This is a genomic window from Psychrobacter pasteurii, assembly GCF_900162815.1.
In the GTDB taxonomy this organism is placed as follows: domain Bacteria; phylum Pseudomonadota; class Gammaproteobacteria; order Pseudomonadales; family Moraxellaceae; genus Psychrobacter; species Psychrobacter pasteurii.
In genome coordinates, this window is record NZ_FUGD01000049.1 from 57,672 (window position 1) to 108,707 (window position 51,036).

Sequence of the window (51,036 nt, forward strand, 5' to 3'; positions counted from 1 at the left end):
GGACTCAACTGATCCTGCCAAGCCTGCCTTAAACTTTGACGACTACTGGCTAGAAGAAAACCAGCACAAAACTGAGCTGTATCACTTTATTGGTAAAGACATCGTTTATTTCCACGCTTTATTCTGGCCAGCCATGTTAGCCGGTGCTCAATACCGCACTCCAACTGGTGTATTCGCTCACGGCTTCTTAATGGTAAATGGCGATAAGATGAGTAAATCGCGCGGTACCTTTATTCAAGCAGAAACGTTTGCCAACCACTTACACCCAGAGTACTTACGTTACTACTTTGCCAGCAAGCTGTCTGAAAAAGTAGAAGACATTAACTTAGACTTCGCTGACTTCATGCAAAAAGTAAACTCTGATATGGTCGGAAAAGTGGTCAACATTGCCAGTCGTAGTGCTGGATTTATTTATAAAAAATATGATGGCATGCTGTCTGAAACCTGTGCTGAGCCTGAGTTATTAAACGATATCGTTCGTACTGGTGAAGAGATCGCAACCGCTTATGAAAATCGTGAGTTTAGCCGTGCCATGCGTCTAATTATGCAGTGTGCGGACAAAGCTAACGAATACATTGATAGCAAAAAACCTTGGGCTATGGCCAAAGAAGAAGGTACAGAACAAGAAGTGCAAGATGTGTGTACTGTGGCCATCAATATCTTCCGCCAACTGATGGTATACCTAGCTCCAGTATTGCCTGAGCTTACCGATAACGCGAAAGCTTTCTTAAACATTGATGACTTAAGCTTTGCGAGCCGTCATGAGCTACTACTAGGTCATAAAATTAACAAGTTCAAACCACTAATGCAGCGTATCGAGCAATCACAGATTGATGCCATGATTGAAGACTCTAAGCAAGACTTGCAAGCCGCGGCTGCTCCTGTAGCTGAAGATAAAAAATCTTCTTCAAATAAAGCAGAGAAAGCTGCCGACAGTGACCACATCGAATTTGATGACTTCATGAAAGTTGAAATGACTGTGGCTCAGGTGCTTGAATGCAACTATGTTGAAGGGGCTGACAAGCTACTTCAATTTACCCTTGATGTGGGTAAAGAGCAGCCTATCAACGTCTTTAGTGGTATCCGCAAGTTTTATGAGCCTGAGCAGTTGGCCAATAAAAAAGTCATCTGTGTGACCAACCTTGCCCCACGCAAAATGAAGTTTGGTGTGTCAGAGGGTATGATTTTATCTTCTGGTGACCCAAAAACAGGGTTGGTGGTCATTACGTTACCAGATGAGTGTCAAGTAGGTGACAAGTTGGCCTAAAAACCCTCTATAATAAAAGACTATTCAGGCTAATAAATAGCTTGCGATTAGTCACCAAAAGGCCGATGTTACCCACATCGGCTTTTTTTATTACGCTTTATAGTCGTTGACTACTTTTTTTATTTCTTAGTTGTGTTACATTATTGTAATATAGACTTACACTGTTAAACTTAAATGGATTATCAAATGCAAAAACAGTCAAACCTCCCCTCATTGTTTCTTTCTGCCAAGCCAGCTTCTGTTATTAATTCTACTGTAAAAAGTAAGACAGTTTGGCGCAGTATGATGGCCATGACGCTTGGGGTTAGCTTAGCGACATTAAGTGGCTGTGCTGATAAGCCAGCAGCTGAAGCTGATGAAGCCGCTGCGACAACAACCAAAGAAGCTAAGACAGTGGCAATCACTCAAATCGTTGAGCATCCCTCATTAGATGAGATTCGCCGTGGCATTATCGAAGAGCTAGCGGACAGTGATTACATTGAAGGCCAAAACCTAACGGTTAACTTCCAAAGTGCGCAAGGTAATACTGCAACTGCAGGGCAGATTGCCAAACAGTTTGCAGGCGATATGCCAGACGCTATCGTTGCCATCTCCACCCCTTCTGCACAAACTATCGCGGCATCAACTACCACTATTCCTATTATTTATACCGCCATCTCAGATCCTTTAGCGGCTAAATTAATTAATGAAAATAACGTGCCGACCCAAGCTAACCTAACCGGTCTGTCGAGCCAGTTGCCTATTGAACCACCTTTAGATTTAATTCAAAAGATTGTTCCTGATGCTAAGACCATTGGCTATGTTTATAGCCCTGGCGAAGCAAACTCAGTTACCGTGTTAAAGCAGTTACAAGAGGCCGCTCCAGCCCGAGGTCTAAAAATCTTAGAAGTAACTGCCAACCGTCCTACTGACGTGGCTATGGCAACACGCAGCTTACAAGGCCGTGCCGATGTTATTTACACCTCTTTAGACAACAACGTTATCAGCGCCTTTGAAGCTATGGCAAGCGCTGCTAATGAAATGAAAATTCCAGTAATTACCTCAGATGAGTTTAGTGTACGCCGTGGGGCGACTGCTGCATTAGGGGTTAACGACTATGACTTTGGTCGTGTTACTGGCAAGATGGTATACCGTGTGTTAAACGGAGATGCCATTACAGATATTAAACCTGAAGTTATGAACAAACTGACTTTATACGTCAGTCCAAAACATGCCAAACAGCAAGGCGTTACTCTGGATTCTTCTGTTATAGCCGATGGCATTAATGTCGATGAAACCAAGCCAAGCAATGAGGCTAGTTAAGAGCAGTAAACTCATGACTCTTATAGACGGAAACTTATAAGAGAGTACTATATCCCAGGAGATTGACCCATGTATAATAAAAATCGCTTTATCAAAACCCTAATGTGGGGCGGCGTTGCAGCAGCAGTTTTAACTGGCTGTAACCAACCTGCTAACGACAACGCGGCAGCAGATAATAATGCAGATACGCCAGCGGCCACAGAAGTCAAACAGGTAGCCATTACCGCCATTGTTGAACACCCTGCATTAGATGCTGTCCGCCAAGGTGTCATCGAAGAGCTTGCTGCTGAAGGTTATGAAGAAGGCAAAAACCTAGAAATTAACTTCCAAAGCGCTCAAGGTAACACAGCCACCGCAGGTCAGATTGCTAAGCAATTCGTGGGAGACAATCCTGACGTTATCGTAGCTATCGCTACCCCTTCAGCTCAGTCTGTAGCGGCTGCGACTAACTCAATTCCTATCGTATTCTCTGCGGTTACAGATCCCGTTGAAGCCAAACTACTAAAAAGCTGGGATGGCTCAGGCACTAACGTAACTGGTGCCTCTGACGTCCTACCGTATGAACCACAAATCGACCTAATGAAACAGATCATTCCAGGTCTAAAAAATGTGGGTTACGTTTATAGTCCAGGTGAAGTGAACTCAACTATTGTTCTAAAGAATCTAGAAGAAAAGCTAACGCCAATGGGCATCACAGTTCATTCAGCCCCAGCTCAAAAGAGTAACGACATTGCTATGGCAGCACGCAGTATCGCTGACAAAGTTGATGTTATCTATAGCTCTACAGACAACAACGTAGTCTCTGCTTATGAGTCGCTATATCAGGTGGCCAAAGAAAGCAAAGTACCTTTAATTGCGTCTGATACAGGCTCAGTAGAGCGCGGTGCAGTAGCAGCACTGGGCGTAAACTATCATGACTTAGGTCGTGAGACAGGTAAGATTGTGGTTAAAATCTTAAAAGGCGAAAACCCAGGGACTATCCCAGTTTATAAAGCCGAATCTTTAGACCTATACCTCAGCAAGAGCCATGCTACTGAACAAGGTATTGAACTGCCACAAGCTCTTCTTTCTCAAGCCAAAGAAGTTCAAGACTAAGACAGTCGTTTAATTTGCCGTATATGTGCGGTATAAAAGGCACATGATTAATCTCATGTGCTTTTTATATTGTTTACGATTTAATTTATTTGCTAGAATAAATATTTTTCTATGACTACATTTAGTGTATTAAATTGTGGTCAATTGATATTGGTGGGTGCTATGCTATCGGTTGTTCATTTTCGCAATCATAATACTCATTGGTTTACTTTAAGTGCAGATTGCTTAATCTGTTAAATAAACTTTGCCGGACTGTGACGTATAGCAGCCTGTCAAACTCTAAGCGGTGTCTAAATATATTATGTCTCTCATTGCTTTTTTTGGTGCCCTTGAAAGTGGCCTGATTTACGCCTTAGTTGCCCTAGGCGTGCTTATGTCATTTAGGACTCTGGACTTTCCAGATTTAACAGCAGATGGTAGCTTTCCTTTAGGAGGCGCTATCGCAGGTATCTCCATTGTTTCTGGAATTGATCCTTGGATTGCTTGTGGCCTAGGCATGTTAGCTGGTGCAGCTGCTGGTGTGGTTACCGCTTTTCTTCATGTTAAGTTAGGCATCTTGCAACTGTTAGCCAGTATCTTAGTCATGGTGGCTTTATACTCAGTTAACTTGCGAATCATGGGTGCGCCAAACTTACCTTTACTGGGTGAAGAGACTGTATTTAGTAGCTTAGTGACCAATGAAAACGGTTACTGGATGCGCTGCGTTATTATTGGTGTCGTGGTATTGATAGCCAAATTGGCATTGGACTGGTTCTTTAGCACGGAGGCCGGCTTATCCATGCGAGCGACAGGCTCCAACCTACGTATGGCACAGGCTCAAGGCATTAACACTTCTTGGATGACCATCATCGGTATGGCCATTTCAAACTCTCTGATTGCTCTAGGGGGCGCGCTATTTGTTCAAACCCAAGGGGGCGCAGACATCTCAATTGGTATCGGTACCATTGTTATTGGTTTAGCAGCCGTTATTATTGGTGAGACCATCATTCCTGCCAAACGTATTTGGTTAATTACCTTCGCTGTTATTTTAGGGGCGGTCATTTATAAGCTGTTTATTCAAGTGGCCCTATCAAGTAACACCCTACGCAGCATCGGCTTTGGCTCACAAGACTTAAACTTGATTACCGCTTTATTGGTTGTAATTGCTCTTCAATTACCCTCAATTAAGTCAAAACTATTATCAGGTCGTCGAACTTAACCTCTGCCAAACTGTTACTTTTAGCTTCACTGAACCAATAAGGATATCGCCCTATGATGCAAGCCAATGACCTTAGGTTAACTTTTAACCGAGGAACCCCTATCGAAAACCCCGCTTTACGTGGCATTAGTTTAAATATTGCTGAAGGCGAGTTTGTGACTGTTATCGGTACCAACGGAGCGGGTAAATCAACCTTCTTGAATGCAGTCAGTGGCACCACCCGGGTAGACAGTGGCTCAATCCTATTAAACGGCATTGATGTGACTAAAAAGACGGCTCACCAAAGAGCACACTGGGTAGCCCGAGTTTTCCAAGACCCTATGGCTGGTACCTGTGAAGCGCTAACCATTGAAGAAAACCTAGCTTTGGCTTTTAAACGCGGCGGAAAACGCGGCTTAAGCTTTGCGCTAAATAACAAAAACCGTGAGCTGTTTAAAGAAAGACTGTCCATTTTAAAACTAGGCTTAGAGAATCGTCTGACCGATAGAATGGGTCTACTTTCAGGGGGTCAGCGTCAAGCGGTAAGTCTATTAATGGCTTCATTACAACCCTCAAAAATCTTACTATTAGATGAGCATACAGCGGCCTTGGATCCAAAAACCGCAGCCTTCGTATTAGAGCTAACCGATCAAATCGTTACTGAAAATAATCTAACCACCATGATGGTAACGCACTCTATGCAGCAAGCCCTAACCCACGGCGACCGCACAGTAATGTTGCACCAAGGTCAAGTGGTATTAGACGTTGCAGGTGATAAGCGTAAAGGCATGACCGTTCATGACCTACTTGATATGTTTGAAACCACCCGTGGTGAAAAAGTAGAAGATGACAGCTTAATTTTAAGCTAACTGCTTTTAGACCCTCTGGTACGCATCGTTAAATGTAAAAGCCCACTCGTATAGAAGTGGGCTTTTTTGGTTGCGAGAACTGTAATACTCTTAAGAGCTTACAAAGCTTTTAACCCTTCAGATGTTTACTGAGTCACTGTATTAGTAATCAGCTTCTCTACGCCTGCTAAGCTATTTTCAACATCGCTGTATTCTATCCCGCTGCCCTGTATTAATGCGCGCGTGTCATTAAAACTGACCTGAACCTGATTATCTACCTCAGTGACCAATACCTTTAGCGGCAGTTGTAGGGCAAAGCTAGGGTCTTTTTTCATAAGCGGCGTGCCTGCTTTCGGATGACCAAACACCAGCACAGTGGCAGGCTGCATATCTAAGCCGGCCTCTTTGGCGGCTTTAGTATGATTAATTTCTGCAAACAAAGTCATGTCTTTATTTGCAATAGCTGACTTCAATCGGCTAATAGTCTCAACATAATCATAGCGACTTACTACAGTATGAACCTTCTTCATATCGCTTGATGTCATCTCCTGGGTATCCTTACTTAATAAATTATCCGTCATTTTATTGCTGTCGGTGGCTAATGAATGACTTTGACAGGCAGCTAGCAACAGGCTTGAGGAAAGTAGTAGTAACGCTCTTTTCATAGTGTGGACTCGTTTCTAATTTAAACAATTAAATAATGGGTGACTCTAAACATAGCCAATTTAGTTGTTCCCTGTGTTTAGGATTTGTAATAGACAGGCTTTGTAATCTTCTGCTAACCAATTAAAAATAAAATTTTCTACTATAAAAAAATCGTCTCAGTTTAGATGAGTTTTGGTTTTTCAAACCAAAAGCTTAAACTAGCGATTTATTTATCACTACTAATTGCGTCCTAACAAAAATATGACTATGCTAATGTATAATCATTTGTTTATATAACTATAATAAATAGTTTTCATAACATCCCTATTTCCTATCATATTATAAAAAGGACTTAAGTATGATAAAGAACACCAAATTTTGTAGTAATGCGAGCCTCGGTACTATGGACCAAACAAACAATCAAATAGCCAGTGAAGTCTTAAGATTAAACTATAACGAAAACGCTTTGGGCATGCCTTTAAGTGCGCAACAAGCCATTACAGACCATTTGCAGTCGGCTTTTCGTTACCCTGATGAGTATCGAGTAAGGCTTATTGCTAAGCTGGCTGCCCTACATGGCCTCACTGTAGACCAAATTTCTATGGGTAATGGATCGAGTGAAAATATTCAGTCGGTAATTCAAATGCTCAACACCCGAGCACTGGATCAGGGCGTAGCATTTCAAGTGATTATCCCCATCCCTACTTTCCATTTTGCTGAGTTATATGCTGATTTATTAGATATTGATGTGGTGAAAATCCCATTAATTGAGGAAGATTTCTCGATAGATATTGAGGCTATGCAGCAGGCGGCTGAAAGCTTTGATGGCATTAGCCTGATGTATTTAGTGAATCCCAATAACCCAACCTCTACCCTTATCAATACCGCTGATTTAAAACAATGGATAGGCAATGCTCCAGAGACACATTACTTTTTGTTAGATGAAGCTTATGCCGACTATGTTCGAGACCCAAGCTTCGTCAGTGGCATTGAGTTTATTAAACAAAAGCTCTCAAAAAACGTTATCGTTACTCGAACTTTTTCTAAGTTATACGCTATGGCAGGGCTGCGAGTCGGTTATGCAATCTCTGATGCGTCAACTATTAAAGACATTGAGTCCTTCACCTCGCAAGACAATACCAATATTGCCGGTGCAGTTGCCGCAGTAGCGGCTTTGGAAGATACTGAGTTTAGAGACTTTGCTCTAAAGTCTAACAATGAGTCCCGTCTCATTGTCGAGCAGGCTCTAGATGAGCTAGGTCTACGTTATTTAGACAGCCAAGCGTGTTTTATATTGCATGAAATCTCCACCGAGGTGCCTTTATACGAGCAACGCATGGCTGAGCATAATATCTTTGTGGGACGTGAGTTTTTACCCATAAGAGGCTATAACCGTGTCTCTTTGGGTACCCCAGAGCAGATGCAGCGCTTTGTGGAAGTGCTAAAGCAGTTCCGTAGTAAAAACTGGATATAGCTATTTAAAACAGCCAAATTAAAACCGTCAAAAAAGAAGCCCCAACAACAAGTGCTGGGGCTTCTTTTTTATACCAATAGCTATATTAGCCTATTAGAATCTTATCTATTAGATGTCAAACTCTAAAGGACGATCGCCCTGCTCATCTTGAATACGTGTTGGCAGACCAATGTTGTTCAATAGGTTGATAAATGGCTTAACATCTAATTCTTCAACGTTGGCCATGTGACCCACATCCCACTCACCAGTAGCAACTAGCATAGCTGCTGCAACGGGTGGTACGCCTGCAGTATAAGAAATACCTTGGCTGCCCACTTCATTGTAAGCTTCTTTATGATCAGAGACGTTGTAGATGAAGATTTCAGTGTCTACACCGTTAATTTTACCTTTTACTTTGTCCCCAATACAGGTCTTACCTGTGTAGTTTGGCGCAAGTGAGCTTGGGTCTGGTAGTACCGCTTTTACCACTTTAAGTGGCACAACTTCTTGACCTTCAGCAGTAACTACTGGCTGCTCAGACAATAGACCTAGGTTTTGTAGTACGGTAAATACGTTGATGTAATGGTCACCAAAGCCCATCCAGAAACGGATGTTTGGCACATCTAAGTTGGCTGATAAAGAGTGAATTTCATCATGACCACTTAAGTAGCTGTTTTGCTCGCCCACAACGGGTAAGTCATCAGTACGTTTTACTTCAAACATTTTGTTTGATTGCCACTGGCTGTTTTGCCAAGAATAAACTGTACCGGTAAATTCACGGAAGTTAATCTCTGGGTCAAAGTTAGTAGCAAAGTACTTACCATGGCTACCGGCGTTGATATCAATAATATCAATATCTGTTACCGAGCCTTCATCCATCATGTCGTAACCGGCACGAGCATAAGCATTCACTACGCCTGGATCAAAACCTGCCCCTAAGATGGCAGTAATGTTGTTTTGCTCACAGCGCTCTTTACGCTTCCACTCATAGTTAGCATACCAAGGTGGCGTCTCACAAATCTTACGAGGATCTTCGTGAATGGCCGTATCGATATAAGCAGCACCCGTATTAATACAAGCTTCAAGTACTGTCATATTAACGAAAGCAGACCCCACGTTAATAACGATCTGGGTGCCTGTCTCTTTAATTAGCTCAGCAACAGCTTCAGAGTCCATCGCATCAACCGCATGAGTATGTAACACTGCTGGTTGCTTAAAGCTGCCTTTTTCTTCAACGCTAGCTGCAATGGCATCACACTTCTCTTTGGTGCGTGAGGCGATATGTAGCTCACCCAACACATCATTATTCATTGCACATTTATGTGCAACAACTTGAGCTACGCCACCAGCGCCTATGATTAGGACGTTGCGTTTAGGGGTTTGAGCATTAGTAGTCAATCTGAAAATCCTCCTTAGTGGGTCAATTTCATCAAAATAGAATTGACACCGTGAGTGTTGTGCGTGAATTAAAAAGGAAGAATTGGGAAAACCCACGCACCCGAAATTTTAAATAACTCTGTTAATACAGATCTCTTTAGCTAATGGCTTTAAAAAAACATAAAAGCCGAGAAACTAAAAACGGAGCATTATAATGTCAAACTAAGATTTATGCGACAATAATTTAGGCTATTTTTTATGATTTTAACCGTAAGTTTTTGCCCCTTTAAATCAAAGCCTATTCTCTATAATGCCATGGATAACCTAGCTTAGGTAAAATAAAACCAAACCTTATAACAAATTAGGATTGACTCATAATCTATCAGCCAGATTATCCAGTTTAGCCCTTAAGACAAGCTGGCTTTAAAGTCTTCATAACCAAAGGTTTTTTGTACTTTTAGCTCGCCTTGCTCATTGCAGATAACGATGGAAGGCATGGCTACTCCATTAAACCAGTTCTTTTTGACCATGGTATAGCCGGCAGCATTGCCAAATGATACCGTATCACCGATGGTTAACGGTTTATCTAAGGCATATTCACCAAAGATATCACCAGCCAAACAAGACTTACCATAGATGATGGTGCTATCGTCAGTCTGCTGCGAGGTGATATGGCAAGCTTCGCCATTTATTTCTACCAAAGGTGCTGTCTCACGATAAATCAATAGATCCAGCATATGCGCTTCAATAGACGAGTCTACCACTGCCAGTGGCTTACCGTTATGCAAAGTATCTAGTACAGTGGTGACCAATTTAGCAGCGTTATGAATACAGGCCTCACCTGGCTCTAAGTAAACTTGTACGCCGTATTTTTCACTAAAACCTTTTAGTCGCTCGGCCAGTTTTTCTAATGGATAATCTGGAGCGATAAAGTGAATACCCCCACCTAGGCTTACCCACTCAAGCTGATGAAACAGCTCGCCAAATTTACTTTCAATGTCCTCTAGACTGGCACTAAAAGCCTCAAAGCTGTCATTTTCACAGTTGTTATGAATCATAACCCCAGTGATGTCTTCAAGCACAGGTTTGATTTTTTCGATATCGTGCTCACCCAAACGGCTAAACGGACGCGCTGGATCAGCAATGATAAACGAAGAGTTACTGGTTTTTGGGTTGATACGAAGACCTACAGGAATCCCCTGTGCTTTGGCCTTCTCCTTAAAAGCATGCAGCTGATTGAATGAGTTAAAGATGATTTTATCGGCATAAGTTAATACCTCATCAATCTCATCATGGCTATAAGCAACGCTATAAGCGTGCGTCTCTTTGTCATCGCCAAACTCTTCTTTACCCAAACGTACTTCGTTCAAGGAAGAAGAGGTAGTGCCATGCAAATAAGGCTTCATCTCATCAAATACGCCCCAAGTGGCAAAGCACTTAAGCGCCAATAAAGCCTTTGCACCCGACAGGTCACAAAGACGCTGTACGATTTGTAGATTTTGCTTCAACGCGGCAATATCAATTTGATAGTAAGGGGTTTTTAGCATAGGTTCTTTTTGCATGGAGGGCTTCCTACATTAAGTAGCGGATGTGAAGTAAACGACAACCGTTATATGTGGTGGGTATTGCTCAATTACAATGGCTTAAGTAACACTAATAACTTAGGTAACACTGCGCCACTGAATTTATAAAAAAGGAGCGAATTATAAGAACAGTGACCCAACATAGCAAATGATTTAACTATCAGCTTACAACCTTTGATAATTCTTAACAGCTCCTACACCTTTTGCGTTATTCATCAATCCCTTTTAACTCAAAGCTAAGCTTATCTGCCTCAGGGTGGAAGGCATAACATATGGCTTGCTTATGGCCTAGCTTCCAGCTTTCACGGGTAGGAAATAAGACTGACATTTCATAGAAGGAGTCTTTATAACTTTTGCCGATATAATCTTCGAACTCATCTTCACACACGTCAAGCATCTCTTCAAAGAAGGCGTCTGTGTCTAGCTTGGCCTCAGATTTTTCCGGTAAAGAATGAATATAATAAACTTCATTATCATGGGGAGCCTTACAGGACACCGACTCTAAAGCCAGGTGGGTAATGGCGGCATTTGAGCCTTCATCAATCTGGGTGTCTTCAGGATTGGCATCATTAAAGCACATGCCCACAAATGCATCCTCAAAACCTTGCGAAATCGGTTGGGTATTATCTTCAGCATTGCTACATCCAGAAGTTAAAATAGCCATCATTAAGGTGCTGACAACTGCAGGAACAGATAGCTTACGTCTGTCTGTATTAAACTTGATCAATTTATTTCCTTTTAAGGTTCAATAGTTTTTTATTATCTGGCCAAATACTCGGTCATCTCTTCTACCCCATGTAGAGTCATTGGATACATATGACCTTCCATCAGCTTTTTAATCTCGCCAATAGTGTGGGTGTAGTCCCAATAAGCAGGGTCTTCAGGGTTAAGCCAAGCCACTTTATCAAAATGCTCAAGCACTCTTTTTAACCAAACCACACCTGGCTCGGCGTTCATATACTCAACGCTACCCCCTACTGAAAATAATTCATAAGGCGACATCGAGGCATCACCAACGAAGATTACTCGGTATTCACGACCATATTTTTGTAACAGCTCCATGGTCGGTGTACGCTCGGCATGACGGCGCTGATTGTTTTTCCACACAAAGTCATAAAGGCAGTTGTGAAAGTAATAAAACTCTAGGGTTTTAAACTCATTTTTCGCCGCTGAGAACAGCTTCTCTAACGCTTCAATGTGAATGTCCATACTGCCGCCCACATCAAACAACATAAGTACTTTGACTCTGTTGCGACGCTCAGGCTGCATGTGGATATCTAATACCCCTTTTTGTGCAGTCCGCTTGATGGTTTCTTTGACATCTAGCTCATCAGCACTGCCGGTTCGGGCAAATTGACGCAGATTACGTAGCGCCATTTGTAGCTGACGCGTCCCTAACTGCTTGTCATCATCTAGGTCCCGGTATTTACGCTGCTCCCAAACTTTAACCGCACTACGCTTACGCGATTCACCACCGACGCGCACCCCTTCAGGATGATCACCATAAGCACCAAAAGGAGAGCTACCGCCGGTGCCTACCCATTTACTCCCGCCTTGATGACGCTCTTTTTGCTCTTTTAGACGCTCTTCAAGCGCCTTCATCAACTCTTCAAGTGAGCCGTATTTTTTTAGCAATCGGCGCTGCTCTTCGGTAAGGTTTTTGGGATCCAGCTTAAGCTCTAACCACTCTTTTGGAATATCAGTGAGCTTCGCCATCAGTTCATCGATATCTAAGCTATCTACGCCGTCGAAGTAATCGGCCATAGCACGGTCAAACTTATCAAAATGCCGCTCATCTTTGACCATGCACAGCTTAATCAGACGGTACATATCCTCCCGACTGGCAAAGTACCACAGGTCTTTATCTTCAGGAAAGTCAGGGTGCGGCTGACGCATAAGCCCCTTATCAAGCGCAGCATTTAAGTCAAGCAGCTCACGCGTACTGACTGGCACCCCATAAGTGCGCAAGGTATAAAACAGTTTTACAAACATATCAGCCTAGCCTTTTGATGTTGCTGACCTAATTTGATACATCCAATTTAAGGTCAGCAAATCATAGTTGATCAACATCAGAGTATTCAGTTAGCGCGTAACTAGCGACGCATCATATTGGCAAAACGCTGCAATAAGGTGATGTCTGCCTCATTTTTTAACAGGGCGCCATATAAAGGTGGAATAGACTTCTCACCGCGTAAGTTCTCCTCCAGCTCTTGTTGCGCCATATCATCAGCCAATAGCAGAGTTAACCAATCCACCAATTCAGAGGTTGAAGGCGGCTTTTTCAGACCTTGTAGATTACGTAGCTTATAGAAGATATCTAGTGCATCATTAACCAGTTTTTCTTGGATACCTGGGAAATGAACATCAACGATCTGACGCATGGTCTGTTCGTCTGGGAAGTCAATGTAATGGAAGAAGCAGCGACGTAAAAAGGCATCAGGCAGCTCTTTTTCGTTGTTTGAGGTAATGATAACGACAGGACGTTTATCTGCGGTAATGGTTTCACCGGTTTCATAAACATAAAACGACATCTTATCTAGCTCATGTAATAAGTCGTTAGGGAATTCGATATCGGCTTTATCAATCTCATCAATCAATAACACACTACGCTCATCTGAGGTGAAGGCTTCCCATAATTTACCTGGCTTGATGTAGTTGTTGATGTCATACACTTTATCATCACCCAACTGCGAATCGCGTAAGCGCGATACTGCATCGTATTCATACAAGCCCTGCTCGGCTTTGGTAGTTGACTTAATGTGCCAAGTAATCAGCGGCATGCCTAAGCTTTGTGCCACCTCTTCCGCCAATAAAGTTTTACCGGTACCAGGCTCACCTTTAATAAGTAGCGGCTTTTGTAAAGTAATGGCCGCATTAACCGCCAATTGTAAGTCATCGGTAGCAATGTAGCTTTGAGTGCCCGTAAACTCATTACTCGGATTCTGAGCATCATTATTGGATTGCGTCATAATTATTATCTCGCTAAGTTTATTGTGTATGGAGGATTTAAATATAGGTTAAGCAGAGGCTGGGTTTATAGGTTGTTTATTTCACTCTGCTACTAACATATTAGATAGCTGAGGAAATATCAAACTACTTTTAAAACCTTGGTTTATCTACCAGATTTCTTTTTTTGGAAGGAAGAAGCAGTGGTTCTCAATTTTAGAGACCAACAGTATGCACTGCTGACCTCTATATAAACTAACTAATAAACTAACTCTTGTATTGTGAGATTTATCAGTCTCATTAAGAGTCTTTTTTATCTGTCGTAGAAGACTGTGTTGCGTTGGTTTCTTTATCTAGGCCTGGCTTAGAGCTGCTTTTTAAGGAGCTCTCTGCTGCCGCTTCTTTAGCCAAGGGCACCTCTCGCTTTTGTTTGGTCAGCTCAGGCTCGTTTTGTACTTCCGCCTCTCCTTGTACCAAATTCACATAATTGGCTGAAGCCAGCTGCATGTTGGCTTTTTCGTCAGCTAAAGCTTGTTCACGAGACTGGTCCGCACTTTTCTCAACGATATTTTTAATCATTTGCCAAATAAAGCCCAATACCAGACCCACCGAAAATACCACTAAGATAGGCAGTAGGCTACGAAGTGCCAGTCCTGGCTCTTTCATTAAGATACCGTAGATGACACCAATACTGGCAGGAGCGATTTCACCCGTATTACCTGCAGCAGAGCCTGGCGCCAACAATATAGAGAACAAAGCTAGCCAGCTCATGCCGCCTAAAGGACTGGGCAGAACTCTAACGATAAATAACCACAATAAAAGGACAATGGCAGAAAATCCGACATAGGCATATATTGGCAACATATCGGGTGGCACATCAGCCACTAAGTTACTCCACCAAATCGTTAGTCGGCTCACTGAATCGCTGATTTCATCCAGCGGCAAATTAATAACAATATTGCGTAACCATTCCATGCAATGCTCAGTCTACTAGTTAATTAAAGTTAAATTAAACGTACTGCTGTAATCTATTTGGGTATTACCAAGCAGTAATAGGTCGGGTTTAAGTTCGCATATTCTACCACGACTCAGTTAATAATAAACCAAATCACAGCAGGCATAATAGCCAACAGTCCCCTCTTTACAACCGCCCTCATTTTTTATAATAAGTGCTAGCTTGTATTTTAAATGTTTTCTACAACAATTGAAAAAGTTAAATTTCAACAATTAGTCGTAACGCTTATCCTGAGAATCTTTCATTCGAGCTTGGGCTTGAGCCAATAACACATCTGACGGTGGGGTCTGCACGAAATATCCTTGCGAGTTAAGTTTCTCTAGCACTTCATTTTTATCTACTCGGGCGAGTTTTTTGGTCTCTGCCAAATCCAGATGCATTAAAAACTTAGCTTCGCCTAAGCTTTTGCGCAAATCTTTTGGTAAAACTCCCAACCAATCCTTAATTTCATCTGTGTCATCAGGATAGTCAGGTCTTGCTATATAAACGTACATTTCGCTGTGCTTAGGGAATTTATAAATATCGCAATGCATTACAGGTTACCTTTTGATGTTTTCTTTATATTTGACTCTATGTGTGTCTAAGTCGGTATTATGTCTAATCTAGCGTACTGGTTAAAACTATATACTAGTTAAAACCATATAATACAGTAGTAGGTCTGTGAAAGTCGCTTATAATAACCAATGTACTAACAATCTGCTAATAAACTCAATGTCAGATAAAACATAAATGTGGTTTTGATGAATATTTACTTAGGCTAAACTTTAAATTACTGCAAATAAATAGCAGTTATGGTGATTTAATTTTACAGCACAAACCCTGTTTTAGACGTGGTTTTATCAAGGCTGGCAAAATGCTTAGCATTTGTGACTTGTAAAATAGGTTCGCACCTTTCATAATAAGGGCGTTTTTCAGGAGAGCGCAGTAGCCTTTTTGACCCTAAGCAAAGCGGATGACATCGTATAAATATCACTCGATGTTCACTAAGCCCTGCTAGGGTTATTAAACTCGACTGCCACCGAAGGCGTAAGCACCCTGCCAATCGCTCAGGTAACCGGACTGAATAACTCATTAACCCACCGCATGCTATATCACTCATGTATGGAAGGGTCTAAGCCTTAGCCTATATACCTTTATATTTTTATCTCTCAGGCAAGGTAAGACAACAATGACAAATCTGGAGAGTGGTACTTAGTATTGTAAGTACCCACCGAAGGGGAAAAGATAGCGGTGATCAGCCACTATCGAAAATCTCAGGTAACAGGACAGATGGGGCAAATAAGTAATTCGAGACTCTTTATCAGTAATAACTGATAAGGCAGATAGCTCGTCGACTTATTTGCCTTTTTTTATGCCCTTTTTAGGCTTAGCTTACCAAAGTGCAGTTCAGCCTATTTTTAAAACCGAATATTTTTGTCTCTGAATCGTATACGATACAGTAGTTATTTACTTAGTTTATTCATTGCTTTTATCACTAACCACAAGGATTTGTCATGACCACTTTACAACGTACGCCTCTTTATCAGTCGCATGTGGACAATAACGGTAAAATTGTAGATTTCTCAGGTTGGGAGCTGCCTATCCATTATGGCTCTCAGATTGATGAGCACGAAGCAGTACGCACCGATGCTGGCATGTTCGATGTGTCACACATGGTAATTACTGATGTTGAAGGCGCTCAAGCTAAAGCTTGGTTGCAAAAATTACTGGCTAATGACGTTGCCAAACTAAAAACCGTAGGTAAAGCTCTGTATTCAGGCATGCTAAATGCTGAGGGCGGCATCATTGATGATTTAATCGTTTACTTAATGAACGAAGAAGAAACTCAGTACCGCATCATCTCTAACGCGGCTACTCGTGATAAAGATTTAGCCAACTTCAACAAAGTCGCTGAAGGCTTTGAGGTCACTTTAACCGAACGTCCTGAGCTGGCTATTTTAGCTATTCAAGGCCCTAATGCCGTGGCTAAACTAAAGCAAGCTAAGCCAAGCTGGTCAGACATCTTAGATAGTCTTAAGCCATTCGTTGGTGCTGACTTAGCGGATACTGAGGCGGCCAACTGGTTTGTAGCACGTACAGGTTATACCGGTGAAGATGGCGTTGAAGTTATCTTACCAGGCGAAAATGCGACAGAATTTTATCAATTAATGCTGGATCATGGCGTTAAGCCAGCAGGTCTAGGTGCTCGTGATACATTGCGTATGGAAGCAGGCATGAACCTATACGGCCATGATATGGACGAGACCACCAGTCCTTATGAGTGCAACATGGGCTGGACGCTAGCGCTTAAAGATGACCGTGATTTCGTTGGCCGTGAAGCTCTTGTGGCTAAGCGCAAAGAAGCCAAAGAAAACGGTACCGCTATGAAGCAAGTGGGTTTACTGCTTGAGACTCGCGGTGTATTACGTGAAGGCATGACTGTGACCATCAACCAAGGCACAGACAAAGAAACGACAGGTACTATTACCAGTGGTACCTTCTCACCAAGCCTAAAACAATCTATCGCCATCGCTCGTATCCCAGAGTCAGTGACTGAAGAAGATAGCGTTCAAGTCGATTTACGCGGCAAAGGTAAGTTTGTTGATGTACGCGTATTAAAACTTCCTTTCGTACGTAATGGTGAAAAACAGTTTGACTAATTAATTTTCATATTTGGCTTTAAGTGGTCAGACACTTTATTGCCCTTTATAGCCTCCACTATAGGGCGGTTTATTACCGGAAAGATTTGATTATTTCTACTAAAAAACCACCCTATACTTTGCTATAGTGATTGAGCCATAAAGTTTATCTTGTAGCGAAACCCACTTAACCTAATTTGATTACTCCCAATCATTTAGCGTTAAATTTTTATTAACCCACCCCCTCTACCTTTTTTGGAGAAATTTATGAGTAATGTTCCATCAGAATTAAAGTATGTTGCTAGCCACGAATGGTTACGTATGGAAGACGACGGCACCATCACTATCGGTATTACTGACCATGCTCAAGAAGCACTTGGCGATATCGTATATGTTGAGCTTCCAGATGTGGGCGATACTGTAGCGGTAGATGATGAAGTAGCCGTTGTAGAATCTGTGAAAGCAGCTTCAGACGTATATGCTCCTATCACTGGTGAAGTTGTGGCCATCAACGAAGCGCTTGAAGATGATCCAGAAGTTATCAACACCGACCCATACGGTGAAGGCTGGATGTACCGCATTAAGCCAGACAATGCTGATGATTTCGACTCATTACTGTCTGCTGAAGAGTATCAAGCTGACCTATAATCTATAGAGTTTTAGCTTAGTTTGTAATGAACGGCGTTGTTTCATCCGTGAGGCGACGCTTACTTATTTTCATCCTGACATCATGAACTATTTAGGGATAAATGTGTTATGTCAAAACAAGACCAAGGAAGTACCCCCTCTCCTGAGAAGGCTAACGAAGACCAAGGTTTTGCTATGCAAGATATCAGATCGTCAAAAAATTTAGCCGCCTTCACAGAAGTGGTTGAGTCTCGCCGTTCGGTAAGAAAGTTTACAGACACCCCTATTCCAGATGATGTATTAGAGGATTGTTTACGCTTAGCTATGCTTGCTCCCAACTCAAGCAATCTACAGCCTTGGGAATTTTATGTTATTGAAACCCCAGACAAACGTAGCAAAGCTAATAAGATTTGCATGAACCAAAATGCAGCCAGAACCGCCAACAAACTCATTGCGGTGGTTGCAAGAACTGACACTTGGCGTGACCATGCCAAACAAAACATTAGTGATTTCCCAGACGGTAAAGCCCCAAAAAAGGTACGCGATTACTATGAGAAAATTGTCCCGCTAGACTTTTTGCGAGGTCCTGCAGGGGTTATCTCAGTCGCTAAATGGGGAATGACCAAAGCAGTACGACAATTTAAAGGCCCTATAAAAACCCCTTGTTATACCTATGACGATATCAAAAACTGGGCCATGTATAACACAGCATTGGCGGCTGAAAACCTAATTTTAGCCATTCGAGCTCATGGCTTTGATAGCTGTGCTATGGGCGGCTTTGATGAGCCTGCTTTAAAAAAACTACTAAAGCTTAGTGACCACCATCATGTGGTTATGATGATCGCCGCTGGTGAGCGAGCTGAAAGAGGAATTTATCACAGCCAATTCCGTTTTGATTACGATAAATTCGTTAAACGGGTTTGATGTTTGAACAATGACCCTCACTTAATAATAAAAGTAAGGTTATTGAACAACAAACACTTAATTGCAAAGGATATGCCAAAAATGACGAAACAGCAGCACAATGAGCTGAATACTGACAGTCAAACAAGTTATCAAAATAAGCCAGGTAGCCCTGAGGCACCGCATTTAGAATCTTTTAAACAGGTGATTGAATCACGTCGATCAGTACGACGTTTTACCGACACCCCTATCCCTGATGAGGTTCTAAAAGACTGTTTGCGTATGGCAATGCTTGCTCCTAACGCCAGTAACCTTCAGCAGTGGGAGTTTTATGTCATTGATTCAGAAGAGGTTAAGAAAAAAGCAGTTAAGCTTTGCCTTGGCCAAAATGCAGCCAAGACCTCTAGTAGATTAATAGCAGTTGTTGCGCGTACAGATAACTGGCGTGAGCACAGCAAACAAATTATTGATGAATATCCCGAAAAACCAGTACCTGCAAAGGTGAAAAGATATTACGAAAAGCTTATCCCATTGATCTATACCCAAGACCCAATCAATGCACTAGCACTGGTTAAATGGGGTTTTGCCAAAGCGCATCGCACCTTTAAAGGTCCCGTAGTCACGCCTTATTACACTCAGGCTGACCAAGTAAAATGGGCACTTAGCAACACCTTCTTAGCGGCTGAAAACTTAATGTTGGCCCTAAGAGCTTACGGATTTGACAGCTGCCCTATGGGCGGATTTGATGAACCCGGCATGAAAAAACTGTTGGGCTTAACCCGTCACCATCACATAGCCATGATGATTGGTGCTGGCGAAAGAGCTCACAATGGTATTTATAACGAACAGTTTAGATTTGATTACGATCAATTTGTTAAGCACGTTTAATAGACAATTTTACAACCGGTATGACAACTGCCAGTTTAATCCGGCTTCACGGTTTTCACACTTGTTGGTGCAAAACCCTAGCCAAATGTTTGATTTAACCATTAAGGACTGCCATGACCTCACAAAACACACACTCTAACCTATCTTTTGATGGTCTGTTTGACGAAGCACGCTTCGTAGCAAGACATTTAGGTTCAGGTGCTAACGATCAAGCAGAGATGCTTAAAGCGGTTGGCTATGATGACATGGACAGCTTTATTGCTGATACTGTGCCTGAAGCTGTACGCATGAACCGCGAATTAGACCTGCCAAAAGCCATGAGTGAGCACAACGCTCTGGCCAAGCTACGTGGCATGGCTGATGACATCACGGTTAACAAGAGCTATATTGGCCAAGGTTACTCACCTGTACGTATGCCTGCTGTCATTCAGCGTAACGTACTAGAAAATCCAGGCTGGTATACCGCTTATACCCCTTACCAAGCTGAAATCTCACAAGGTCGCCTTGAAGCACTACTTAACTTCCAACAAGTTTGTATCGATCTAACTGGTCTAGAATTAGCCGGTGCCTCATTACTTGACGAAGCCACTGCAGCCGCTGAAGGTATGGCGATGGCGAAGCGTGTGAGCAAAAGCAAATCAAACCAGTTCTTCGTAGATGAGCGTGTTTATCCACAAACTCTTGACGTAATCCAGACCCGTGCCAAGTATTTTGGTTGGGAAGTGGTTGTTGGTGACTTTGAAACCGCTAAAGCCGGCGATTTCTTCGGTGCCCTATTCCAATATGTGGGCCGTGAAGGGGATGTGGTTGACTTAACAGACGTCATCTCTGCAGTTAAAGAAAAGAAAACCTACGCTTTAGTCGCCAGTGACATTATGAGCCTAGTGCTATTGAAGTCACCTGCTGCTATGGGTGCTGATGTGGCTTTAGGTAGTACTCAGCGTTTTGGTATCCCAATGGGCTTTGGTGGTCCACACGCTGCTTACTTTGCATTCTCTGACAAAGCAAAACGCTCAGCCCCTGGTCGTATCATTGGCGTTTCCAAAGATGCTCAAGGCAACACTGCCCTACGTATGGCGCTACAAACTCGTGAGCAGCACATTCGCCGCGAAAAAGCCAACTCAAACATCTGTACTTCACAAGTATTGCTAGCCAACTTAGCGGGTATGTACGCGGTGTATCATGGTCCTGAAGGCCTAAAACGCATTGCCACTCGCATCCACGCTATGGCCACTGCCTTTAGTGATGTGATTAAAGCGTCTAACAGTGAGCTTAAAGTGGTTCACGATCAAATCTTTGACACAGTATTGGTAGAGTGTGGTTCTGAAAAATTAGCCACTCAAATCTATGAAAATGCTGAAAATGTGGGCTATAACTTATGGCGTGAAGGCGACAGCAAACTGTCTGTTTCTTTCTCTGAAACCAGTAATGCAGCAGACTTTGAGACCTTAACTCAGCTGTTTACTAATAAAGCAGAGTCTTTACCTAGCGAAGCTAAAGTATCATTAACAGAGGCTTTATTACGTACGGATGCGATTTTAACTCACCCAGTATTTAACTCGCACCACACCGAGCACGAAATGCTTCGTTATCTGAAAAATCTTGAAGACAAAGACTTAGCGATGAACCGTAGCATGATTTCACTGGGCAGCTGTACCATGAAATTAAATGCCACAAGTGAAATGCTACCCATCACTTGGAATGAGTTCGCTAACGTGCATCCTTTTGCGCCAAAAGACCAAGTGACTGGCTACTTGGCCATGATTGAAAGCTTACAAGAGCAATTAAAAGCCATCACTGGTTTTGACGACATCTCAATGCAGCCAAACTCTGGTGCTTCTGGTGAGTACGCAGGTCTACTGGCCATCCGTCGTTACCATGAGTCATTGGGTCAAACCAACCGTGACGTGTGCTTGATTCCTAAATCTGCCCACGGTACCAACCCAGCTACCGCTCAGATGATGGGTATGAAAGTTGTGGTAGTTGCTACTGATGAAAATGGTAACGTTGACGTTGACGACCTAAAAGCGAAGTGTGAAGAGCACAGCGAAAACTTAGGCGCTTTAATGATCACCTACCCTTCTACTCATGGTGTGTTCGAAGCTGGTATTCGTGACATTTGTGATCTAATTCACAGCCACGGCGGTCAGGTTTATATGGACGGCGCAAACATGAACGCCCAAGTGGGTATCATGCAGCCTGCTGAAGTAGGTGCTGACGTACTACACATGAACCTGCACAAAACTTTCTGTATCCCACACGGCGGCGGTGGTCCAGGCATGGGCCCTATCGGTATGAAGGCTCACTTAGCGCCATTTAAAGCCAACCATGCTGTTACTCCAGTATTCAATGCGCCTCAAGACACAACGGCGGTTTCTGCTGCTCCTTACGGCTCAGCAAGCATCTTACCGATCTCATGGATGTACATCACCATGATGGGTCGTGATGGTCTACTAGAAGCCACTAAGTCGGCTCTATTGAATGCTAACTATGTGGCCAGTCAGTTAGAAGCAGACTATCCCGTGCTTTATACCGGCAAGAACGGCCGTGTGGCTCACGAATGTATCATTGATATCCGTCCTCTAAAAGAAGAGACAGGCATCACTGAAGCAGACATCGCTAAGCGTTTAATGGACTATGGTTTCCATGCGCCTACCATGAGTTTCCCTGTGGCAGGCACGTTAATGATTGAGCCTACAGAGTCTGAAGCTAAGCATGAGCTTGACCGCTTCATCTCAGCTCTTAAATCTATTAAGCAAGAAGCGCTTAAAGTGAAAGAGGGCACTGATGGTTGGACCTTGGAGAACAACCCATTAGTTAACGCCCCTCACACAGCTTTCGTTATCACTAATGAAGAGTGGAGCTATCCATATAGCCGTGATACCGCAGCCTTCCCATTAGACTATATCCGTCAGCACAAATTCTGGCCTTCTGTGGGTCGTATTGATGATGTGTATGGCGATAAAAACCTAATGTGTAGCTGCCCTAGTATCGAAAACTATATGTAATCAACTACTGCGAGCTTCTCGCCACTGTTGATTATCTAGCTACAAAAAAACCTTCAGGTCTTAGACTTGAAGGTTTTTTTATGTCTATAATTTTTATATCTATAAGATTAGGTTAACTTTTAATGACATTTTTTAACGTATATCTACCGGCTCTCTATTTATAATCTGTGCTGTGCTATTTTGAAATTGAACTGCTTAATAATTAATAATTAACAATTAGGAAATACCTTTTGTCAAAACCTAAGCCATCGCCTGCCTCATCTGCACAGCCCAGTCGTCCCTTCGTGGTGTTAATACATGGGCTACATCAAAAAGCTTGGATTATGCAGCCTTTAGCAAAGCAGCTGCAAAGTCGGGGCTTTGCTACACATCAGCACAACTACTACAGCCTACGTGATAGTATTGATAAGCACAGTGCGGCCCTTAATAATTGGCTATTAGACAACCATGACCCTTCTGTTCCGATAAATCTGGTGGGTCACAGCTTAGGTGGGCTGGTCATTAGAGACTTTATTGCACGCTTTCCTCAATGGAAGATAGCCCGCTGTGTTACCTTAGGCACCCCTCACAATGGTAGCACCACCGCTAAATACGTTAATAAGCTGCTATCACCCTTGGTAGGAAAGTCGTATAAAAATGCCTTAGATGGCCAAAATGCACCGCTAAAAAAAGGGATCAGCTTAGGCGTGATTGCTGGTAACACCCCTCATGGTCTAGGGCAGATAGTACTTAACTATCACAACCAAAAATCAAAACTTAGCCACCCCCAATGTGAGCATGACGGTACGGTTTATGTCTTTGAAACTAAACTTGCCACAGCAACAGATCACATCACCCTTCCCGTCTCCCATACCGGAATGTTAGTTAATCAGGCTGTGGCAGAACAAACCGCTTATTTTTTAGATCATGGCATGTTTAAAAGAGCTGCCATTAAACAGGCATCGAATAAGAGACTATAGAGATATTTCCTTATAGCTCTTCCTCCTCTTGCTGCATCCGCATACCGTCTTGTAGCTCCTGCTTATAGCTTTCAAGCAATGGAATTAAGGTTTGCATCACCCAAGGATTACGCCACCCTTTAAGACCTTCTGGGATATCCTCGATTGGCAAGTCAAAAGCGATAATTTCATACAGCTGAGACAGCCATTTTTTTCGCATTAAGACATTTGCGGGCACCCCAGTTTCAGCCTCATAATCTTTGACAGCTTGCTGCACAGCTTTTGAGACAGTCTTATCTTTAGAGCGATATGGGGGAAAAATACGGGCGGGCTGCTCTTCAGCAGGTAGGTTACGTGCTTTATTAATAATATCAATCAGCTCTTCACCATAAAGATGAATCATACTGCGGTGCATGGTGGTTTTTTGTGTCAGCTGCTTAATACTCTTAGGAAATTCAACCACTACGTCCCGTACGGCTTGTTTTTTTAGAATGAAAGTTTTTGGTTGGTTGGTAGCCCGAGCCAAAGCTTCTCGCCAGCTAGATACTGCTTGTAACACCGCTAGCTGCTCACCGGTATACCGAAAATCTGCCATGGCTAAATAAGTGGCATCATCTTCAATGTTGGCCGCATCATACAGCTCTTTGGTATAAAGCTGACAATCTTCAATCACCTTATCTAGTAAGTTTTGCTTATTCAGCTGCTGATGTAAAATGTCGTATAAATTAAGTAAATAACGCACATCATCAATAGCATAACACTCTTGCTCATGAGTTAAGGGTCGGGCCAACCAGTCTGATTGACTCTCCCCTTTTTCAACATGAATGTCTAGCTCCTGACTCAGTGCTTGCTGGTACCCCATCTGCAGCTGACCGGTTAAATAAGACAGCGCTATTTGGGTATCAAAGACGTTGGTCAAGGCAGGGCTTTCTGATAACAGATAAAAAATCCCCAAGTCTTCCCCGCAAGCATGCCAAATCATCATTGGCATCTCTTCTAGTACCACCCAAAACTCGGTCAAATCAAGCTTGGGCGCATCAATCAAGTAGATGCACTCGCCTGTATTAATTTGTACTAAGGCAAGAATCGGAAAGTAAGTACTGCGTTTAATAAACTCGGTATCTAAGGCGACTCGATCTCGGGTTTCCAAATCATCAAGACAAGCTTCTAAAGCATCAAAATCAGATACCCAGTACACCGGCAACTCAGAAGAAGCTTCTAAATCTCGCTTGATGGCCTCTACATCAATGAGTTTGCTGGAATCATAAAGGGTTGCTTTTTTTGCTGTCGCAGCGCCTTTGGCTGACGATCCTTGAGTGGAAGTACTGTCTGTGGATGCCTGAGTCATTGGAATCTTCTTTTACTGTGAAATGAAAATAATAAGAGTTTGAGTTAAATAGCAGTTATTGATACAAAGGTTATAGCTGCCGGATTTCAAGTTTCTAAGCTGCTAAGTTAATAGATTACTAAGAGCGATTTTGTAAGGCTTGTGATAAAGTCATACTGTCTAAATACTCAAGCTCACCGCCCATCGGAATGCCCTGAGCAATACGAGTGACCTTTCCAACATGACGGCGAACCGCTTCGGAGATGAAGTGCGCCGTGGTCTGACCTTCCACTGTGGTGCTGGTGGCCAAAATAAGCTCTTCGACAGGGGTGGCTTTTACCCTATTGACTAGCTGATCAATATTCAAGTCATCAGCATTGATGCCATCAAGCGGAGATAAATGACCACCCAAGACAAAATATCGACCCCGATATCCAGCGGATTGTTCGATAGCCATCACGTCTGCAGCTGTTTCTACCACGCATAGAACACTGTCATCGCGTCTAGGGTCTAAACAAATGGGACACACCTCATCATCACTAAAAGAGTGACATTGTTGGCATTCAATAATACCATGCATAGCAATATCTAATGCCTGCGCCAGCGCCGATCCTTGAGGCCTTTTTCCATTAAGCAGATGCAAAGCCATACGCTGGGCTGTCTTTTGTCCCACGCCCGGCAGTACTCGCAGCTGCTTAACCAAGTTATCAAACTTTTCGGTTAACAATCCATCACCTTCTTTATATACCAAATCTTTTGGGCAATAAAATAAACCCTACTTAATAAATAAATCTTTGACTGACTTATATTTTATCAACTTATAGTGTCAGACACGACCACAAGCCCTTAAATAAAAAATGGGGGGTAATTTAGTCATTACCACCCCATCATTTGAACTATTTTGTAATAAATTTTTAGCTAAAACTAAATTAGCCAAATAGACCTTGCATACCTGGTGGTAAACCCATACCACTGGTTGCATTGGCTAAAGTTGTTTCTGATAGCTCGTCCGCTTTAGTTACTGCAGCATTAATAGCAGCGGCAATTAAATCTTCAATTAGATCTGGCTCATCTTCTAATAAGCTTGGATCGATAGACAGACGCTTAACCACATGACGACCAGTCATAGTTACTTTAACCAGACCATTGCCTGCTTCTGCTTGAACTTCTTTATCTGCTAGCTCTTTTTTTGCTTTTTCAACATTGGCTTCAACTTGCTTTTGCATGGCCTGAGCTTGCTGCATAAGTGCTTGAATATTCATGATTACCTCATCAGTATTTTTAAAATAATTCGAATTAGTCTCGTTACCGGCTACGTTATTAACTATATAAAGTCTATTAATAAGACTGTTTTAATCTTTCACAATAACCCTTAAAAACATGAGCTTCATTATACTGATAACTTAGGTAGCTGTCTAAGGGGTTATGTTCTATGCTTGTGACTTAGCTTAAGCTATCTAAGCCTCGCGCTAAGTCTTTAATAATGTCATCCACCTCTTCTAAGCCTACTGACAGTCGAATGAGCGCATCAGTAACCCCAGCTTCAGCACGAGCCTGTGCCGAAATCCTAAAGTGAGTGGTGGTCGCAGGGTGTGTCACTGTGGTTTTAGCATCCCCTAAGTTATTGGTAATAGACACCATTTGGGTGCTATCAATAACGTGCCAAGCCGCCGACTGCGGTGTGTGACTGCCCACGGCTTTCACTTCAAAGCCCATGATGGCTCCATAGCAGTTTTTGCGATGGTGTTGCTGCTTGGCAAGCTCGTGCATGGGGTGGCTTGGTAGACCTGAGAAATGCACTTTTTCCACATTGGGGTGATTGACCAAAAACTCAGCAATTTTATTGGCATTATCACAGTGAGCTTGCATACGTAGATTTAAGGTCTCTAACCCTTTGATAAATACCCAAGCGTTAAAAGGACTCATGCTGATTCCGCCGGAGCGAACCACGACGAAAGCCTGCTGCATCAGTTCCTCACTACCCACTAATGCGCCGCCAAGAACTCTGCCTTGACCATCGATATACTTAGTTGCCGAGTGAATGACAATGTCCGCCCCAAACTCTAATGGACGCTGAATGGCAGGGGTAGCAAAGCAGTTATCTACCACAAATAATGCCCCATGAGCATGAGCAATCTCACTGATTGCTTTCATATCTGCAATCTGGCCTAATGGATTACTGGGGGTCTCACAGAATAATAAGCGGGTATTGGACTGCACGGCTTGTTCCCAAGCCTGGTTATCAAAGCAATCCACATAAGTCACGCTAACCCCAAACTTGCCCATAAGGTTATTAAATAGACCCACTGATGAGCCAAATAATTGTTTGGCAGCGACGATATGATCGCCTTGTTTTAAGTAAGCTAGGCACATAGTTAATATGGCGCCCATACCTGAGGCGGTTGCTACTGCACGCTCTCCACTTTCTAAAGCAGCCAGTCGACGCTCAAAAGTACGTACCGTTGGGTTGGTATGACGTGAATAGACATTACCTGTTTTTGACCCATTAAAGTGAGCAGCGGCATCGGCGGCCGACTGATACACATAAGAGCTGGTGGTATAAATGGGATCATTATGCTCGCCTTCATCACTGCGATGTTGCCCTGCACGTATGGCTATGGTTTGCATAGCATAGCCTTGGCTTAAATCTAGAGCATCATTGGTCCAGTTATCATCTAGTTGACTGCTTGGGGTGTTAGTAGAAGCTTGAGCGGTGTTTTGATTGTCATGGGTCATAGTATTATCTATTATGGCTATTAAGGATGGGTGAAAGAAAAAGAGCTATAAAAATAAAGGTATTTTATCAATATATCACTGTTTTTTTATTATTTTCGGATTTCTATTGTAAGCTAACGCTATTCTGTTTTTAAATTAACATAAAACTAAATTCATGCTATGGAGTACGGCTATGAGCACAAATAATATCTCTACCAATTCAGACACAACTGCCACTCAACCAAAATCTGTCAGCTTTTTGGGCCTAGGTGCCATGGGGCATCATATGGCAAAGCATTTAGTGGGCCAGTTTGAGACAGTCATGGTTTGGAACCGATCTTTTGACAAAGCAGAAGCTCATGCTAAAGAGTTTGGCACCCAAGCCGTCAACTTACAACAAGCAGTAACTGCAGATGTTATTTTTTCTTGCCTGCCCACCAGTAATGTCGTCGATGAAGTAATCGAACAAGCCTTACCACATTTATCCGCCAATAGCGTCTGGGTAGACTGTACCAGTGGCGTGCCAGACCAAGCCAAAGCCAGTCAAGCCAAGCTTAAAGCCATTGGCTGCGAGTTTTTGGATGCCCCGGTTTCTGGTCAGACCTCTGGAGCCGACAGTGGTACCTTAACTGTCATGATTGGTGGCTCTGCTGAAGCCCTTGCTTATGCCAAGCCAGCCATTGAATGCTTTGCGGGCCTTATTGTCCATGTCGGCGACTCTGGGGCAGGCTTTGCGGTTAAAGCCGTTAATAACACCTTATTTGCCATCAATGCTTGGGCTGCGGCTGAAGGATTATCAGTTCTTAAGGCCCATGGAGTCAACCCTTCAGATGCCTTAGCTTGTATCAATAAAGCCAGTGGTCAAAGCTTTGCTACCTTAGCCACTTTCCCCGATCGCATCGTCAACCGAGCTTTTCCTAAGACCTTTACCATAGATTTAATGGCCAAAGACTGTGGTATTGCTATCGACTTGCAAACCGAAAAACAAGTCCCAGCACCAGTGATGGCACAAGTTTCCAGCTTGGTCCGAGCCGCCAGTAACCAGCATGAGCCAGGGAGTGCCGACTTCTCAGAATTTGCTAAATTTTATGAAATGATGAGTGGCCTTGATATCACAGATGAAAAGTAGACTCGAGTTAAACTTTTTATAGGCCTATCAAGCCTTTAATCCAACCTACATTACAGTACCAATAAAGGGGAGCTGCTTTCACAAAGCCTCCCCTTTATTGCTTAAACACTTTAGCAACTTTAATAAGCTGTAAACTGGGTTAAAATACTTTTATTTTATACCGTTATATTTACTGTCATTTTTTGGCATAGGTTTTTAAAGCATAAATGACAGTGAATTTCTGGTAGAGCGAGTTTTCATAAAGGTATAAAACTTTGAGCCATTCTCTTATTAACCGCCCTGACAATCCCACTGCAGCAAGCCCTTCCTTGGCAAGCCAAATAACGCTAAACAAGGAAAAATCAGGCTTGGAGGCTGCTTGTCATCGCTTACCTGGCATAACTGAGACAAGCACCTGGCCGCTTAGGCTAATTGTGGTAAGCTTTTTTATACTGGCTCTTAGTGCTTGTAGTACCTTACCTAAGACCCCTCATATGGCCAAAAGCATTGAGCTCACTGAGTCTATTAATGCTCATTACACCAACAAGTCCAGCCAGCCCTCGCTCGATTCTAAAAGCAACAAACTAATAGAGTCCATTTCTGAGCAAAATCGCTCACACCCCAACCTTTCGGGCTACCACCCTATTGTGACTGGAGCCAATGCTTTTGCCTCACGCAGTATCCTCACCGATTTAGCTACCGAAAGTGTTGATGTTCAATATTATATTTGGCATAACGATCAAGCCGGTCAACTTTTACTAAAAAAGTTATGGCAAGCCGCTGATCGCGGTGTGGTGGTTCGTTTTTTATTGGATGATTTTAATAATAATGCCGCTTTAGATAAGCACTTATTACGCTTCGCCAGTCACCCGAATATCGCCGTACGTCTGATTAACCCCATGTCTTTTCGAAAGTTTCAGACTTTAAACTACTTTACCGACTTAAGACGCATTAATCATCGCATGCACAATAAAAGCATGACCTTTGACCGTAACTTAAGCATCGTCGGTGGCCGAAATGTCGGAGATGAATACTTAAGCAATGATGAAAACAGCCAATTTGCTGACCTAGATGTGCTATTAATTGGTGATGTGGTACAAGATGTTAATGAGAGTTTTGAGCAATATTGGCGCTCTCCGCTCTCTTATGACATTGAAACTTTAGTCAAACAAAAAGGGCATAGTTCATCTATCAATGCCTCAAACGACGCTAAAACCAATACCAACAACTTCATTGCTAGCCTGGATAAAATCTATCCTGAGAAAGCTCAGGCTAACCATGATGGATTAAGTGTGTATAATCGAGCCTTAGAAAATTCGACCATTGACTCTGACTTAATCAATAAGCAAGTGCCTTTTCGCTGGGCAAACATGATTTTTTTGAGTGATGATGTTGAGAAGTTGTCAAAAAACACTCACCCTAATGTACATTTGGTGGCTCAATTAAGAGGGTTATTAGGAACCCCTACACAGAACCTCTCTATCGTTTCTTCTTATTTTGTTCCCACCAAAGATGGGGTGCATACCTTAATCAAACTTGCACAACAAGGGGTAAAGGTTAGAATACTCACCAACTCGTTTAATGCCACCGATGTCTCTGCAGTTCATGCCGGATACGCACAGTGGCGAGTTCCTTTATTGCAAGCCGGTATAGAGATTTATGAATTAAAAGCCACAGCCTCTAAAGAGGATAGAGAAAACAAGCTATGGCGTGCCCGCTCACAATCCTCTACCAGTCTTCATGCCAAGGCTTTTGCGGTAGACGATCACAGTGTATTTATCGGCTCATATAATGTAGACCCAAGATCCGCCAACATTAATACTGAGATGGGCGTGGTGATTGAAGATGAGGAGTTGGCATTGAAGCTACATACTGCCATTAGTGACGACTTACTCAATCAAGCTTATAAGGTTGTGTTAACCGATCAAGGTCGTCTACAGTGGCAAACTTTAGAGGAAAGCCAAATGGTTTATCACGATAAAGAGCCTCATATTGATTTTATAGACTCACTCTGGATAAACGTCATGTCCTCTCTGCCGATTGATTGGCTGTTATAGTAGACTTAGCCTTAAGACCTCATAAAAACAGTGTTTTTTTGACTGCAAATTAAAGCCCAATTCAATATTTATATTACGCGATACGACTATTATGCCTTTTGTTGCCTTATCCGACTCATCGAGCTCAGTCTCACCAAAGCAGTTAATGATCATATGTGCCAGTAACGCCGTTACTTACTTTGACTTCTTGATTTATCTGTTTATGACAGACATTATCAGCAGCACTTTTTTCCCAGCCAATGATGATCCTATTTTGGCCAAAATGCAGGTCTTAAGCTTATTTATTGCTGGGTACCTGACCCGCCCTATTGGGGCTATGCTTTTGGGGCGTTATGCCGATGTGAAAGGTCGACGCCCTGCTTTAATAATCAGCATGTCCTGTATTGCAGTAACTGCCTTAATCACAGCTAGCCTGCCAACCTATGCGCAAGTTGGGATACTGTCCCCTATTTTATTTTTTATCGCACGCTTAATTCAGGGTATGGCTTTTGGCGCCCACACTCCTCTAGGCTGGGTTTATATTGCAGAGCACGTCAATAAAAGAAACTTAGCCACTTATTTAAGCTTCGTCACAGCAAGCTTTATGTTGGGTGAGTTGGGGTCAAACCTTTTGTTTGAAGTCATTACTTCCACTCATACTAGAGATCAACTGATTGAAAGTGGCTGGCGCATTCCCTTCGTCTGGGCGGCTATGTTTAGCTTTGTTGTGTTGCTACTATTGCAAACTCTCAATGAAACCCCAATTTTTACCAATCAGCCAAACAAACAACCGTTTGTGCTTAAACTATCTGAACTAAGCCCTTATCTTAAGCGCTTTAATGCCATATTTTTGGCCATGATAATTACTTTTATTATCGCCAGTCTTACCATGGTAATTGCCCTACTTTTACCAGAGCTCATCTCTATGAAATTTAGTATTGATGAGTCTATGTTAACCTTCTCAAACAATTTAAGCCTGTTATTCTTGATGATTGGCTGTGTGTTTTATGGGTTGATTGCGGATAAAAGTGGCACTGGTAAAACAATGATGATAGGCGCAGCCGCCTTGATGATACAGGCTTTAGCCTTCTTTTATCATCTAGAACATGGGGGCGGTAGCTTTATCTTATTTATGTATGCCATTTTAGGATTCTGTGCCGGCATTATGAGCCTAGGCTCAGTGATCTTAGTACAGCTATTTCCTACTGAAGTTAGAGTAACCGCGGTCTCTTTGACCTATAACTTAATGTACGCGCTAGTCGGTATTACCCTACCCTTTGGCCTAGGCTATGCCACTAATTTGGTCAGCTTCTCACCGGCGTTATACATTACCTTTGTCAGTATCGTGACCTTTATCATCGGGCTTTATATCTATCGTCTACCCAAATTCAAAAACTTGGATGAATCTATCAAGCTATAGTCAGTTATTATTAACTTGTGTACTTAGGACTTAATCTTTCATATGAGCCAACCTGCTTTGCAAAATATCATGACCGACAAACGCCTTTCGATCGCCCCAATGATCGATTGGACTACCACAGACTATCGTTTTTTCGCCCGTCTGTTTAACCCCCATACTTATCTATATACCGAGATGATTTCGACGGGGGCTATCATACATGGCAATACCGATCGTTTGCTGCGCTTTGATACTAGCGAACACCCGTTGGTATTGCAGCTGGGCGGAGCAGATATCTCGGAGATGACCCAATGTGCGCTTGAAGCTCAAAAACGCGGATTTGATGAAGTAAACATCAATGTCGGCTGCCCTTCTGATAGAGTTCAGCATAATAAAATTGGCGCCTGCCTTATGGCAGAGCCGGATACTGTCGCAGACTTAGTGCGTCATATGCAAGCAGAAATAGACATCCCTGTCACAGTCAAGCATCGTATTGGCATTGATGAGTACGACAGTTATCAGTTTATGAAAGACTTTGTGGACGCCAGTGCCGAAGCTGGGTGTGAGCGCTTTATTGTGCATGCTCGAATTGCTTGGTTGAAAGGCCTTAGCCCGAAAGAAAATCGTGAGATTCCGCCGCTGAGATATGACGATGTCTATCGCTTAAAGCAAGAAATGCCTGAACTGAAAATTGAAATTAATGGTGGCATCGACAGCGTTGAGCAAATCAAAACACATTTACAACAAGTAGATGGCGTAATGATTGGCCGAGCCGCTTATCATAACCCTTATATATTGGCTGAAACCATGCAGTTATGGGGAGAGCAAGCTCCAAGTAGAGAGCAGGTTTTAGATCAGCTGTATCCTTACTTAGAGCAGCAAGTGGCTAATGGAGAGCCTCTCACCTCTATTGCACGCCATTTACTGGGGCTGTTCCAAGGCCTACCAGGAGCGCGTAAATGGCGACAGGCACTAAGCGGTAAGCAGCAGCTAACCGTTGCAGAGATTAAAGCCGCTGGTGACGCCACGTTACAGTTGATAGAAAGAGCAAAACAACAAGACTAGCCTGTACTAAAGCTAAAAAAATGCCCCCTACTTAAAACAGCAGGGGGCATTTTTTATTAAAAGCAGTAAGTTTTATTTAAGGCAACAAGATGTATTAAAGGCAACAGTTAACTGACAATAAGATACATCCACATAGCCAGCCCATTATTAATAATATGCAATAAAATGGGTAGATATAAGGAGCCTGACTTGGCTCTGGCATAACTTAATAGCAACGCTAGGATAAAAATCATGCTCATCTCATAAATGGCATACTGCAAATGAATCAATGAAAATAGAACACTGGTAGCAATACTGGCAATCCACACCCCTTTAGCGCCTGCAAACTGTTCTCGTACAGCGCTCCACAAGATGCCCCGAAACATCACCTCTTCATATATCGGAGCGATAACCACCATCGTCACGATTAATAGCCACTTTGGATTGGCACTGTCATATAGATCATCGACAAAGGCAGTGGGGTTTTTATCCAAAATATAAGTTAAGGTCTCAGTTGCGATCACAAACAGCAGCCACAACCCAATAAAGCCCACCGCCATGTACATCGGAAAACGCTTTAATGCTAGATAGTCACCAACACCATAACTAAAGTTAGGCTTACCTGCAGCATTGTCGGTAGCGGTCAAAGCTGATGACTGTGATGAGACTGCCTGAATACGCCACTTCACAATGGCATATATAATAACTAGCAGGGCCACTAGCGTAAACATCATAGCGAAGCTAGTTACTGTGCCATCAAAGCTACCCATACCAAATCGCTGTGCCGTCGTTAATGAAAAGTCATTAAAAACCACAGGAGCAAACAGGTATACGCCTATAAGCTGCAACGTTAAAAACAGTGCAACTATACCAATATAAAGGGCCACTACCCCAGGCTTAGAGAATAGTTTAGCAGAGGTGTGTGCTTCTTTGATTTCTGAGGTTGGCTTAGTAGCAGGTTTATTAAACATAATAGAAGCTGTTTTTTTTAAGAATGTGTAGGGTATTGCAGGTAATTGGTCTGTGCCAAATTAGGAGGGCAACACTTGGCACAGACGGAGGTATTAAACCCCTTAGCTTAGGCTGTAATTTGGTTCACAACCCAAGTAAGGTCTAATAAGCTCAAGGCTTAATACTTAATAAGGCTTAATAAACTAAGCTTGTTCTGCGATAGTGGCCAAGATTAACTGAGCCACTGAATCAGGATACTCTAAAGGAAACATATGTCCGCCTGCATGTAGCTTAAAAGGAATAGACAAGCGGCGTCTCACTTTATTTGGGAAACCCATTTCATAAAAACGACTGCTGTCGCCTATTAGCAAGGTAACAGTTCTCTTAGGTGGCTTATTCGGCTTGAGCCAATAAAGAGAGGGGTTGGTACGGAACACAGCCACTTCAGCCTCTTTAGGAATGGTTAAAGTAACTGTTCCATCTTCTTGATCTCTTAAGCCATGCTGCAGATAGCCTTCAAATGTACGCTCATCAAAATTTTTAAAGAAGCTTTTTGGACGTAATAATTCATGAGCTTGCTCACGACTGTCCCAAACATCACGGCGATTTTTGGAAATGCCGGCAGGAGACATTTTATCTGCCCGCTCTTGCGACACAAGTTTAGCGGCATGCCAAAGCAGGTTGTTTTTACCATAGATAAGCGGTGGATCCATCAATACCGCTTGTACAAACAGTTTGGGTTTACGATAGATGGCCTGCAAGGTGCATAACGCTCCTAAGGAGTGGCCTAGACCTATCACTGGTACCTTATGCTTTTTTACCAGTGCTTGCACACTATCAATAATTTGATTGGTTAAACTTTTCCAATGATTATCAATAGGGTATGTAGGATTACCTTGCTCATCGAAACCTAAGGTTGGGATATACTCAACCGTAAAGTGCTGTTCTAACACCTCAAATATAGGTTGATAAACTCGGCTTGGCATACCATTGGCATGGGCAAAATGAATCACTGGCTTACCCGTCACTTTAGATACGGGCAAGCTTGAAAAGTCCATTTTTAATGACACATTTGAAGTTATTGGCATTTATCTCATCTCAGCTGAAGTTTGTTCTTCTGGTAATAGCTTCAACTCCACTGATGAGCCAATACCAGACCCTAGTTGTAGCGCGAAGTTATTTAAGAACATTCTCATCGGATCGACAGGGGTATAATCAACAACGTTATCTAAGTTAAGTTCTTTTTCTAACGTCATTAAACTCCCTTTTTTATCAGCTAAGCCTAGGTTAATGGCTTGCTCACCCGTCCAAAATAGACCAGAGAATAGTTTATTTTGTTCTGGGTCTTTTAGCTTATCGCCACGACCTTGCTTAACTGCATTAATGAAGTGCTTGTGCGTATTATCTAACACATTCTCGACATGTTTTTTTTCATAGTCGCTTAACTCACGGCTCATGCTTAAAATATCTTTATATTCGCCCGCTGTCAAAGTGGTGTCTTTAATACCCGCTTTGTCCATAAGACCTTCGATATTGTAGCCTGGCATGATAACCCCGATAGAGCCTACTAAGCTTGATGGGTTAACATAGATTTCATCAGCAGCAGAAGCAATGTAATAAGCCCCAGAAGCTCCCATATCACCAATGACCGCATATAGCTTTTTCTTTGGATACTCTTCGCGTAGCTCCATCATAGTTTGCCATATCTCATCAGACTGAACTGGCGAGCCGCCAGGAGAGTTGATGTTTAAAACCACGGCCTTCGAGCCCTTTGACTTAAACGCTTCGGTTAAAGCGGCGCTTACATCATATGAGTTTGCTACATCATCAGGTCCGATAACCCCTTTAATATCAACAACGGCAAGGTGTGGCTTGGAAACATCTACCGTGCTAATATTTTCGGTTGGGGCACAGCCACGGCTAAGCATAAAAAATAGCAGTAGCAAAGTCAGTAAACTTAGTACTTTAGATATCACACGCCAACGACGAGCACGACGTTGCTCTTCGATGCTGGCCATTAGGGTTTTTTCTAGTAAATGCCACTCACGGCCGCCAGAGCTTACAGGTAATGAGCGTGGTGTCTGTGGTGATTTATTATTGGAATTATTTGGAGCCGGATTATTATCAGGGGTTTTATTGGGATCTGGTGGCCAGTTTGACATATAAAATGTGAATCCTACTTATCGATTGATGTATTTATTGACCAATTGACTTAACTTTTAAGCAAGCTTTAAGTCAGAAAATTAAGCTAACTTTTGACTTAGTCTTGAGCATTCAAGCCTCAATCAATTAGAACTTCATACCATACCTGACCGAGCCCTACTTTGTCAGCGGTAATTCTGTAAAATATTAATTCATATCTTAATTTTTCGGCTGTTGCCAATACAGATAGCTTTCTTTTAAGGGCAGTGTGGCTGAGGCATGATTCTGACCTATTATCCTCCATTGCTGAGGTGAAAAGCTATCCACCATTGATTTTTCTATTATTGACTGAGAGGGAGTTAGCCAAGTGTCATGCGACTGTGTTTGAGACTCACATATTAACTGCCAAAGCTGTGCCAATTGCGGCTTAGAACTGCTATAAAATACTGCTATATTAAGTGGATTAGAATCTTGATTGATTATACTGGTTGTCGCTTCTTCTTTATCTCCACTAACCATCGGCCCAACAGCGGTGAATAGCTGCTCAGTTTTACCTTGCTCACTTAGATAAATCGGCCGTCTACTCGCTACTTCTATCGTACAATCCCAAACCCGATTGTCCTTCACTTGCTCCCAACCCGTAAGCACCTTTAACGAAAGCGAATCAAAATCTAGCTTAGCTTTCAGAAGATCAGCTTGTGAAGATTCAGGCCACTGCTTGGTCGCGTGACAACTTTGAGCTTGTAAAGAAGACCCCATCAAAGCCTTATCAACACTCAATTTATGAGCAGTCAATCCGGCCTGCCAATAGTATGAAATAGGCATATACTCATTAAGCTGTGCCACTACCGGTGCCAAATTAGTGGTTGCCGTTTGAACAATAACTCCGGTTAATTGCTCAACCTTATGCTCTTTTAACTGATCATATAATCTCTGAGAAAGCTGTGTTTGCTGCTTGAGCGTCAACTCCTCACTTGCCTTTTTAGTCTTATACTCCTTCTCATAACTTGAGAGGAGCAACCACGCCTGCTGTTTATCCTGTATTAAACTGGCAGCATAATTGAAATCTTTTGGATTTAGTACGGTGATATGCACCGAGTCTTTGGTGACATCCTCATTGGCATATACCATTGCGGCAATCGCAAGCAGTGGCACAGCTGACAATCCTCGACTCAGCATAGACTTAGGCAGCATCCAAGGCAGTGCCATGAGTAATAAAAGCCCCATTAATGGCAAACTCATCTCGCTATATAACCAACCGCTTTGTTGGAAAGTAAGCTGTAACAACAGTAGCAAGCTATGTAGTTGATCTAGTATCCAAAATAGTAATGACCACAGTGCGGCCGATAAAGCATTGTTAGGCATTAAGACAAATAGCACACTGGCCAATAAATTAATGGGAACAATGATAGAACCAAATAGACCTATGGCAAATAAGTTAATCACAAATCCCCAAAGGGAGACCTTACCAAAGAGCCAAAGGCTAATCGGCAGTAAGGCAAGCGACATCCAAAGCTGTAGCTTAAATAAAGAAAACAGGTGCTGCTTAGCTTTAGCTGCTGTGCCTGAAACTTGTTTGTCCACCCGCTGCCACCGCTGACTGTATGCCACCAAGACTGCTACTGCTACAAATGACAACCAAAACCCTGCCTGCCATAGGACAAATACATCTGCCCAAGCCATAGCCACGGCCAATACCAGTAGCATTTTAAAAATAGAGGGTACTGCTAAAAAATAACGCATTATGCCAACCAACAGCAGCATACAAGCCGTGCGCAAGGCGGGCACATCAAACCCTGCAAAAAGGGCATAGCCAAAAGCGGTTATGGCGGCAATAAGAAAGGCGCACTGCCAGCGGGGTAGCCAGTGGTAAATACTGGGTCTAATACGATTAATCACAGCGGTTGCTAAGGCTGCACACAGCAAACTTAGAAATAGAACATGCGTGCCAGATATGGCCAATAGATGAGATATGCCGCCAAACTGATATAAGGCCGTCATATCATCGCTGATTAAGCTGCGGTCACCGGTTAATAAACTTAAAGTTACCGCAACTTCGTCCTGGCTGTCCTTAACTTTAGAGCTCTCATGATTGGCCTGCTGTGAGCGCTCAGTCATTAATTGCAAAAAATGCTCCCGAAACTGATAACGCATCACATCAATTTTTTGATGCAATGTTAAGTCATCTCCCAGTTCTATCAGGGAGTAGTTGGTATCGACCACAAAGGCTTTGGCGGTAGCATGACGGCTGCTTAACCAGCGGTATTCATCAAACTCATCGGCATTGGCTTTATCCTTTATCTCAAGGGGCTGTAAAGCTAGCTTCATCCTCAGCTGTTGATTAGGTGCTAGCTGGTTAAGCGGGCTATCCTGACTTTGATAGCTTTGCAGCATAACCGTCATCGTCGCTGGCAACTTATTTGACACAACTGAGTCAGGCGTTACTGATGTTTCCTGTTGCAAGGAGTCAGCTTGAATATCAGACAACTCAACCAGTTGCCGATAGCCTTGTACCACCTCTCCTTCTTCAACTGCCAGGCGCTTATCGCTTAAACCTATTGGGGTGACCACAGCTTCTATATAAAGGTTATTTTGGGGAGAAGCTTCTATAAACGCTAAGCGCTGTGCCACACTATTGCATAGCACCGCCAATAACAGCAGTAATAACGTAGCCAGTTTAATAAGTGGCTGAAAGAGCCCTTGCTGACGCAGCTGGGTGTAAGGCGTGACATATAGCGGTTTTATTGAAATAGAAGGAGAAGAAGTATGAAGAGAGGTTTTTGTTTTTAAAAATAATGAAATCAGATAAGACAAGCCGTACAGCAAAGCGATTAAGGCCAATAATAGGTAGGCGGCTGCCTGCCAGCGCTCACTGTTAACTTGATGAGACAGGTTGCTAAGAGCATAGAGCTGGCTCGGGTCCAGCTCTAAAATGGCTAACATTAAAGCAATTGCTAATATTCCTGCTAGCCAAATCAAATAAATTCCTTAAGGGTTAATCATCAAAGTTTTCCCACTTACCATTTTTTAGCAGCATCTGACGATCGGCCATAGCGGCCAAGTTTCTATCGTGAGTCACCATTAATAGCGCAGTTTTCATAGTATCTTGAAGCTCAGCCAATAAGCCAAAGATACTTTGGGCATTGTCATAGTCTAAGTTACCTGTTGGCTCATCTGCCAGCACCAATGAAGGTTTAGTCACCAAAGCCCTAGCAATAGCCACACGCTGTCTTTCACCACCTGATAGCTCACCTGGGCGGTGCTCTAGTCTGTGGCCTAATCCCACACGTTCAAGCAAGTCAACCGCTTGCTGACGCGCCTCTTTAATAGGCACTTCTTTGCGAAGTAATAGCGGCATTGCCACGTTTTCGATTGCGGTGAATTCAGGCAATAGATGGTGAAACTGATAAATAAAGCCCAAATGCTGATTGCGCATCTCGCCACGCTGGGTCTCATTAAGGTTATTTAAGCATTTGCCATGCAACCAAACCTCCCCTGAGGTAGGCACATCAAGGCCCCCTAAAAGGTGCAATAAGGTACTTTTACCAGAACCACTGGTACCTACAATAGCAATACGCTCGCCCGCATTTACCGTTAAATTCAAACCCGTTAACACTTGAGTGCGAATATTGCCTTCATCGTAAATTTTGTTGATGTTTTTTGCGACTAAAATCTCTGACATACTATTTTCTCAATTGCTGTTGTTCTAAAAGGCTGTTTAAATCTCTTTTATCCCTCAAAGCCACGCTACTATTCGTAACGTAAGGTTTGAGCCGGCTGAATACTGGCCGCACGGCGAGCAGGATAAATAGTTGCCAAGAAACTTAATAAGAATGAAGTGCTAGTAATAATCAACACATCCGTCCAGCGCAGCTCAGTAGGTAGATAGTTGATAAAGTAGGCATCAAATAAGTGCAAGTTAAACACCTGGTTAATCCAGCCTAGTAGGTCACCAACCGTCAACGCTAAAATAACCCCTAAGACAGTTCCAGCCACAGTACCGATAACCCCAATCACTAAACCTTGGACCATAAATACTTGGGTAATCAGCTTTGGTGAAGCCCCAAAGGTTTTTAAAATAGCAATGTCTGCTTTTTTATCCGTCACCAACATAACCAAGCTTGAGACGATATTAAAGGCAGCCACAATAATGATTAAGAACAGCAGCAAGCCCACCATCGCTTTTTCCATTTGAATGGCACCAAATAAATTACCATGAGTTTTGGTCCAATCATTTGGATACAGATACTCAGGCTCAAGGTTGGCAGCTCTTTGTGCCACTTGTGGGGCTAAGAAAATATTATCCAACTTCATACGCACCCCTTGAGCGCCAGGTGGTAACCGCAGCAAAGTGGCTGCATCGCCCATAGGAATAAAGGCCACTAAGTTATCCACTTCGCGGCTGATATTAAACACCCCGGTTAGCGTAAAGCGCTTAAATCTTGGAATAACTCCAGCTGGTGAAGGAGAAGCTTCAGGTAATACCAAAGTTACCTTATCCCCTACTTGCAACCCTAAGGCTTCTACCATGCTTTCGCCCAAGACAATACTAAAGTCGCCATCTTTTAAGGTATCAATACTGCCTTCGACCATATGCTCATTAATAATCGAAACATTTTTCTCATATTCAGGCTCAACACCGGTAACCATGATACCTGCCACCTGACCATTTGAGGTCAACATCCCTTGTAACTCAATAAAAGGAGCAACGGCGGCTACTTCAGGATCTTTCTCAATCTTATCGGCCAGACCTTTCCAATCAGAAATAATCTCACCTGAACTGACAGTGGCTTGTGGGACCATCCCTAAAATACGAGTCTTAAGCTCACGATCAAATCCATTCATTACGGATAAAACCGTAATTAATACGGCAACCCCTAGAGTCAATCCCACCATGGAAATCAGTGATATTAAAGAGATAAAGCGGTTACTGCGCTCAGCACGCGTATAACGTAATCCTAAAAATAAGGCTAATGGACGAAACATAATTCAGGCTCTTAACCGATTAGAAGTTAACTAATAGAGTAACTAAAAGATAATAACTAAAATGATAATTAAAGGGTCATGCTAAATAGCAAAGCCCATAGTTTGACACAAACACAACTAACTTGGCTATGTTTGATTTATGCAATTATTTTAATATATCTATCTGGGACTTGTTTTGTTGACCAAAACTCTTAATTTACTTATAGAAATAACCGCAATTTACCAACGATAATAGGGGTATGATCTTGTATTAAGATAAGTTGCCCCTATTTAGTTAATAGAGCAGAGGGTTGCAAAACTTCTAGCTACGTTGATGACTCTTTTACCAAACCGCTTTTAACATCAAAGCGACAGCTTGCCATTACAGCGTCGGGTTATAACAAATTAAAATGTAGCCACCCTTAAAATCAACCATCAAAAGTATAAGTTTATTATGACAACTCAAGTTTATAAATATAGCCAGCATCCAGACGTACGCCCTATCACCATTACCTTAACCGATGAACAAACCGCAGGTCATGGCGATCACTGGCGTATCCTAACCGACAACATCGAAAACGATGTGCCTAATTGGCTACAGAACTCTATTGACGATGCAACCATTGCCGCTGGTTTAAACCCTGCTTTAACCAAAGACTCTTTGCCGCACCTCTTGTTATCTTGCAATGAGATGTGTCATATCAATCAAGTGTTGGCCATGAAAGACGGCAAGCCTCAAAACTTCATTAACGCCTTCCCTTGTGTGAATAGCCCTTATGGCTTGGTGTGCAAAATTGACCGTATCATCGCCAATCCTTCAACCAAAGATGCTGTGTTACGTCTAATCAGTGAAGATGGCAGCGTTATCTATGCCTTCGACCAAATGTATACCGTTAACCAACCTCTTTATCGCCAAGGCCAACAATATTTCGTTAACTTTAGTGCGTGGGCATACGCCATTGAGCCTAGCAATAAAGATGAGGTTATCTTAGTTGAAGACCCTGAAGCCATTCGCTACCACCGTGCCTACAATGATATTGTGGCTAAGAACAATGGCGTTATTCCTGCAGACTTAGATAAACAAATAGATCAGTGGCAGGCCGATACCGATGAAGAATTGGCCCCAGTTGAAATCAATCTAGGCAATATGTGTGCTTATTTATTTGGTGAAACTTTGGGTCAAGAAGATGAGGCTTGGTGCCAAGGTCAAGTACTGGGTAAACAGCAGCAAACCTTATACGACCGTCAACTAACTGTGTTTGATGTGGCCATCTTGCGTGAGCCTGATGCTGATCCTTTTGTGGTACGTGTAGCAACGCCAACCACTGAAAGTGTTCAGAAAATTGAGGTCAATGACTATATTCAAGCCAACATTTGGCTGCAAGCTGCTATTTATCATGAGAATCAAGCAGACTAATCAATAAAAACTCAAGTCTAAGCACAACCGCTAAAAAAAGCCGATTCATTAACTGAGTCGGCTTTTTTGTTGATAAATCAGTAATTTTTGGTCGATACTGATAAATATATTAAAAATAGTTGACTTTTTAACAATTTACACAAACTCTGTATTTACAACTGTTACAAAATAAGGTTACTATTAATCAACTTCTCTAAATGAAAGAGTAAATCAATAGAGTTTATTCGATTCATATCAGTGTGTTTATGAAACCTTCTACTTCTGACAAGATTTTTACCCCCTCTTCCCTGCCTATTCCCTTATTAATGGCAGAAGGTTCAGCCGACTCTAACTTTCTACAACCTGCTTTTTATAAATCGGCCAACCCGCCTTATGAGTATAAGTATAAAAAGGTCAGCCACACTCCTTCGATAAATTTAGACACCAACTTATCAGGCGCCAAAGAAGAAGTCGCACTACTATATCGTGAACAAGCCTGCCCTACTAATTCTTCGGCTGCCTCTTCAACGCCGTCAAAAACTTATGTGAAGTCAGAATCACAGCTAGCCAGTTCAGCCTTTGATACGGCTTCAAATGAAATACCTTCTACTAAAAATAATAATAAGGCGCTAACACTGTTTATGAAGTCTCTACTTGGCGAAAAAGCTTTTCATTCTATCAGTCTTTTGTCTGTCAGCTTTTTTATCTCAGGCATGCTGCTCATGTTTTATCTCATCAATTTGATTTGATTGCTTATTTTGATTTGATTGATTAGATAGTTGGCCATAAAAAAAGAGTGTTTGCTAAGCAAACACTCTTTTTTTCTTAATCTAGGCGTAAACTAAACCGTAAAGATAATTACGCTTGCTCAGTCATTGCATAGATTTTTTTGAAAAGATCTTTTTGTTCAACTGAAGGCTTGGCCGTTTGTAGCGCCATAACTTGACCCATATCACCATCAATACGAATTTTGCCTGACATAAAGGCATTCATTGCTTCATTCATATCGCCTTTTAAAGCAATCGCTTTTAGGGTCTCTTGATCAATATTGATCGTGGTGGTTGCGTCTGTCTCACCTTTTTTCAAAACACCGTTTTCAAGAGCGGCATTAACATCACCATTTGCGGTATTGGTGATTTTTAGGTTAATTTTGGTGTTAGCCAATGCTGGTGGAAGATTTAAATCACCAGCCTCTGCAGTTAAACGATCCACTTCGTTAAACCATTCATCCGTTAAAAAAACTGCCATAAGAGTTTCCCTGTTCAAATTAAAAATAGAGTTAAAGTAAAAATAGGGTTAAAATATACCTTAAGCATATTAGTTGATATTTCAAAATAATGCTTATAGTTTATATAGTTATTACTTAATATAGTCAAGATAGGTTTTATTAAAGTAGCAAAATTTACTTTGACTGTATCAAGAGCTAACGCTAGAGCTTTATCAACTGATGGGTCGCATCATAAATGTTTTTACTTTTTTGTTCGTAAAAACCCTAGATAAAACAGCTATCTAACCAACTGAGGTAAATACTAAGCTTAGATTGTATCAAAAACCATAGACAGTACAGTATTTTTTGACTTACTGAGTCATTTTTAATGTTACAAGTTAAGTGTTACTCTATGCTGTTTTGAAACGTAGCATAGTGATAATTGTACCTTTTGACTCAAGTATTTAACGAATAAAGCGATTTACCCATAAATTTTTTACGGGTTTTTTCTGATTTGACTGTTTCGTCAGATGATATTTTGTATCCTATGCGTTACAATAGCTTCATATTTAGATAACATCGGGTATAGCAACCAAACATTTGAGACTAAAATTTAGGTTTTAGCTCCTCAATAGTTAGCCATTTCCAAACTAAACCACTGAATAAATGCATGTTATAAACACCTTTAAAGTCGACCCTAAGTGTCAGCTTTATTATTCAGAGTTATTTATAGGCTACTGAGTTTTGGTTGACACCTTTGATACTTAAGGCTGTAAAGGAAATATTCCAATGAGTATAAATAACACAGCAGTCTCTCCAGTCGATCGTGATTATGAAATCACAATTGTCAGATATTTCACAATCATGGCAATCGTCTGGGGGATTATAGGCATGGGTCTTGGGGTGTTTATCGCCTCACAATTGGCTTGGCCTGCCCTAAACTTCGATATCCCTTGGCTAACGTTTAGCCGTTTAAGACCGCTGCATACGAACGCGGTAATTTTTGCGTTTGGTGGTTCTGCTTTATTTGCAACCTCCTACTACATCGTACAGCGTACCTGTAAAACCAGACTATTCGCTCCTTACTTGGCGTGGTTTACCTTCTGGGGTTGGCAGGCAGTCATTGTTGCTGCTGTCATCACTTTACCCTTAGGTTTAACTTCAACCAAAGAGTATGCAGAGCTTGAGTGGCCTATCGATATCCTAATCGCAGTCGTTTGGGTTTCTTACGCCATTGTTTTCTTTGGTACATTGATTAAGCGTCAAACGTCGCATATCTATGTAGCAAACTGGTTCTTTGCAGCTTTCATTATCACTATTGCTTTACTTCATATCGTTAACAGTATGGCCATCCCAGTAGGATTATTTAAATCTTACTCACTATTTGGTGGTGCTACTGATGCGATGGTTCAGTGGTGGTATGGACATAACGCGGTTGGTTTCTATTTAACAGCAGCCTTCCTAGGTATGATGTACTACTTCGTACCGGTACAGATCGGTCGTCCAATTTACTCTTACCGTTTATCAATTGTGCATTTCTGGGCGTTAATCGCTTCATATATGTGGGCTGGTGGACACCACCTTCACTACTCTGCACTTCCTGATTGGACCCAGTCTTTAGCTATGGTGTTCTCAGTGATTCTATTCGCTCCTTCTTGGGGTGGTATGATTAACGGTGTTCTAACCTTATCAGGTAGTTGGGATAAACTACGTACTGACCCAATCATTCGCTTCTTGATTGTTGCTTTATCGTTCTACGCGATGTCAACTTTCGAAGGCCCAATGATGTCAATTAAGACAGTGAACGCTTTATCGCATAACACTGACTGGACTGTAGGTCACGTACACTCAGGTGCACTAGGTTGGGTAGGCTTAATTACAATGGGCTCTTTATACGTATTAATTCCACGTATTTTCAACAAGCCTAAGATGTATTCAATCAGCTTAATTAATACTCACTTCTGGCTTGCAACTGCGGGTACTATTTTCTACATCGTTTCTATGTGGATCTCTGGTATTGGACAGGGCATGATGTGGCGTCAAACAAACCCAGATGGAACGCTTGCTTATAACTTCATTGAAACAGTAACGTTCTCTCACTACCCGTACATCGGTCGTGCATTTGGTGGTTTGTTGTATGTAAGTGGTATGTTCGTGATGGCTTATAACGCTTATAAGACTATCAAGATGCCAAGCGCTCGTCCTGTTGACGAAGCTGACCCAACAAATCATAGTCCTATCGTCAAAGATGACGAAGACACTCAGCCTGTTAACGTGTAAACCAGCAATCGCTTAAGGAGATATCATGGCGGGTACAGCTCATGAAATAATTGAAAAAAACACAGGCTTGCTGGTCATCTTTATTGTTATTGCAATTAGCTTTGCAACATTAGTAGAGATTGTTCCATTAATTTTTGATACCAAGTCTGGTGAAGAAGGTGGGGTTAACCAACCCTTACCTACTATGGAACCATGGACAGCGTTAGAGTTTGAAGGACGTGATATTTATATCCGTGAAGGCTGTCATGTGTGCCATACACAAATGATTCGTCCACTACGTGCTGAAGTTGAACGTTATGGACCTTATTCACGTGCTGCAGAATCTACGTGGGATCACCCATTCCTATGGGGCTCAAAACGTACTGGTCCTGACCTTGCACGTGTTGGTGGACGCTATTCTGACGATTGGCAGAAAAAGCATTTAATCGACCCACAATCATTGGTACCTGAATCAGTTATGCCAGGTTTCCCATGGTTAGCTAAGCAAGAAGTCGATGGCAGTAAAGTACAAGCCAAAATGCGCTTATTCCGTGATCGCTTTGGTGTTCCTTACACTGAAGAAGACATCGAAGGTGCTCCTGACCAAGTATTGGGTGCAACCGAACTTGATGCGCTTGTGGCTTACTTACAGCAGCTTGGCACCGCGATGGAGGGTCAGCGCTAATGAGTATCAGTGACCTACATATTATTGCTACTGTGGGGGCATTTATTGCCTTCATCAGTATCGCATGGTGGGCGTATTCACCTAGTAACAAGAAGCGCTTTGAAGAAGATGCACAGCTTGCGTTGGATGATGACATGTTAGGGTCATCAGCCTCTAATTCACGCAATAAGGATAAAAGATGAGCATATTTTGGAGTTCATGGATCACCATCTTAAGTCTGGCCTGTTGGTTAGGTATTCTTGGCGTGCTCCTTTTCGTTCTGCGTAACAAACCAGATTTAGAAGAAGACGGCACTACAGGTCATACTTATGATGATGTTATTCAAGAGTATGATAAGCCGCTTCCTAAATGGTGGTTGGTTATTTTCTTTGGTAGTATCGTTTGGGGCTTAGGTTACTTCCTACTTTTCCCAGCACTGTTCCCACATGCTTTCAACGGTATCGCAACTGTTGAAGTAGACGGTAAAACAGTACCTTGGAGCTCAAAGAATGAGCTTTATAGCGACCTAGAAAAGAACAACAAGGTTTTCACTGAAAACTTTAATACTAACTTCTTACCTAATGCGGCGGCTCAAAAGCAACTGGCTACTTTGGCTTCTTTACAAGCTAAAGAACCTGTTAAATCTGAGCGTAGCAGTGAGTTAAGCCAAGAGATTCAAACTAACGTTGAAGCTCTAGCTCCTTACGTAAAAGAGTTATCTGGTAACCAAAAAGCACTAATGGCTGGTGAACGTCTGTTCTTACAGAACTGTGCAGTGTGTCACGGTTCAACCGCTCAAGGTGCTCCAGGCTATCCTAACTTAACCGACAATGATTGGTTACACGGTGGTGAGCCTGAAAATATTTTGGTAACCCTACATAATGGTCGCCATGTAGACCTTGACCCAACTCAGCCATTACCTATGCCAGCTCAACGTGATGATATCGGCGAGCAAGGTGTTCGTGCAGTAGCTGAATACGTTCTTTCAATCTCTAAGAACCAAGAGAAAACAGAACTTGATCCAGTTAAAGTTACTGAAGGTAAAGCAATCTTTGAAGAAAAATGCTTTATCTGTCACGGTCAAGATGCGAAAGGTATGGTTTCAGCAGGTGCCCCTAACCTAACTGACGGTATCTGGTTATTTGGCGGTGATCGCGAAACGATCCAGGAAACTGTTCGTAACGGTCGTGCTGGTGTGATGCCAGAATGGGAGACTAAGCTTGGTAACGAACGTATTATGTTATTAGCTTCTTACGTTTATTCATTATCGAATAACGCTGTTGTAGCTCCAGCAGATACAGCTGCTAAATAGCAATTAATCGACATTTAGAATGTTGAGTTATCTATCCCAGACTAATCTTTAATATCATCAAAAGGGGGCTGTCAATACAGTCCCCTTTATTCGTTTTACCTTCCCTGTAGAATATTAGCTTTAAACATATATTTAGATTGTATTTTATACCGTGAATAACCATATAATAGCTATTGATAATATAAGTCTGTGTAAGTAGACAATAATGATCTAATACTTACCTTAAAATGCTTAGTTTTATATAGTCAGTACAGGCTAACTCAGAGTTAACCGAATCTGATAAATCAATGTTAAAATAGCAGTAGAGTAACTCGCGTCGAAACAAATCGCTTGCTCTTCTTTTGCCAGCATAATGGTTCTAATATTTAGAGGTACATTTATGTCAGCCCCCTCCCCTAATAAAATTCCAGTCCATGATATGGACGCCACAAAAAAACGCATCCACCCTCGTTTTACTGATGGTTTTTATCAGCGCATACGCTTATTTAGTATGTATTTTTTGTTAGCCTTATTTTTAATTCTACCTTGGATTAAGTATGACGGGCGACAAGCCATCTGGTTTGATGTACCTAGTCAACATTACTACATATTTGGGATGACCTTATTCCCACAAGACTTCTTCTTTGTTGCCGCAGGTTTTATCATTGCAGCCTTCGCTCTGTTTATGGTAACCGTCTATGCCGGACGTGTGTGGTGTGGTTATGCCTGTCCTCAGACCATTTGGACTCACCTGTTCCAGCATGTTGAAAAATGGGTAATTGGCGATAGAAACAAGCGTATTAAATTTGATAAGCAGCCTAATTCAGCGAGCAAAATCTCTAAAAAACTACTGATTTACTTCATCTGGTTTGTGATGTCAGTATTTACGGCCACGACGTTCGTTAGTTATGTGGCAGGCACCTCTGTGATCTATGGCAGCTGGCAGTCTCTAGCAGGTATTCCTTTCCCTGACTGGCCAACTTGGGTTTGGGTATCGATGTTTATCTTTACCTTTGCCACTTATGCCAACGCAGCTTATATGCGTGAGTTCATGTGTGTCTATATCTGTCCTTATGGCCGCTTCCAAAGTGTGATGTTTGATAAAGACACTTTGATTGTCTCATACGACTACAACCGCGGTGAGCCTAGAGGTCCGCGCAAAAAAGGTACCAAGCCAGAAGAGCTTGGTGACTGTATTGAATGTACCATGTGCGTTCAAGTCTGCCCAACTGGTATCGATATTCGTGATGGCCTGCAGGTAGAATGTATTCAGTGTGCGGCCTGTGTCGATGCTTGTAATGAAATCATGGATAAAGTGGGCTATCCCCGTGGTTTAATTCGTTATACCACTGAACGACAGCTTGTCGAAAATGAACAAAGTCGTTACCTACGTCCTAGATTATTCGCCTATCTGTTATTATTGTCAGTATTAATCGGCGTGGTTACTTATGCCTTGATTGACCGTGTTCCTCTTCAGATTGATGTTCGTGGAGACCGTAACCAGTTATCTTCTATGAACGCAGAAGGCCAAATCGTTAATAGTTATATTATTAAGGTGACCAACAAAACTCAGGAAGCTCATGAATATACGTTATCTATTACAGCACCTGAGGGCTTCACTCTAAAAACTCGATTTGCCTCTCTTCCTCTTAATGCTGGTGAAAGTTATGATATGCCAGTAAGTGTAGCGGCTGATCCAGAAGCCATTGATCAAGATGAAGTGCCTATAACCTTTAACGTTGACAGTAAAGATGGCTCTTACCATGCATCAAGAACCAACGTCTTTACTTCTCAGACGAAGAGATAAGTCACTAAAAACAGTGTCTTAAATAAGATACTTAGACATTTAAATCGCCAGTTTTATAGGGTCAAGCCCTATAAGCTGGCCCTTTATTTTATGCATAATGCTTAAGGTTTTCCTATGAAAAAATCCACCTCTCCTACCAATTTTGGGCACAAAGATACTCAGCCTTGGTATAAGAACTACATGGTTATTATCTTCGTCATTGGTCTGCCTTTATTTGTAGTAGTGGCCTGTATTTGGTTTGTATTTTATTCCGTGCAAATTAAAGATACCGTAGTCCGTGATGACTGGTATATGGATGGTAAGACTTTATACCAAGACGTGTCGCGTGATAAGCTTGCCCATGACTTGGCGCTACAAGGTGAGATGACTTTTGCCAAAGATGGTGAGGTTATTTTTAATCTAAATTATCCGCAGCAAAGCTTAGAGTCAGGCAAATTATTAGATGGTACCCCCCTGTACTATCCAGATAAACTTACCTTGTCTATCTCTCATGCTACGGATATTAAGAAAGACCGGGATGCCATATTAGAGCATGTTAAAGACAATCGATACTCAGCAAACGTAGAACTTGATGAGTTAGAATCGAAGTACTATGTTCAGGTAAGCAATGAGGGCAAATTAAACTGGCGCTTACGTGAGGTGGGTAAACTTCCTCAAGACCACATTACCTTTAAGCCCTTACAGTCTTTTGACTAACAATAACTGGGCTTTAATTAAATTTTCATCGCCCTATATTTATACGACTTCATTCATTGACTTCCTCCCCTCGCTAAACCGAGGGGATTCCTACATCTAGACAGTCAAGCCCGACCGCAAGGATGTTCTTAGCAGCATTGATATCTCTATCATGCCATGTGCCACACTCAGCACAAGCCCATCCTCTTATTCGCAAGCCTGCTCTACCTTTTGGACTACTGTCACTTATTTTAAGGCAGCACGAGCAGGTCTGGGTAGTGTAACTCTCATTTACCATCTCAAGCTGACAACCTGCATGCTTGCATTTATATTCCAGTTGTCGTTTAAGTTCAAACCAAC

Annotated in this window: 44 protein-coding genes and 2 riboswitches (1 of these 46 cut by a window edge); of the genes, 24 read left to right on the forward strand and 20 right to left on the reverse strand. The window is 42.3% G+C overall.

Annotation, left to right across the window (positions count from 1 at the left end):
* From metG to A1232T_RS02710, 5 genes are all read left to right on the forward strand, one after another.
* Positions 1 to 1,267, forward strand: the 3' portion of a protein-coding gene (gene metG, locus A1232T_RS02690; protein ID WP_077447933.1) for a methionine--tRNA ligase. Its footprint begins 821 nt before the window's first position; 1,267 of the gene's 2,088 nt are visible here — the last part of the coding sequence; its start codon lies beyond the left edge, outside the window; its stop codon occupies positions 1,265 to 1,267.
* A gap of 282 nt (positions 1,268 to 1,549) precedes the next feature.
* The gene (locus tag A1232T_RS02695) at positions 1,550 to 2,569 is read left to right on the forward strand and encodes an ABC transporter substrate-binding protein (RefSeq protein ID WP_077447974.1); all 1,020 of its coding nucleotides are present in this window, start codon (positions 1,550 to 1,552) and stop codon (positions 2,567 to 2,569) included.
* 69 nt (positions 2,570 to 2,638) lie between these two features.
* Positions 2,639 to 3,664 carry an ABC transporter substrate-binding protein gene (locus tag A1232T_RS02700; RefSeq protein WP_077447934.1) on the forward strand — a complete coding sequence of 342 codons (1,026 nt, stop codon included), beginning with the start codon at positions 2,639 to 2,641 and terminating at the stop codon, positions 3,662 to 3,664.
* Positions 3,665 to 3,965: 301 nt separating this feature from the next.
* Complete coding sequence (locus A1232T_RS02705; protein WP_077447935.1) at positions 3,966 to 4,862, forward strand: ABC transporter permease; 897 nt, start codon at positions 3,966 to 3,968, stop codon at positions 4,860 to 4,862.
* A gap of 53 nt (positions 4,863 to 4,915) precedes the next feature.
* Complete coding sequence (locus tag A1232T_RS02710; protein ID WP_077447936.1) at positions 4,916 to 5,710, forward strand: ABC transporter ATP-binding protein; 795 nt, start codon at positions 4,916 to 4,918, stop codon at positions 5,708 to 5,710.
* Positions 5,711 to 5,835: 125 nt separating this feature from the next.
* Here the strand turns inward: A1232T_RS02710 and A1232T_RS02715 are convergent, their stop codons facing one another.
* Positions 5,836 to 6,354, reverse strand: coding sequence for a DUF302 domain-containing protein (locus tag A1232T_RS02715; RefSeq protein WP_077447937.1), 519 nt, complete (start codon positions 6,352 to 6,354; stop codon positions 5,836 to 5,838).
* Between the two features lie 338 nt (positions 6,355 to 6,692).
* Between A1232T_RS02715 and A1232T_RS02720 the strand changes: the two genes are divergently transcribed.
* Complete coding sequence (locus tag A1232T_RS02720; RefSeq protein ID WP_244152346.1) at positions 6,693 to 7,808, forward strand: pyridoxal phosphate-dependent aminotransferase; 1,116 nt, start codon at positions 6,693 to 6,695, stop codon at positions 7,806 to 7,808.
* 108 nt (positions 7,809 to 7,916) lie between these two features.
* Here A1232T_RS02720 and A1232T_RS02725 read toward each other — a convergent pair whose 3' ends face one another.
* The 7 genes from A1232T_RS02725 to A1232T_RS02755 all read right to left on the reverse strand — a co-directional run bounded on the left by A1232T_RS02725 (position 7,917) and on the right by A1232T_RS02755 (position 15,241).
* The gene (locus tag A1232T_RS02725; protein WP_077447938.1) at positions 7,917 to 9,185 is read right to left on the reverse strand and encodes a saccharopine dehydrogenase family protein; all 1,269 of its coding nucleotides are present in this window, start codon (positions 9,183 to 9,185) and stop codon (positions 7,917 to 7,919) included.
* 386 nt (positions 9,186 to 9,571) lie between these two features.
* Positions 9,572 to 10,711 carry a carboxynorspermidine decarboxylase gene (nspC, locus tag A1232T_RS02730; RefSeq protein ID WP_077447976.1) on the reverse strand — a complete coding sequence of 380 codons (1,140 nt, stop codon included), beginning with the start codon at positions 10,709 to 10,711 and terminating at the stop codon, positions 9,572 to 9,574.
* 244 nt (positions 10,712 to 10,955) lie between these two features.
* Entirely contained in the window at positions 10,956 to 11,474 is a 519-nt protein-coding gene (locus A1232T_RS02735; protein ID WP_244152347.1) for a septum formation family protein, read from the reverse strand.
* Between the two features lie 32 nt (positions 11,475 to 11,506).
* Positions 11,507 to 12,739, reverse strand: a complete 1,233-nt coding sequence (locus A1232T_RS02740) for a vWA domain-containing protein (protein ID WP_077447939.1) — start codon at positions 12,737 to 12,739, stop codon at positions 11,507 to 11,509.
* A 101-nt stretch (positions 12,740 to 12,840) separates the two neighbouring features.
* A complete protein-coding gene (locus A1232T_RS02745) occupies positions 12,841 to 13,716 on the reverse strand; it encodes an AAA family ATPase (RefSeq protein ID WP_077447940.1) in 876 nt (291 codons plus the stop codon).
* Between the two features lie 277 nt (positions 13,717 to 13,993).
* Positions 13,994 to 14,668, reverse strand: a complete 675-nt coding sequence (locus tag A1232T_RS02750) for a hypothetical protein (RefSeq protein WP_077447941.1) — start codon at positions 14,666 to 14,668, stop codon at positions 13,994 to 13,996.
* A 252-nt stretch (positions 14,669 to 14,920) separates the two neighbouring features.
* Positions 14,921 to 15,241, reverse strand: coding sequence for a YcgL domain-containing protein (locus tag A1232T_RS02755; RefSeq protein ID WP_077447942.1), 321 nt, complete (start codon positions 15,239 to 15,241; stop codon positions 14,921 to 14,923).
* Positions 15,242 to 15,610: 369 nt separating this feature from the next.
* A riboswitch (glycine riboswitch) is annotated at positions 15,611 to 15,780 on the forward strand.
* Positions 15,781 to 15,875: 95 nt separating this feature from the next.
* A riboswitch (glycine riboswitch) is annotated at positions 15,876 to 15,987 on the forward strand.
* A 214-nt stretch (positions 15,988 to 16,201) separates the two neighbouring features.
* Here A1232T_RS02755 and gcvT point away from each other — a divergent pair.
* The 6 genes from gcvT to A1232T_RS02785 all read left to right on the forward strand — a co-directional run bounded on the left by gcvT (position 16,202) and on the right by A1232T_RS02785 (position 23,711).
* Positions 16,202 to 17,347, forward strand: coding sequence for a glycine cleavage system aminomethyltransferase GcvT (gene gcvT / locus A1232T_RS02760; protein ID WP_077447943.1), 1,146 nt, complete (start codon positions 16,202 to 16,204; stop codon positions 17,345 to 17,347).
* Positions 17,348 to 17,593: 246 nt separating this feature from the next.
* Positions 17,594 to 17,974, forward strand: a complete 381-nt coding sequence (gene gcvH / locus A1232T_RS02765) for a glycine cleavage system protein GcvH (protein ID WP_077447944.1) — start codon at positions 17,594 to 17,596, stop codon at positions 17,972 to 17,974.
* 174 nt (positions 17,975 to 18,148) lie between these two features.
* Positions 18,149 to 18,877, forward strand: coding sequence for a nitroreductase family protein (locus A1232T_RS02770; RefSeq protein ID WP_244152348.1), 729 nt, complete (start codon positions 18,149 to 18,151; stop codon positions 18,875 to 18,877).
* A gap of 81 nt (positions 18,878 to 18,958) precedes the next feature.
* A complete protein-coding gene (locus A1232T_RS02775) occupies positions 18,959 to 19,744 on the forward strand; it encodes a nitroreductase family protein (RefSeq protein ID WP_077447946.1) in 786 nt (261 codons plus the stop codon).
* Positions 19,745 to 19,857: 113 nt separating this feature from the next.
* Positions 19,858 to 22,752, forward strand: a complete 2,895-nt coding sequence (gene gcvP, locus A1232T_RS02780; RefSeq protein ID WP_077447947.1) for an aminomethyl-transferring glycine dehydrogenase — start codon at positions 19,858 to 19,860, stop codon at positions 22,750 to 22,752.
* Positions 22,753 to 22,982: 230 nt separating this feature from the next.
* Positions 22,983 to 23,711, forward strand: coding sequence for an esterase/lipase family protein (locus A1232T_RS02785; protein ID WP_077447948.1), 729 nt, complete (start codon positions 22,983 to 22,985; stop codon positions 23,709 to 23,711).
* 10 nt (positions 23,712 to 23,721) lie between these two features.
* Here the strand turns inward: A1232T_RS02785 and A1232T_RS02790 are convergent, their stop codons facing one another.
* The 4 genes from A1232T_RS02790 to A1232T_RS02805 all read right to left on the reverse strand — a co-directional run bounded on the left by A1232T_RS02790 (position 23,722) and on the right by A1232T_RS02805 (position 27,753).
* The gene (locus A1232T_RS02790) at positions 23,722 to 25,038 is read right to left on the reverse strand and encodes a ribonuclease D (protein WP_077447949.1); all 1,317 of its coding nucleotides are present in this window, start codon (positions 25,036 to 25,038) and stop codon (positions 23,722 to 23,724) included.
* A gap of 118 nt (positions 25,039 to 25,156) precedes the next feature.
* Complete coding sequence (recR, locus tag A1232T_RS02795; RefSeq protein ID WP_077447950.1) at positions 25,157 to 25,744, reverse strand: recombination mediator RecR; 588 nt, start codon at positions 25,742 to 25,744, stop codon at positions 25,157 to 25,159.
* 202 nt (positions 25,745 to 25,946) lie between these two features.
* The gene (locus A1232T_RS02800) at positions 25,947 to 26,279 is read right to left on the reverse strand and encodes a YbaB/EbfC family nucleoid-associated protein (protein ID WP_007395367.1); all 333 of its coding nucleotides are present in this window, start codon (positions 26,277 to 26,279) and stop codon (positions 25,947 to 25,949) included.
* A 181-nt stretch (positions 26,280 to 26,460) separates the two neighbouring features.
* Positions 26,461 to 27,753: an O-succinylhomoserine sulfhydrylase gene (locus A1232T_RS02805; protein ID WP_077447951.1), complete on the reverse strand. Its 1,293-nt coding sequence runs from the start codon at positions 27,751 to 27,753 to the stop codon at positions 26,461 to 26,463.
* 172 nt (positions 27,754 to 27,925) lie between these two features.
* Between A1232T_RS02805 and A1232T_RS02810 the strand changes: the two genes are divergently transcribed.
* The 4 genes from A1232T_RS02810 to dusA all read left to right on the forward strand — a co-directional run bounded on the left by A1232T_RS02810 (position 27,926) and on the right by dusA (position 33,340).
* Positions 27,926 to 28,861 carry an NAD(P)-dependent oxidoreductase gene (locus tag A1232T_RS02810; protein ID WP_077447952.1) on the forward strand — a complete coding sequence of 312 codons (936 nt, stop codon included), beginning with the start codon at positions 27,926 to 27,928 and terminating at the stop codon, positions 28,859 to 28,861.
* Positions 28,862 to 29,334: 473 nt separating this feature from the next.
* Positions 29,335 to 30,897 (forward strand): phospholipase D family protein, encoded by a 1,563-nt coding sequence (locus A1232T_RS02815; RefSeq protein ID WP_077447978.1) that lies wholly within the window; start codon positions 29,335 to 29,337, stop codon positions 30,895 to 30,897.
* Positions 30,898 to 30,988: 91 nt separating this feature from the next.
* Complete coding sequence (locus A1232T_RS02820) at positions 30,989 to 32,296, forward strand: MFS transporter (RefSeq protein ID WP_077447953.1); 1,308 nt, start codon at positions 30,989 to 30,991, stop codon at positions 32,294 to 32,296.
* 42 nt (positions 32,297 to 32,338) lie between these two features.
* Complete coding sequence (dusA, locus tag A1232T_RS02825; RefSeq protein WP_077447954.1) at positions 32,339 to 33,340, forward strand: tRNA dihydrouridine(20/20a) synthase DusA; 1,002 nt, start codon at positions 32,339 to 32,341, stop codon at positions 33,338 to 33,340.
* A 107-nt stretch (positions 33,341 to 33,447) separates the two neighbouring features.
* On the opposite strand, the gene A1232T_RS02830 is transcribed toward dusA, so the two are convergent.
* From A1232T_RS02830 to A1232T_RS02855, 6 genes are all read right to left on the reverse strand, one after another.
* Positions 33,448 to 34,290 carry a CPBP family intramembrane glutamic endopeptidase gene (locus A1232T_RS02830; RefSeq protein ID WP_077447955.1) on the reverse strand — a complete coding sequence of 281 codons (843 nt, stop codon included), beginning with the start codon at positions 34,288 to 34,290 and terminating at the stop codon, positions 33,448 to 33,450.
* A 183-nt stretch (positions 34,291 to 34,473) separates the two neighbouring features.
* Positions 34,474 to 35,358, reverse strand: coding sequence for an alpha/beta hydrolase (locus A1232T_RS02835; protein WP_077447956.1), 885 nt, complete (start codon positions 35,356 to 35,358; stop codon positions 34,474 to 34,476).
* The gene (gene sppA, locus A1232T_RS02840) at positions 35,359 to 36,432 is read right to left on the reverse strand and encodes a signal peptide peptidase SppA (RefSeq protein WP_077447957.1); all 1,074 of its coding nucleotides are present in this window, start codon (positions 36,430 to 36,432) and stop codon (positions 35,359 to 35,361) included. It lies immediately after the preceding gene.
* Between the two features lie 199 nt (positions 36,433 to 36,631).
* Positions 36,632 to 39,391, reverse strand: coding sequence for a ComEC/Rec2 family competence protein (locus A1232T_RS02845; protein WP_077447958.1), 2,760 nt, complete (start codon positions 39,389 to 39,391; stop codon positions 36,632 to 36,634).
* A gap of 16 nt (positions 39,392 to 39,407) precedes the next feature.
* Positions 39,408 to 40,094, reverse strand: a complete 687-nt coding sequence (lolD, locus tag A1232T_RS02850; protein WP_077447959.1) for a lipoprotein-releasing ABC transporter ATP-binding protein LolD — start codon at positions 40,092 to 40,094, stop codon at positions 39,408 to 39,410.
* A 68-nt stretch (positions 40,095 to 40,162) separates the two neighbouring features.
* Positions 40,163 to 41,398 (reverse strand): lipoprotein-releasing ABC transporter permease subunit, encoded by a 1,236-nt coding sequence (locus tag A1232T_RS02855; protein ID WP_077447960.1) that lies wholly within the window; start codon positions 41,396 to 41,398, stop codon positions 40,163 to 40,165.
* Between the two features lie 433 nt (positions 41,399 to 41,831).
* Between A1232T_RS02855 and A1232T_RS02860 the strand changes: the two genes are divergently transcribed.
* Together A1232T_RS02860 and A1232T_RS02865 are read left to right on the forward strand one after the other, a co-directional pair.
* Entirely contained in the window at positions 41,832 to 42,794 is a 963-nt protein-coding gene (locus A1232T_RS02860) for a hypothetical protein (RefSeq protein WP_077447961.1), read from the forward strand.
* Positions 42,795 to 43,039: 245 nt separating this feature from the next.
* Complete coding sequence (locus tag A1232T_RS02865) at positions 43,040 to 43,522, forward strand: hypothetical protein (RefSeq protein WP_077447962.1); 483 nt, start codon at positions 43,040 to 43,042, stop codon at positions 43,520 to 43,522.
* 109 nt (positions 43,523 to 43,631) lie between these two features.
* On the opposite strand, the gene A1232T_RS02870 is transcribed toward A1232T_RS02865, so the two are convergent.
* A complete protein-coding gene (locus A1232T_RS02870; RefSeq protein ID WP_077447963.1) occupies positions 43,632 to 44,021 on the reverse strand; it encodes an SCP2 sterol-binding domain-containing protein in 390 nt (129 codons plus the stop codon).
* A 748-nt stretch (positions 44,022 to 44,769) separates the two neighbouring features.
* Here A1232T_RS02870 and ccoN point away from each other — a divergent pair.
* The 6 genes from ccoN to A1232T_RS02900 all read left to right on the forward strand — a co-directional run bounded on the left by ccoN (position 44,770) and on the right by A1232T_RS02900 (position 50,697).
* Complete coding sequence (ccoN, locus tag A1232T_RS02875; RefSeq protein WP_077447964.1) at positions 44,770 to 46,260, forward strand: cytochrome-c oxidase, cbb3-type subunit I; 1,491 nt, start codon at positions 44,770 to 44,772, stop codon at positions 46,258 to 46,260.
* 25 nt (positions 46,261 to 46,285) lie between these two features.
* Positions 46,286 to 46,924 (forward strand): cytochrome-c oxidase, cbb3-type subunit II, encoded by a 639-nt coding sequence (gene ccoO, locus A1232T_RS02880; protein ID WP_077447965.1) that lies wholly within the window; start codon positions 46,286 to 46,288, stop codon positions 46,922 to 46,924.
* Entirely contained in the window at positions 46,924 to 47,106 is a 183-nt protein-coding gene (locus tag A1232T_RS02885; protein ID WP_077447966.1) for a cbb3-type cytochrome oxidase subunit 3, read from the forward strand. The genes ccoO and A1232T_RS02885 overlap by 1 nt, the downstream gene beginning before the upstream one ends.
* A complete protein-coding gene (gene ccoP / locus A1232T_RS02890) occupies positions 47,103 to 48,215 on the forward strand; it encodes a cytochrome-c oxidase, cbb3-type subunit III (RefSeq protein ID WP_077447967.1) in 1,113 nt (370 codons plus the stop codon). Before A1232T_RS02885 ends, ccoP begins: the two co-directional genes overlap by 4 nt.
* A 379-nt stretch (positions 48,216 to 48,594) precedes the next feature.
* A complete protein-coding gene (gene ccoG / locus A1232T_RS02895) occupies positions 48,595 to 50,001 on the forward strand; it encodes a cytochrome c oxidase accessory protein CcoG (RefSeq protein WP_077447968.1) in 1,407 nt (468 codons plus the stop codon).
* 114 nt (positions 50,002 to 50,115) lie between these two features.
* Complete coding sequence (locus A1232T_RS02900; protein ID WP_077447969.1) at positions 50,116 to 50,697, forward strand: FixH family protein; 582 nt, start codon at positions 50,116 to 50,118, stop codon at positions 50,695 to 50,697.
* Between the two features lie 73 nt (positions 50,698 to 50,770).
* On the opposite strand, the gene A1232T_RS02905 is transcribed toward A1232T_RS02900, so the two are convergent.
* On the reverse strand, positions 50,771 to 51,036 hold a 266-nt coding region (locus A1232T_RS02905), incomplete at its 5' end, for a zinc ribbon domain-containing protein (protein WP_077447970.1).

What these genes read in the sequence shown, in the direction of transcription:
- ccoP (WP_077447967.1), top strand. Translation starts at nt 47,103, where the DNA reads ATGAGCATATTTTGGAGTTCATGGATCACCATCTTAAGTCTGGCCTGT.
- A1232T_RS02715 (WP_077447937.1), bottom strand. Translation starts at nt 6,354, where the DNA reads ATGAAAAGAGCGTTACTACTACTTTCCTCAAGCCTGTTGCTAGCTGCC.
- A1232T_RS02740 (WP_077447939.1), bottom strand. Translation starts at nt 12,739, where the DNA reads ATGTTTGTAAAACTGTTTTATACCTTGCGCACTTATGGGGTGCCAGTC.
- ccoO (WP_077447965.1), top strand. Translation starts at nt 46,286, where the DNA reads ATGGCGGGTACAGCTCATGAAATAATTGAAAAAAACACAGGCTTGCTG.
- A1232T_RS02805 (WP_077447951.1), bottom strand. Translation starts at nt 27,753, where the DNA reads ATGACCCATGACAATCAAAACACCGCTCAAGCTTCTACTAACACCCCA.
- A1232T_RS02710 (WP_077447936.1), top strand. Translation starts at nt 4,916, where the DNA reads ATGATGCAAGCCAATGACCTTAGGTTAACTTTTAACCGAGGAACCCCT.
- nspC (WP_077447976.1), bottom strand. Translation starts at nt 10,711, where the DNA reads ATGCTAAAAACCCCTTACTATCAAATTGATATTGCCGCGTTGAAGCAA.
- A1232T_RS02870 (WP_077447963.1), bottom strand. Translation starts at nt 44,021, where the DNA reads ATGGCAGTTTTTTTAACGGATGAATGGTTTAACGAAGTGGATCGTTTA.
- gcvT (WP_077447943.1), top strand. Translation starts at nt 16,202, where the DNA reads ATGACCACTTTACAACGTACGCCTCTTTATCAGTCGCATGTGGACAAT.
- A1232T_RS02750 (WP_077447941.1), bottom strand. Translation starts at nt 14,668, where the DNA reads ATGGAATGGTTACGCAATATTGTTATTAATTTGCCGCTGGATGAAATC.
- A1232T_RS02700 (WP_077447934.1), top strand. Translation starts at nt 2,639, where the DNA reads ATGTATAATAAAAATCGCTTTATCAAAACCCTAATGTGGGGCGGCGTT.
- ccoN (WP_077447964.1), top strand. Translation starts at nt 44,770, where the DNA reads ATGAGTATAAATAACACAGCAGTCTCTCCAGTCGATCGTGATTATGAA.
- gcvH (WP_077447944.1), top strand. Translation starts at nt 17,594, where the DNA reads ATGAGTAATGTTCCATCAGAATTAAAGTATGTTGCTAGCCACGAATGG.
- dusA (WP_077447954.1), top strand. Translation starts at nt 32,339, where the DNA reads ATGAGCCAACCTGCTTTGCAAAATATCATGACCGACAAACGCCTTTCG.
- lolD (WP_077447959.1), bottom strand. Translation starts at nt 40,094, where the DNA reads ATGTCAGAGATTTTAGTCGCAAAAAACATCAACAAAATTTACGATGAA.
- A1232T_RS02815 (WP_077447978.1), top strand. Translation starts at nt 29,335, where the DNA reads ATGGCCAAAAGCATTGAGCTCACTGAGTCTATTAATGCTCATTACACC.
- A1232T_RS02830 (WP_077447955.1), bottom strand. Translation starts at nt 34,290, where the DNA reads ATGTTTAATAAACCTGCTACTAAGCCAACCTCAGAAATCAAAGAAGCA.
- ccoG (WP_077447968.1), top strand. Translation starts at nt 48,595, where the DNA reads ATGTCAGCCCCCTCCCCTAATAAAATTCCAGTCCATGATATGGACGCC.
- A1232T_RS02755 (WP_077447942.1), bottom strand. Translation starts at nt 15,241, where the DNA reads ATGCATTGCGATATTTATAAATTCCCTAAGCACAGCGAAATGTACGTT.
- A1232T_RS02860 (WP_077447961.1), top strand. Translation starts at nt 41,832, where the DNA reads ATGACAACTCAAGTTTATAAATATAGCCAGCATCCAGACGTACGCCCT.
- A1232T_RS02790 (WP_077447949.1), bottom strand. Translation starts at nt 25,038, where the DNA reads ATGACTCAGGCATCCACAGACAGTACTTCCACTCAAGGATCGTCAGCC.
- A1232T_RS02810 (WP_077447952.1), top strand. Translation starts at nt 27,926, where the DNA reads ATGAGCACAAATAATATCTCTACCAATTCAGACACAACTGCCACTCAA.
- A1232T_RS02705 (WP_077447935.1), top strand. Translation starts at nt 3,966, where the DNA reads ATGTCTCTCATTGCTTTTTTTGGTGCCCTTGAAAGTGGCCTGATTTAC.
- A1232T_RS02900 (WP_077447969.1), top strand. Translation starts at nt 50,116, where the DNA reads ATGAAAAAATCCACCTCTCCTACCAATTTTGGGCACAAAGATACTCAG.
- A1232T_RS02775 (WP_077447946.1), top strand. Translation starts at nt 18,959, where the DNA reads ATGACGAAACAGCAGCACAATGAGCTGAATACTGACAGTCAAACAAGT.
- A1232T_RS02865 (WP_077447962.1), top strand. Translation starts at nt 43,040, where the DNA reads ATGAAACCTTCTACTTCTGACAAGATTTTTACCCCCTCTTCCCTGCCT.
- A1232T_RS02695 (WP_077447974.1), top strand. Translation starts at nt 1,550, where the DNA reads ATGATGGCCATGACGCTTGGGGTTAGCTTAGCGACATTAAGTGGCTGT.
- A1232T_RS02820 (WP_077447953.1), top strand. Translation starts at nt 30,989, where the DNA reads ATGCCTTTTGTTGCCTTATCCGACTCATCGAGCTCAGTCTCACCAAAG.
- gcvP (WP_077447947.1), top strand. Translation starts at nt 19,858, where the DNA reads ATGACCTCACAAAACACACACTCTAACCTATCTTTTGATGGTCTGTTT.
- A1232T_RS02720 (WP_244152346.1), top strand. Translation starts at nt 6,693, where the DNA reads ATGATAAAGAACACCAAATTTTGTAGTAATGCGAGCCTCGGTACTATG.
- A1232T_RS02885 (WP_077447966.1), top strand. Translation starts at nt 46,924, where the DNA reads ATGAGTATCAGTGACCTACATATTATTGCTACTGTGGGGGCATTTATT.
- A1232T_RS02800 (WP_007395367.1), bottom strand. Translation starts at nt 26,279, where the DNA reads ATGAATATTCAAGCACTTATGCAGCAAGCTCAGGCCATGCAAAAGCAA.
- A1232T_RS02835 (WP_077447956.1), bottom strand. Translation starts at nt 35,358, where the DNA reads ATGCCAATAACTTCAAATGTGTCATTAAAAATGGACTTTTCAAGCTTG.
- A1232T_RS02770 (WP_244152348.1), top strand. Translation starts at nt 18,149, where the DNA reads ATGCAAGATATCAGATCGTCAAAAAATTTAGCCGCCTTCACAGAAGTG.
- A1232T_RS02745 (WP_077447940.1), bottom strand. Translation starts at nt 13,716, where the DNA reads ATGACGCAATCCAATAATGATGCTCAGAATCCGAGTAATGAGTTTACG.
- A1232T_RS02855 (WP_077447960.1), bottom strand. Translation starts at nt 41,398, where the DNA reads ATGTTTCGTCCATTAGCCTTATTTTTAGGATTACGTTATACGCGTGCT.
- sppA (WP_077447957.1), bottom strand. Translation starts at nt 36,432, where the DNA reads ATGTCAAACTGGCCACCAGATCCCAATAAAACCCCTGATAATAATCCG.